We start from the raw sequence: 48,330 nt of genomic DNA, 5'->3' as shown, positions 1-48,330 counted from the left end.
AGCGAACCTGGGGAACTGAAACATCTAAGTACCCAGAGGAAAGGACATCAAACGAGACTCCGCTAGTAGTGGCGAGCGAACGCGGACCAGGCCAGTGGCAATAGGGAATAAAGTGGAAGAACCTGGAAAGGTTTGCCGAAGTGGGTGATAGCCCCGTACACGTAGAACACCTGTTGTCCTTGAGTAGGGCGGGACACGTGAAATCCTGTCTGAACATGGGTCGACCACGATCCAAGCCTAAGTACTCGTGCATGACCGATAGCGAACCAGTACCGTGAGGGAAAGGTGAAAAGCACCCCGACGAGGGGAGTGAAACAGTACCTGAAACCGGATGCCTACAAACAGTTGGAGCCCAAGGTTCGTCCTGGGTGACAGCGTACCTTTTGTATAATGGGTCAGCGACTTAGTGTATCGAGCAAGCTTAAGCCGGTAGGTGTAGGCGCAGCGAAAGCGAGTCTGAACAGGGCGTTCAGTTCGATGCATTAGACCCGAAACCAAGTGATCTAGCCATGAGCAGGTTGAAGGTACGGTAACACGTACTGGAGGACCGAACCCATATCTGTTGCAATAGATCGGGATGACTTGTGGCTAGGGGTGAAAGGCCAATCAAACTTGGAGATAGCTGGTTCTCCGCGAAATCTATTTAGGTAGAGCGTCCAGCGAATACCCCCGGGGGTAGAGCACTGAATGGGCTATGGGGACTCACCGTCTTACTGATCCTAATCAAACTCCGAATACCGGGGAGTACTACTGGGCAGACACACGGCGGGTGCTAACGTCCGTCGTGGAGAGGGCAACAACCCTGACCACCATCTAAGGTCCCTAAGTTATGGCTAAGTGGGAAAGGATGTGAGGATCCCAAAACAACCAGGATGTTGGCTTAGAAGCAGCCATCATTTAAAGAAAGCGTAACAGCTCACTGGTCTAAATAAGGGTCTTTGCGCCGAAAATGTACCGGGGCTCAAGCCATACACCGAAGCTGTGGATGCACATTTGTGCGTGGTAGCGGAGCGTTCCGTAAGCCTGTGAAGGGACAGTCGTGAGACATCCTGGAGGTATCGGAAGTGAGAATGCTGACATGAGTAACGATAAAGGGAGTGAGAGACTCCCTCGCCGAAAGTCCAAGGGTTCCTGCTTAAAGTTAATCTGAGCAGGGTTAGCCGGCCCCTAAGGCGAGGCCGAAAGGCGTAGTCGATGGGAACCACGTTAATATTCGTGGGCCTGCAGGTAGTGACGGATCGCGTGTGTTGTAAGGTCTTATTGGATTGATCTTGCAGCGAAGCGGTTCCAGGAAATAGCTCCTGCATATAGACCGTACCCTAAACCGACACTGGTGGACTGGTAGAGAATACCAAGGCGCTTGAGAGAACTGCGTTGAAGGAACTCGGCAAAATGCACGCGTAACTTCGGAAGAAGCGTGACCTCCATTTGGGCAACCAGGTGGGGGTGGCACAGACCAGGGGGTAGCGACTGTTTACCAAAAACACAGGGCTCTGCGAAGTCGCAAGACGACGTATAGGGTCTGACGCCTGCCCGGTGCTGGAAGGTTAAGAGGAGATGTGCAAGCATTGAATTGAAGCCCCAGTAAACGGCGGCCGTAACTATAACGGTCCTAAGGTAGCGAAATTCCTTGTCGGGTAAGTTCCGACCTGCACGAATGGCGTAACGACTTCCCCGCTGTCTCCAACGCAGACTCAGTGAAATTGAATTCCCCGTGAAGATGCGGGGTTCCTGCGGTTAGACGGAAAGACCCCGTGCACCTTTACTATAGCTTTACACTGGCATTCGTGTCGGCATGTGTAGGATAGGTGGTAGACTTTGAAGCAGTGGCGCCAGCCATTGTGGAGTCATCCTTGAAATACCACCCTTGCCTATATGGATGTCTAACTGCGGCCCGTTATCCGGGTCCAGGACCGTGTATGGTGGGTAGTTTGACTGGGGCGGTCGCCTCCTAAAGAGTAACGGAGGCGCGCGATGGTAGGCTCAGAACGGTCGGAAATCGTTCGTCGAGTGCAATGGCATAAGCCTGCCTGACTGCAAGACTGACAAGTCGAGCAGAGACGAAAGTCGGTCATAGTGATCCGGTGGTCCCGCGTGGAAGGGCCATCGCTCAACGGATAAAAGGTACGCCGGGGATAACAGGCTGATGACCCCCAAGAGTCCATATCGACGGGGTTGTTTGGCACCTCGATGTCGACTCATCGCATCCTGGGGCTGGAGCAGGTCCCAAGGGTATGGCTGTTCGCCATTTAAAGCGGTACGTGAGTTGGGTTCAGAACGTCGTGAGACAGTTCGGTCCCTATCTGCCGTGGGTGTAGGAATATTGATAGGATCTGTCCCTAGTACGAGAGGACCGGGATGGACGTATCTCTGGTGGACCTGTTGTCGTGCCAACGGCATAGCAGGGTAGCTATATACGGACGGGATAACCGCTGAAGGCATCTAAGCGGGAAACCCACCTAAAAACGAGTATTCCCTATCAGAGCCGTGGAAGACTACCACGTTGATAGGCCGGGTGTGGAAGTGCGGCAACGCATGTAGCTTACCGGTACTAATAGCTCGATCGACTTGATCACTCCCATTTACAATATCCATCAAGCGAAGCTTGATGATGACAAAAGCACGAAAGACAACCAGCTTCTCAAATTTTGTGTTCTTCGCCGACCTGGTGGTTATGGCGGAGCGGCTGCACCCGATCCCATTCCGAACTCGGCCGTGAAACGCTCCAGCGCCAATGGTACTTTGTCTCAAGACACGGGAGAGTAGGTCGCTGCCAGGTCTGCCAAGAACACAAATCAAATCATCTTCTCAAATATATACAAAACACCCATGGCGCGGGGTGGAGCAGCCCGGTAGCTCGTCAGGCTCATAACCTGAAGGCCGCAGGTTCAAATCCTGCCCCCGCAACCAAGACATTCAAACCCCGCAGAAAAACTGCGGGGTTTTTGCGTTTTAAACGGGATTCTGGTGTTTGAGGCAGCCTCGAATGGTCGCGCTGCAACTAACAAAGACTCGTGTTGGGTTGATGCGCTGTCCACGTGGGTAATCCAATGAACTCATTCAGCCGGGACACCCAGGCTGACGATGGAAATGCCTGCTGTTACTTCCCTTTCCAGACAGGATCGCGCTTTTCGGCGAAGGCTTTAGCGCCTTCCAGATTATCGTCCGACCCATAGAGAATATCGACCGTTGCCAGCTTGCGACGCATGACAAGGTTCATCATGGTCTGGAAATCTTCGCTTTCGGCGCGGCGCACGGTCTCCTTGATTGCTGCGTAAACCAGCGGCGGACCGGATGCCAGCAAACGCGCAATCTCCCATACGCGCTCTTCCAGTTTATCTTGAGGCAGGACCTCGTTGACGAAGCCCCAGCGATGCGCTTCCTGAGCGTCAATCCAGCGGCCGGTCAACAACAGTTCCATCGCGATGTGATAAGGAATGCGTTTCGGAAGCCGGATGCTTGCTGCATCTGCAATGGTTCCCGAGCGGATTTCCGGCAATGAAAAAGAAGAGTGGTCCGCGGCATAGATCAGGTCGCAGGACAGGGCCAGTTCGAAACCACCGCCTGCGGCCATGCCGCTGACACACGCGATGACAGGCTTGTTCAGGTCGCGCAGTTCCTGAATGCCGCCAAAGCCGCCAATCCCATAGTCACCGTCGATGGGAGCGCCTTCGGCCGCTGCTTTCAAATCCCAACCGGCAGAGAAGAAGCGTTCACCGGCGGTCTTGAGAATGGCGACGCGCAGTTCGGGATCGTCGCGAAAGGCCGCGAAGGTTTGCCCCATGATCCGCGACGTTGGAAGATCAATTGCGTTGGCCTTGGGCCGGTCCAACGTAACTTCCAGAATAGCGCCTTCACGGCGGGTTGTTATGGCAGCTTCGGCCTGCGTGCTCATTTCATCTGCCTTTCCAAACGGGATCGCGTTTCTCGACGGCTGCGCACGGTCCCTCCAGCGCGTCTTCGCTTTCGATCAGCGCTTTGAACAGTGGAAACGTACCGGCGCGCATGGCGGCATAGCTCTCGGCCAGGCTCATATGCTCGGCCATGCGTGTCGTCTGTTTTGCGGCGGCAACTGAAAGCGGCGCAGAACGCAGGATGCGTGCGGCGAGCGCTCTGGCCGCATTCATCAGCTCGGCCTGCGGCACCACATCATTGACCAGTCCCCACCGGAGGCAGTCCTGTGCATTGAAACGTCGACCGGCGTAAAGAACTTCGTTTGCAATGACCTTGGGCAGAAGTTTGGGCAGAACGAACGAACCGATATCCGGCAGAACACCGAGCGACGTCTCGGGTAGCCAGAATTGTGCATGATCAGCGGCGATAATGAAGTCGGCGGTCAGTAGTATTTCGAAGCCAGCGCCAATGGCATAGCCGTTGACCGCACAGATGACCGGTTTTTCCAATCCGGGCAGTTCTGAAAAGCCATAGATGCCGCCCTGACCATAGTCGGCGATATAGCCATCCCCGCCAGTGGCGGCAGCTTCGTTCAGATCCCACCCAGCGGAGAAGAACTTCTCACCTCCACCTGTGAAAATCGCAACGCGCAGGTCCGGATCATCGCGAAAAATGGCGAAGGCGTCGCCGAGCTTTCGACTGGTTGGCTGGTCTATCGCATTGGCCTTGGGCCGGTCGAGCGTGATCTCCAATATCTGGCCGTTGCGAACGATTTTCACCTCTTCAGACATCATGTTCTCCTGTTGCGTATTAGGGCATCGACGGCGATGGCATTATCAGCGGTGACGATGAGCGGATTGATGTCGAGTTCCTCAATCAAATCTGCCTGAGCGAGTGCATGGTTGCCAACTCGCCACGCGGCTTCCATGGCAGCTTCGATGTCTGCTTTCCGTCGGCCACGGAACCCGGTCAGAAGCGGGGCTGAGCGCAACGAGAGAAGCGCGGTTCGAACATCATCGCGACTGGCGGGTAAAAGAAGCGCGCGCGTATCATTCCAGAGTTCGACCATCACGCCGCCTGCGCCGATGGTGAGATAAAGCCCGAATTGCGGATCGCGTGCGATGCCGACAATCAGCTCGGCAACACCTCCATGAACCATTTTCTCGACCAGAAAATCGCATTCAAGATGGGCAAGCGAAACTGCGGCTGTGCGCACAGCCTCGGCATCTGCCAGATTGAGGTGGACCGCCGCCATTTCGGTCTTGTGGAGAAGGTTGTCTCCAACGCCCTTCAGGACGACGGGGTAGCCCAGCTTTTCGGCAAGCGTGACGGCGTCGTCAACACCGGATGCAATGCCGCCCTGTGGGGTAACAAGACCGATTTCACGCAAGACCGACTTGGACGACCATTCGTCCATTGCAGTCGCGTCAGATGCAAGGGCTGGCGCTTGGGCTGTCAGCAGCGGAGGTTGTGGGCGCGACCAGACCTCACCAATCCAGGCGGCATTGGCAGCAGCCGTCAGCGCTGTGGCAAGCCCCATCATTGGCGCGATACCGGTGGCGACCAGCCGTTCGGCATGGGTTTCGGTGAGGTTTTCCGGCAGACTGGCGACGAGTGCGAAGCGCCCACCGCCTGCCTTGTGCGCCTCTATCGCCGCTTCTAGCGATGTTTCGCAACCATTGTCGACGCACCGGTCGCCGCGAGGAAAGTCGAGCACCAATATGGTCAGTCCGAAATTCCCATCCAGCATGGCGCGATAGGTTGCCGTGAGTGCTGGTCCATTTCCCCATGTGAAGGTGTGATAGTCGAGGGGGTTCGAGATCGTGACCATTTCGGGCAAGGTGGCGCTGAGTTTCTCGGCCTCGTCAGGTGCAAGCGGTCGGAGGTCAAGACCGGCAGCGCTTGCAAGATCGCCAACGAGCGATGCTTCGCCGCCGGAACAGCTCATCGAGCCGAGACTGTTATCCGGCGAGGGGCCAAGCACATGAAGCAGCTTCAGGGTTTCGACGAATTCGTCGAGCGTCCGGGCACGGACGACGCCGCATCGTGCGAAAAAGGCATCGGCCAGCGTATCGGCTCCGGCCAGTGAAGCGGTATGTGAAAGGGTCATCGCCTGAGCGGCGGCGGAGGTCCCGACCTTGATCGCCACGACGGGCTTTCTCATCGCGCGCGCTTTGGCGAACACCCGTTCCAGACGTGCAATATTGTCGAAGCCTTCAATGTGCAGGCCAAGAACGGTAACACGCGGATCGTCCAGGGCAGCTTCGGCCAGTTCAGAAAGACCCGTCTGTGCCTGATTTCCGGCGGTCAGCACATAGGCAATCGGCAGGCCGCGACGCTGCATAGTGAGATTGATGGCGATATTGGACGACTGCACGACAATGGCGGCACCGCTTTCCACTCTCTTGCCGCCATGCTGGTCTGGCCAGAGCAGCGCGCCGTCGAGATAATTGATGAAGCCATAGCAATTGGGGCCAAGGATCGGCATATCGCCCGCCGCTTCCAGCAAAGCCCGGTTGCGCTCGGCGCCATCGGAAACCTCATTGAAGCCGGATGCAAAGCACACCGCGCCGCCACTGCCACGGGCTGCCAGTTCGCGAACGATGTTGATTGTTCCGTCGCGATTGACGCCGATGAAGCTGACATCCGGCGCGCCGGGCAGGTCTGCAACGGATCGATAGCAAGGAATATCGTTAATGGTATCGCGGGTGGGGTGGACCGGCCAAAGCGCGCCTTCAAAGCCCATTTTACTGCATTGCCTGAGCACTGCCGTAGACCATCCTCCACCAAAGATCGCGATTGAACGAGGACGTAGAACACGAGACAGGTTCTTTTTGTTCACGGTCAAGCTCCAAGCGGACGGAGGAGATCGCGGGCAATGATGTGGCGCTGGATCTCGCTCGTGCCATCCCAAATTCGCTCGACACGCGCGTCGCGCCAGAATCGTTCCAACGGCAGATCGTCCATCAGTCCCATGCCGCCGTGAACCTGAATAGCGCGGTCGGTAACGCGGGCCAACATCTCAGACGCATAGACCTTCGCGGACGCAATCTCACGGTTTGCGGGCAAGCCCTGATCGAGACGCCAGGCGGCCGCCAGTGTCAGCCAGTCCGCGGCATCGATTTCGGTAACGGAATCGGCAAGCTGGAAACCGACGCCCTGAAAGCGTCCGATGGGCTGACCAAATTGCTTACGCTGCGCGGCATAGTCCACCATCATGTCGAACACACGACGCGCGCGCCCAACTGCCATTGTCGCCACGGTGATGCGGGTGGCATATAGCCATTCATTCATGACCGCAAAGCCCCCATCGACATCGCCGAGAACCTGAGCATCCGGAATGCGGCAATCATCGAATTCAAGGATCATGTTCTTGTAGCCGCGGTGGCTGACGGATTTATATCCCTCGCGGATGGTGAAGCCCGGCGTGCCGCGGTCCACCAGAAAGGTCGTGATTTTCTTCTTCGTTCCGGCTGAAGATTGTTCTTCACCGGTCGCCATGAAGACAATGACGAAATCGGCGTGTTCCGCGCCAGAAATGAAATGCTTGGTTCCGTTCAACACCCAGTCGCCGCCATCGCGGCGCGCATTGGCCTTCATACCGCGAATATCGGAGCCCGCATCGGGCTCGGTCATGGCGAGCGCATCCATCCTTTCGCCGCGCACGGCAGGCAGGAGATATCGCTCGATCTGTTCGCCCTGACAGGCCATCAGAATATTTTGCGGACGTCCGAAGAAATGTGTGAGCGCCATCGATCCACGACCGAGTTCACGCTCAACCAGCGCGAATTCGAGATGGGAAAGTCCCGGGCCGCCGGCAGATTCCGGAAAATTGCTGGCGTAGAAGCCAAGTTTGATCGTCTTGCGCTTGATTTCCTCGCCGATCTCGTGTGGCACATGGCCGAGACGCTCGACGGTCGTTTCATGCGGATAAATCTCGTTCTCGACAAAGCTTCGAACTGTCGAGACGATCATTTCCTGTTCTTCAGTCAGTCCGAAATGCATTGCGTTCCTCCCATTACGCCTTGCTAGACCCTCTGGCCTATGGCGTTGTTATTTCTATAAGTGCAGGTCCATCAACCGCCCGGACGGTTCGCAGCGCTGTGGCAAGCTGCGCAAGATCAAGTGCGCCCGGACGAAGCGCGTCCTGATTGTCGCCATTTGTCAGCCGAATATGTTCGCCCGCTATGCCATAGGCCTGTGCGAGCTTGACGAAATCGGGCGCTGTCGGGCGCACCCCAACTGGTTCTATCTCCCGGGACAGCATGTAATCTTCGATTTCCTGATAACCGTGATTGTTCCAGACCACGAAAATCACCGGTGCTTTCTCATCCACAGCAGTGCCGAGCGTGCCCAAACAAAACTGGAAGCCGCCATCGCCCACAAGGCAGACAACAGACGCGCCGCTCTGCGCAAGGCTGGCGCCGACTGCGGCAGGAGGACCAAACCCGAGCGCACCATAGCCGGTTGAAGCATTGAACCAGCTTCGCGGGTCGTCGGCTTCGAAGAACAGATTGCCTGCATAGGCAAGCTGGGTGGAATCCCCGACGATAATGCTCCCGGGAAGCGTGTCGCGAATGGTATCCAGAACTTCGATCAATGCCTGCATTTTGGATGAAAGAGAGCGGTAGGCTGCCTCCGTTGCGACAGAAGCGCGTTCCTTTCCGTCGTCGCGCTCTGCGTGAGACAAATCACGAAGGGACGACGCGAGCGCTTCCACTATCAGGGCTGCGTCGCCTGTGAGTGAGAGCGCGGCCGGATAGCTGGTAGCAGCTGCATCGGGATCGACATCAATGCGGATCATTCTGGCGGGCGGTTCAAAACCACCGTCCACATACATGTCGTAATCGGTCGGCCCAAACTGGGTTCCAATGGCGATGACAAGATCGGCCTCTGCGATCAATTGGCGGATCGGCGGCAGGCTCGGGCTTGCCTGCACCATAAGGGGATGGCGACCAAGCAAGCCACGGGCGTTCGTTGTGGTGACCACCGGTGCGTCAAGCATTTGTGCAAGGGTGGAAATGGCGTCACACGCGCGGTTGGCGCCCCCGCCAGCGAGGATCAAAGGACGCCGCGCTTCCGCACACAATGTTGCTGCGTCGTTGATTTTGTCAGTGTCGAAAGCGACGGCAGCCTTTTCCAACGGCTTCAGTGGTGCGCCTTCAAATGGAGCTTCCATGAGGTCGGTTGGAATTTCGATATGGACAGGGCCGGGACGTCCCGATTTCATCCGGGCAAAGGCGCGGCCAACCAGTGCTACCAGATCGCCGGGTTGTTCCAGTCGTTCTGACGACAAGGCGATTGTTCGCATCGTTGCGGACTGATCGGGCAGTTCGTGCAGATGCCCCCGGTAATGTCCGAGCGTATGGCGGGCATTGACCCCGGAGATGACCAGCATCGGGATGGAATCCGCGCGCGCCTGCGCCATGGGGGTGATGGCGTTGGTCAATCCCGGGCCGGTAATCAGCAGGCAAACGCCGGGCTTGCCGGACACCCGCGCATAGCCATCCGCCATGAAACCCGCATCCTGCTCGTCGCGCGGCGTGACGTGCCGAATGCCCGACCCGGCCAGACCACGATAAAGCTCTGCCGTATGCACGCCCGGAATGCCAAATACTGTGTCAACGTCATGTGCTTCCAGAAGCTCAATCAACGCCTGCCCGACCGTTGTTTTGCTGCTCATGACACCAGACTTTCCGCATTGTGGTTAAGGCCGCGGGCAAAACGGGCAATGCGGTCGCAAGCCTCGATAATCCGGTCTTCGGGAACGGTAACGCTCATGCGCACCAGATCCTTCGCAACCTGGCCAAAAGACGTGCCGGGCATCATCGAGACATAGTGTTCTTCAAGCAGGCGGCTGGCGAATTCTTCGCCATTCAGTCCAGTGCCGCCAATATCCAGCAGTACGAACATGCCAGATTCCGGCATGAGCGGCTTGATGCCTGCGACACCGCGCAATTGTTTGACGACGAGTTCCGACCGGGCCTTGTATTGGGCGCGCATGACGGAAGATGTCGACAGATTGTGGGTCAGCGCATAAGCCACCATGTCGGCGATGAAAGGCTGTCCGCCGAAAAGCATGGATTCGGAAAACGGCAGCAATCTTTGGCAGAACTCTTCCGATCCAATGGCCCAACCCGCGCGAAAACCGGGTGCTGCATGCGACTTGGATATGGAGGACACCACGATTGCGCGATCAGCCATTTCTGGAATGTCGAGCGGCGAAGCAAATGCTGCGCCGAAGGTGAGCTCTTCATACACCTCATCGCAGATGATCCAGAGATTGTGCTTACGGCACACTTCGGCGATGGCGGCAATTTCGGGTTTTGTCAGCACCGAGCCGGTGGGGTTGTGCGGATTGTTGAGGAGCAACGCGCGGCAGTCGGGCGTAATTGCGGCTTCCAGTATGTCCGCGCGAAGATGAAAACCGTCTTCGGCCCGCAATGGCACTGGAACGATATCGGCTCCCGGCGCGCGCACAACGCCCTCATAGGTCGCATAATAGGGGTCTGGAACGAGAACCTTGTCACCGGCCTCGACCAGTCCGGTCAGGACTGCATAGAGCGCTGTCTGGGTGCCCGGAAAGTAGAGGATGTTGTCGGTGGTGATGGTGCGGCCAGTGCGCTTTGAGTATTTTGCGGCCAGTGCCGTCAGCACTGCCGGTTCGCCGCGTCCGTTCGAATAGCGGGTGCGACCGGCGCGCATGGCATTGTTGCACACCTCCAGCAACATGGGGTCTGGCGCGACGTCGGGTTCGCCAATCGTGAACTCGATAACCGGATGGCCGAGCGCGCGCAGTTCCCTGCCACGCGCATGGACACGCCATTTGTCCGACCCCAGTCCTGATAGTCTTTCGGTGATGGAAGCGTAATGCATGTCAATGTCTCGGAAGTGGTGACACGGCGGGAAGCTCGATGCCAAGAAGGGCGCCGATGGAGCTTAGTCCGATGCCGATTTGCATGGTGTCGTCGATTTCGTCCGCGCTGAGACAGCCCTCGATCCAGAGGCCGTCGATCAGTGCGTTGACTGCGATGGCGAGGCGTCGGCATGCCTGCGGAGTTGGCTCGCGGCCTTCCGCCGACAAGACCTCCGCAATCAGGGTCTCAGTCGCCCGGCGAAAAGCGAGATAGCCTTCACGATGCTCGCGTTCCAGATCCGGATCGAGATGAACCTGACTGACGAAAGTCGCCCAGAGCGAAAGCATACGCGGGTCTGCCACTGCTCCGCCAAGGCTGGCCGCGACGAAACGCGTCAGCCGGTCATGGGGCGTGCCACCGTCCGATTCCAGAATACTCAACGCCGGCACGGTCATCATTTCAATCATACGCCGGTAGGCAGCGGCGATGAGGTTGGCCTTCGATGTGAAGTGATGCCGGATGAGTCCATTGCTGACCCCGGCACGTGCCGCGACAGCGCGCACCGTCGTCGCCTGTATCCCCAGATCGGCAATGCAATCGAGCGTAGCCTCTATCATGTCTGTGCGACGGTCGAAGTCTGGCGCACGTCGAAACGATGCGGTCATCTTCTCCTCCCTTGATGCGTGACTATGCACTTGCATAACAATTATTCAAGCGTATAGTCAGCGTCAAGGGAACCGTTGGCCGCTTGTTGAGAAGTCGAACAAGAACTTCGAAGTGGCTGATAAACAAGCAATATCCAGGTGGCTTTCGGCGAACCGATTGGGTGGCCGGGCCAAGGGAGGTTCGTGCCGCATGAGCCAGGGCGAAGAGGCGATCTCTGTCGTCGACCTTCACAAGCGTTTCGGTGATCTCGAGGTGCTTAAAGGCGTTTCACTCAAGGCGCGCGAGGGCGACGTTATCGCACTTATCGGCGGATCGGGCTCCGGCAAATCGACATTTCTTCGCTGCATCAACATGCTGGAACTGCCGACTTCGGGGGCGGTTACCATCCATGGTGAAACCATTGCCATGAAGAACAGCGGTAATGGCAGCCAGATTCCCACTGACAGAAAGCAGATCGAACGCATTCGCACACGGCTTGGCATGGTCTTCCAGAGCTTTAATCTCTGGCAGCACATGACTGTTCTGGAGAATGTGATCGAAGCGCCCGTTCATGTGCTGGGGGTGCCGAAAGCCGAGGCGATAGATCGCGCCGAAACGCTGCTGAAGCGCGTTGGGCTCTATGAAAAGCGGGATGTTTATCCAGCTTTCATGTCCGGCGGCCAGCAGCAGCGCGCCGCGATTGCGCGTGCGCTCGCGATAGAACCGCTGGTCATGCTTTTCGATGAACCGACCTCTGCGCTGGACCCTGAGCTTGTTGGCGAGGTGCTCACCGTTATCGGAGATCTGGCCAAGGAAAAGCGCACGATGATTCTCGTTACGCACGAGATGAAATTTGCGCGCAAGGTCGCGAACCACATTGTCTTTTTACATGATGGCAGGATCGAGGAAGAGGGGTCTCCCGAAGACGTATTCGGGGACCCTAAATCCGAACGACTGAAAAAATTCATTAGTTCAACGCACTGAAACGGGAATGGGAGAAGTACTAATGAAGCGTCTTTTTACAAGTCTGTGTATCGGTGTAACATTTGCTGTCGCGGGCGTCGCGGTTGCGAATGCTGAACAGGTAAAGGTCGGTATCGCAGCCGAACCCTATCCGCCCTTTACGTCACCCGACGCGTCAGGGAAGTGGCAGGGATGGGAAATTGATTTTGCCGATGCCGTCTGTAAAGAGGCCAAGCTTGATTGTGTGATCACGCCCGTCGCCTGGGACGGCATCATTCCAGCGCTGACCACCAGCAAGATCGACATGATTGTCGGCTCCATGTCGATGACGCCCGAACGTCTCAAGACGATCGATTTCTCGGACAAGTATTACAATACGCCGACGATTGTTATCGGTACCAAGGATCTCAAATTCGATGCGACGCCGGAGGGGCTGAAGGACAAGACCATTGGCGTGCAGGTCTCGACCATCCATCAGGCTTACGCGATGAAGCACTTCGCGCCCGGCGGTGCGACGATCAAGGAATATCAGACGCAGGACGAAGCCAATAACGATCTCACCGCCGGGCGCATCGACGCTGTACAGGCGGATTCGCTGGCGCTGCGGGCGTTCCTTGCTACAGATAGCGGCAAGGCATGCTGTGAGGAAAAGGGTACAGTCGCGCAGGACGTTGAGGTTCTGGGACCGGGCGTAGGGATCGGGTTACGCAAGGGCGATACGGAACTCAAAGACAAGCTGAACGCTGCAATCAAGGCAATCCGTGCCAACGGGACCTACGATACTTTCACGAAAAAATATTTCGACTTCGACATTTACGGCCAGTGAACGTGATGGCCAGTCGGCATCCTGTCGGCTGGCCTATTCTGATTTCAGCATGAACGGGACTGGCCATGGATGCACCACTGATCAACTGGAGCTTGCTTGCTCTCAATCCGCCGGGGTGGGGAGGCGTGCTTCTGCAGGGCTTCTGGCACACGCTGCAAATTGCCGTCGGCGGTTATTCGCTCGGTCTGTTGATCGGCATGTTTGGCGCGCTGGGCAAGCTCTATGGCGGCCCTATCATTCGCGATTTGCTGGAAGTCTACACGACCGTGGTGCGCGCCGTGCCGGAGCTGGTGCTGATCCTCATCCTGTATTACGCAGGCACCGATTTGCTCAACCAGATGCTCGCTGTGTTCGGCTATGGCAAAGTGGATATTAGTGGGCTCGCTGCTGGTATTTTTGTTATCGGGGTGGTGCAGGGCGCTTACTCGACGGAAGTGCTGCGCGGTGCCATCAAGGCGATTGCGCCCGGCCAGATCGAGGCAGCGCGCGCTTTCGGGATGCCTCCATCCAAGATGCTTCGACGCATCACGATACCGGCTATGCTGCCCTTTGCCATACCGGGCCTGGCCAATCTGTGGCTTATCTCAACCAAAGACACCGCGCTTCTGGCTGTCGTCGGGTTCAGCGAATTGACGCTGGTAACACGACAGGCGGCAGGCACGACCAAGCACTATCTGCTGTTCTTCTTGACAGCTGGCGTGCTTTACCTCGGGCTTACCCTGATTTCGAATGCCTTCATCGGCATGATTGAGCGGCGCTCGCGCCGTGGTTTTGCGCGGATTGACTGAGATGAGCACGTCTTCAGCCATATACGAAAACCGAACCTCCGCCAGAATCTGGCTTGAACCGCACCGCGTCGTGCTGATTGTCATCGCAATCGCGCTGTTTGCTTCGGCGGTGATTTTTGGCCGCTGGGACTGGCTGCCGCAATATCTGCCCCGTCTGGGGTCCGGCATTCTGGTCACCCTGTTCATGCTGTTTGGGTCGGCCATTCTCGGATTCATGCTGGCGCTCCCGCTTGGCTTGCTTCAGGTGACTGGCCCCTGGTGGTTGAGCTGGCCAGCCAAGGCGTTCTGTACTGTCATCCGGGGCACACCTCTGCTGTTGCAGCTCTGGCTGCTCTATTACGGCCTTGGTTCTCTGTTCCCGTCTATTCCCGGCATTCGCAGTTCCTTTATCTGGCCTTATCTGCGTGAAGCATGGCCCTATGGACTTGCTGCACTGACGATCTCATTTGCGGCTTATGAGGGCGAGGTCATGCGTGGTGCTTTCGCTGGCGTGCCGTCTGGCGAATTGCAGGCCGGGCGTGCTTTTGGCATGTCGCCCTGGAAAGTGTTTCGCCGCATCTGGCTGCCGCGTGCCATCCATCGCGCGTTGCCCACGCTGAACGGCGAAACGGTTCTGCAATTGAAGTCGACACCGCTCGTCGCAACGATCACCGTGGTCGATGTTTACGGCGTCGTCTCCCGTGTGCGGCAGGACACTTACCTGACCTATGAACCGCTTCTTCTGCTGGCATTGATCTACATGATACTGACCGCAGGCTTGGTCTGGGTCTTCCGGCGTCTTGAGAACCGAATTCCGACAAGAGGTGCTTGAATGCGCGATTTTTCGACTGCTATTCGCAACAACCTGCCCGAGCTGACGGCATTGCGACGTGACCTCCATGCTCATCCCGAACTTGGTCTTGAGGAAAAACGGACCTCGGAGATTGTGGCGCGGGAGCTTGAGGCTTTAGGGTACAAAGTCACACGCGGGCTTGCAAAAACCGGGGTGATTGGCACTTTGACGAACGGGTCGAGCCGAAAGTCGGTCGGCATTCGCGCTGATATCGATGCGCTGCCGATCCACGAGCAGACAGGTCTTCCCTATTCCAGCAAGTCGCCGGGGCTGATGCATGCCTGCGGGCATGATGGCCATACGACCATGTTGCTTGGCGCCGCCAAGGCCTTGGCCGAACGGCGCAATTTCGACGGTACCATTCATCTGATCTTTCAACCGGCTGAAGAGAATTTCGGCGGGGCCAAGATTATGATCGAAGAAGGATTGTTTGATCGCTTTCCTTGTGACGCTGTTTTTGCCCTTCACAATGATCCCGGCATCCCGCTTGGCAAGTTTGCCTTTCGCGATGGACCGATTATGGCTGCGGTCGATGAGGCGCTGATCAAAGTGAAAGGCTATGGTGGTCACGGATCGGAGCCGGAAAAGACCGCCGATCCCATAATGGCGGGCGCTTCCATCGTGATGGCGTTGCAGACTATCAAGTCGCGCAACGTGCCAGCGCTGGACCCGGCGGTTGTGACGGTCGCCGCCTTTCATGGCGGCTCGGCTAGCAACATCATTCCGTCGTCGGCGGAAATTGTCGTCGGTATCCGCACCTTTTCGCCCGTCATTCGCGATCAGATTGAAGAGCGGATCAAACGTGTTGCGGCCTATCAAGCAGAGAGCTTTGGGCTGACTGCGGAAGTCGATTATCTGCGGAGCTACGACGCGACGATCAATCATACCGCTGAAACGGATTTCGCGCGCAATCTGGCGCTGAAATCGTTTGGCGCGACGAATGTGATTGAGCTGGAGCGCCCGTTTATGGGCAGCGAGGACTTCGCCTATATGCTTGTCGAGCGGCCCGGCACCTATTTCTTTTTGGGTGGGGGCAAGGGAGAGAATGACTTCCAGCTCCACCATCCATCTTATGATTTCAATGATGATCTGATCCCCATCGGCGCGGCCTTCTGGACCGAGCTTGCTGAAGCCTATCTTAAACCCGAGTGAGCCCATGACCGCCGTTTATGAATTCAATTCTGCCATCGTCCGGACACCGGGACGATCCGTCATTAATGGTTTGCGCGCCGATGACCGGGGCAACCCGACCTATGAGGGCGTCAAGGAAGAACACGAAGCCTATGTGCAGGCCTTGCGGCAGGCAGGTGTGGAAGTAACCGTGCTTCCCCCAATGGAGGAATTTCCGGATTCGATCTTTGTCGAAGACCCGGCACTCGTGTTTCACGAAGGTGCTGTTCTGCTGCGTCCCGGTGCGCCTACGCGTGTCGGCGAGACGGCGGAAATCGAGCCGGTTCTGCGCTCTCTTTTTGAGAGGGTGGTGCTGCTTCCATCTCCGGGCTTTGCGGATGGTGGGGACGTTCTTGTCACACCGTCGGCGGTGATGATTGGCCTGTCAGCGCGTACAGACAAAAGCGGCGCCGAGGGGCTTCGTGCAGCACTTGCAACCCTCGGTCATGCTGCGGAGATTGTCGAAACACCGAAGGGCGTTTTGCATTTCAAGACTGACTGCTCGCTGCTTGATGAGGAGACCGTGCTTGCCACGCACAGGCTGGCGGGTTCGGGCTTTTTCAGAGGCTTGCGTGAAATCGTGACGCCGGAAGGTGAGGAGGCCGCCGCCAATGCACTGAGGGTCAACGATGTTGTCTTTGTCGGTGCTGATTATCCCCGTACAATCGATCTGCTTGATAAGAAGGGCTACGAGGTGGTTGCCCTGAAGACCGGGGAAATCGGTCGGATCGACGCGGGCCTATCGTGCATGTCGCTGAGATGGCGGCGATAGTCAGGACGCACTCCAGATGATAGATCGGCGCTGGTATCCAGCGCCGATTTTTATTGAATGATACGCGGACGGGCCTCAGCGATCCGGGTCTATCGATAAACGTCCATATTTTCTTCGGCTGGTGCGCCAAAACTGCGCGCATAGGAATGGCCGCTATAAACCGCAGCGGCGATGATCGATGGTGCATAACAGTCACCAATTGAGGTGACGGATTTTATACCAGCGTCCTGCCATTCATTTCGGCGCGCTTCCAGTGCAGCCGACAGGCTTTTGTCGGGATGACGGCTGGTTACAGGCACCAGTGTGCCACATGGAATTTCGGTTTCCCTGCCGGAATAAACACATGCGACGGACAGGTTGTCGGCGGTTTGTTTGGCGAGCTTGTGCAGCGGGATTATCGCGACGCCCAGTTCTATCAATCTCGTTTGAATCTTCGACTGTTCGAGTGTGTGTTCACTCCAGGGAGCCACAATCGGCGCTGGTGTTACCAATGTCGTATGAATGTCGCGGCTCACGGCCAACTCGGCCAGTACAGAGCCGAGATAGTAACGATCATCATCGAATATCACCAAAGGTCCGCGACAATCATCAAGGGATGTTTTGTCTTTGAGAATGGTGTCGACACTCAATGTGTGACCATCCAGTGTTTGCAGAGGTTGTCGGTGGGAACGGCCCACGGCATCCGTGCGCCAGTGCGCGCCGGTTGCCAGCACCACGTTTGCAATTCCGTAGGTTAGAATCTCATCGGCATCCAGATGGCTGTCGAGATACATCTCCACATTGGTCGCACGCTGCAATTGCGTCATCCGCCAATCGCGAACACGCGCCCAGCTTGCCAGACCGGGGAGGGCCGCTTCCTCCGTCACACGCCCGCCCCAACAGGTGTTTTTTTCAGCGATGATGACTTCTGCGCCGCGCTCGGCCATGGCGCGGGCAGCTTCCAGACCAGCGGGTCCACCACCCACCACCAGAACTTTCTCGGTGGTCTGTAATTTGCCGATTTTTTCAGGGTGCCAACCCTTGCGGGCTTCTTCGCCAATTGTCGGGTTTTGGGTGCAGCGCAATGGTGCAACGATGTTGTCGCTGGCGGTGCAGATATTGCAGCCGATGCATTCGCGAATGTCATCGGCGCGACCGCTCCGAATTTTCTCGGGCAGAAATGGGTCGGCAATCGATGGGCGTGCAGCGCCGATAAGATCGAGAACGCCGGAGCGGATGGCGTGTACCATCGTGTCCGGCGATGTATAACGACCGACACCAACGACCGGTTTGCTGGTGAGCGATTTCACAAAGGAGATATAAGGCTCCTGAAACCCCTCCTGTGAAAAGCGGGATGTCTGGCTGTCGTTGGACCAGCCGGACAGGTTCACATCCCAAAGATCCGGCTCGTCGGCGAGAGCGGCAATGACGTCCCGCCCTTCTCCATCGTGCTGGATGCCCTGATCACCCAGAAATTCCTCAACCGCAAAGCGCACGGCAATCGCGCATTTGTCACCGACAGCGTCGCGCGTATCCGCCAGCACTTCACGAAACAAACGCAATCGGTTCTCGAACGACCCGCCATATTCGTCCGTGCGGGTGTTGTAACGTTGCAGCAGAAAATGCTGCAGCAAGGTCATGTCATGGCCTGCATAGACATAGACAATATCGAAACCGGCCCGCTTGGCGCGCAGTGCTGCATCGCGATGCCACTTGCGAAACCGCGCAATGTCGGCCTTGTCCATCGCTCTCGCTTGAACCGGATCCTCCACATCGACAATCATGTCCATGGGGCCAAGAGGCGCCAGTCTGGTCAGACGGTTGGAGACATGGATGCCGTTATGCACGAGCTGGATTGCAGCGAGACTACCATGCTGATGAACAGCGTCGGTCAGCTTTTGAAGGCGGTCGGCATCCTTCTCGTCCCATATGCGCCCCTGATTGGAAGGCGTGATATCCGATGTTGGATGGATTTCGGTTTCCTGTGTGGAAACCACACCCCAACCGCCCTCTGCCTTCATCTCACGCAGCCGCAGGTCGTGCTCGGGATAACGATGTCCCATGCCGCTACAATGCGGAACCTGATAGAAGCGGTTCTTCGTCGTGACGGGGCCAATCTTGATCGGCTCGAACAGAATTTCGTGACGCTTGTCCATGGTCGCTCTGCTTGTCATTGTTCAGGATGTCATCCCTTGCGGGCGACTGCATGAAAAGTGGGTTTCCATCGCGCTTAACGCGCGATGGAACGCTTGAAGCGAGCTTCGAGTTTGGCCTGTCCATATTCCAGAACTATGGACAGTGCCCAATAGATCATCGAAGCGGTGATGAGCATTTCGATATGTCGGAACTCGGTCTGACCCTGCGTACGGGCAAGATACATGAGTTCCCAAACGCCGATGACGGAGACCAGCGACGAGTCCTTGAGCATCGCGATGAACTGGTTGCCGGTTGGCGGAATGATGATGCGCATTGCCTGCGGAAGAATGACCAGCCACATGGTCTGCGAAGGGCCGAGGCCGAGCGCGAATGCGCCTTCCTGTTGCCCACGTGGAATGCTCTCGATGCCCGCACGGAAGATCTCGGTCATATAGGCGCCGTAGCATAAGGACAGCGCCAGAATGCCGGCAGGGATAGGTCCGATGACATAGCCCACCTGCGGCAGTCCAAGGTAGATAATGTAGATCTGCATCAGCAACGGCAGGCCGCGGAAGAGCGAGGTGTAGAACGTCGCCAGACCATAGACGAGGCCATTCTTTGAAAGTTTGGCCACCGCACCAATCAACGCCAGAATGGTTGCGAAGAATATCGAGGCAGCGGAAATATAAAGCGTCGTGACGACACCCTGGCTGATCAGAAATCCGATCTTTCTTGCGATGAATTCAAATGAGAGATCGAAAGAATAGAAGAAGATCATCAGCAGCAGGAACAGTTCCAGCCATATTGCCGTGATCTGTGCCCAGCGTGGGAAAAGTCTCAGGAAACTCCAATTGGCGAAGATGATAGCGCTAAGCAGTATCGAGGAGATCAGCGTCGCTTTGGTGAAATCGGCTTTCGCGACTTTGGGGTCGATACCAAGCCAGTTTGTTATGCCGGAGAACCGGATATTCATAAAACAGAAGAGTGCCGTCAGGATAACAAAAAAAGCTATCTGGACAGTGCGTTTGGCGGCCTCGGGCCGCGTCAGAAAAAACCTCCCGAGCATGTTCTCTCCCCTGTCAGCTTGCTTTTCGCTCCGCAAGCCAATCCTGCATCTGCAATTTCCAATAGGTTAGCTGGGCGGCAGCAAGACCTGCAGCGCCTCCGGCCCAGACCAGCCCGAATTTTTCGAAGAGCTTGTAGCGGTCACTTTGTCCGCAAATGGCTTCGGCGACGACTTTACCGCCGATGGCGGTTGTGTTCAGCCCATGGCCACCGAAGGCGGTGCAGTACCATGTGGCGCGGTCCAACTGACCGATCTGCGGCATCAGGTGTCTGGCGTAGGACATCAGGCCCGACCATGCCAACTCCGTCTTCAGTGAAGCAAGTTGAGGATAAGTCCCCACCATTTCATTGCGCAACTCGCGCACCACGCCGGGTGTGTCGGCTGCTCGTGTCGTGATGCGTCCACCCCATAAAAGTCTGCGACCACCGTCGATCACGCGGTAGTAGTCGCCAGCACGACGATTATCACCAATTGCGGACGTGGTTCGGATGGCCGATGCGATCAGTTCGGGTGCTTCTTCACTCACCATCACATAGGTCGCAATTGGCAGATAGGCCCGCCTGATCTGACCCACCAGGCCGTCCGTATAACCACCGGTGGTGATCAGCACTGCGCCTGCCTTGACTTGTCCCTGATTTGTTTTGACCAGCTTGCCGTCCTTGTGGTCGAGCAACTGGACTACGCGGCTATGCTCGAAAATCCGCCCGCCGAGCCGCTCGATCTCGCGTCCGAGCGCCCGTAGATAGTTCAGCGGATGGATATGAAACGCATTGGGATCGTAGACCGATTGGAAATAGCGCTTGGACTTCAGAATATTGCGCGTTTCAGCCGTTGCGTGAAAATCTATTCTGTAGCCATAATCGCGCTGAAGCGCCTCGGCATAATGTTTCAGACTCTCACCGTCGTCATACCGGCGTACGTTCAGAATGCCAGGAATGAGTTGTGCTTCTTCAATCTTCAGCGTGTCGATGTTCTGTCGAACGAATTCGACACCTTCAATCGATAATTGATGCAGTGTCTTGGCAACAGACCTGCCAGCCCGGGCAGCAATTTCATCGCCGCCTGAGGCAAAGCCGGGGCTGACAAACCCGCCATTGCGCCCGGATGCACCGAAACCGATGCTCTCAGCTTCCAGGACAACGACTTTCTTGCCCGCTCGCGACATCTGCAATGCGGCCGACAAGCCTGCAAGTCCGCCGCCAATCACTGCGACATCTGCTGTTGTTTCGCGTTCAAGCGTTGGACGCGCGAAATCGTCCGCCTTTGTTTGGCTGTAATAAGTGGCCGGATAAGTCATCGCAACACCAGGAAAAGCATATCGGATGAGCCACCTTCACGATGGCTCATTTCGATATTGATCTAAGGATAATGTCAGTCGGCGCTGTAGTCTTTGCCGTACCACTTTGCAGTGAGTGTAGCCAAAGTGCCGTCAGACTTCATCTGCTGGATGATTTCGCCAATCTTGGCGGTCCATTCCGGATCGTTCTTTTCCGCGATGACCACGAGCGGTTCACGGAAGGCATATTCGCCCTCAAGAATCTTCACCGGATAGCCGTTCTTGATGGCGTTCTGCGCGGTCTGTTCCGGCGCGATGATCGCATCGATGCGAACGCCGTCACCCAGTCTCAGATCGTCGAATGGCAGCATGGAATCCGCGAAGGTGCGAATTTCACCGGGTTCCAGCTTGTACTCGATCGGGGGAAGGCCGGGCGCGTCGATTTCCAACTGCCGACGCGCGAAATCTTCCGACGTCGTTGCCGTTTCTACGCCAATGACTTTGCCTTTGAGATCGGCGACCGATTTCGCCTCGCTATCCTTGTGCACGACATAGACATAGGGGCTGTAATAGTAGACCCCGGCAAAATCGATGACCTTGGCGCGCGCCTTGGTCGGGGTCACCGACCCAACGCCAACGTCGTAACGGCCCTGCCAGCGCCCACCGGTCAATGTCGCCCAGTCCGGCGTCTCGAAGGAAACGGTGACGCCAAGACGTTTGCCAATCTCGTTGGCCACATCCACGTCGAAGCCCACGAGCTTGTTGGAATCATCCAGAAAGCTTTGGGGTGGCCAGCCTGCATTGGTTGCGACGACCATGGCCTTTTTTTCCATGACGCGATCCAGCGTTTCGCCTGCAAAAGCAGAGAAACCAGTCGCCAGAATGGCGCCTGCGACACCCATTATCGTTATGATTTTTTTCATTTTATCGAACCCCTCCTCAGGTCTGATGCATGAGCATTGCATAAACCTGGAAGCAACGGCTAGGCGGCCCGGATAAGTAGCTTATGAAATTAGCGTATGATGATATGCAATTTTTGCAGGATATAAGGTCAGCCGAATGTGGCGCCGGGGCCGCCCGAATGAGAAGCCCCGCGATGGCGCATGAAATCGGCTGATCGCTCGTGGCGTAAATTATTGATTTCGCACAGCCATTGCAGTGACTTCGACCCGCATTTCCGGGGTGGCGAGGCCTGCAACGCCCACGGCGCAACGAACCGGAAACGGCTTTTTGAAAAAGCGCAGATAGACTTCGTTAAAAGCCGGGCGTTCATTGATGTCGGTCAGGTAGATCGTCAGGTGAAAAACATTTGCCAGACTGCTCCCCGCCTTTTCGAGCGATGCTTTGAGACTATTCAGCGTGCATTCGCTCTGAGCGGTTATGTCGCCGGTTTCCATGGAACCATCTGCCCGGATGGGAACATGGGTGGTCACTAGGAAATTGCCGATGCCTGCAACATCAGAAGAGATTTCGCTTTCGTCCGTATCCTCCAGAAAATAGGGCGTTGCGTTGTTTGTCATGGTCATTCTCCAAGAGGTTAGGTGTTTGTGAAAAGCGTGAAGCGGTTTTCCGATAAGTTGTGCGCTAAAACAAGCAGCCAGATCATTTCCGTCGATTGAGTGAGCCTGATGGTCTTGAGGTAGCAACAATGTGTGCTCGCCGGGACGGGCAACCTATTGCGATGGTGGTCGAGCGGGTCTAAGAAACACGTCGGAGGCGAGGAGGCTTCCCTCAACGATGACCGGTTCCGGTCTGAAGGCAATCCATGACAGAAAAACATTCTCATCGCGGGCTTGTTGTTGCCGCGATTATGGCAAGCATGGCCATGATCGCCGTCGAGGCAACGATTGTGTCAACCGCAATGCCACAGATCGCGGCGCAGCTGGGTCAGCTCAATCTCTATTCCTGGGTTTTCTCCTCATTTCTTTTGACCCAGACAGCAACGACCGTCGTGTTTGGCAAGCTAGCCGACATCTACGGGCGCAAACCGGTTCTTGTTTTTGGTATTGCGCTGTTCCTGACGGCTTCTGTACTGGCCGGTTTCGCATGGTCGATGCCGTCGATGATTGTTTTCCGGCTATTGCAGGGCATTGGGGCAGGGGCGATCCAGCCTGCGGCCATGACCGTGGTGGCCGATCTTTTCCCTGGAGCACAGCGCAGCAAGGTTCAGGGATATCTTGCCAGTGTCTGGGCACTGTCAGCCGTTGTCGGTCCGCTGCTTGGCAGCCTGATTATTCACAATCTGAGTTGGGCCTGGGTGTTCTGGATCAATGTGCCGGTCGGTATTCTGGCGGCATCGGGCTTTCTTCTCTTCCTGCATGAAGAGAAGCGGACAAAGCCGGTATCGATCGATGTGCTCGGCGCAGCACTTTTTGCCGTCTCCATTTCCTCCCTGATGATTGCGCTCACCCTGATGGAGAGTGCAGTTTCGCTCGAAGGAATTCTGGCGTTCATTCTCTTTGCTCTTTCACTGATTGCGTTCATCTGGCAGGAACGTCGCGCAAAGGAGCCCATGGTCGCACCAGACCTGTGGCTGAAACGTCCTATCGCTTTCTCCAATCTGGCGGTTTTTCTGGCCAGCATGTCGATCATGGGGTTGACGACATTCCTGCCGATGTATGTGCAGACAGTTCTCGACCGTTCTCCTGTGGTCGCGGGCTTCGCCTTGACCATGTTGCTGCTGGGCTGGCCGTGCGGGGCCACGATTGCATCGCGGCAGTTTACGCGGTTCGGATTGCGCCCGATCATGATCGCCGGAAGCATCTGCATTCCGATTGGCACCTCTCTGCTTGTCATGCTGAGCCCGTCAAGTTCCGCCACACTGGCCGGAACCGGTTCTCTGATCATGGGGTTTGGCATGGGGCTGCTCAATATCGGGGCGCTCATCCTGACACAGGATAGCGTGAGTTGGTCGGAGCGCGGCAGCGCCACGGCATCGAACGTCTTCTCGCGCAATTTAGGCAGCACGCTCGGAGCAGCCATTCTCGGTGCGGTGCTGACCTATGGCCTTGCCAACGCCAATCATGGCGAAGCGATTACGTCAGACCAACTTCGGGACCTGTTGAATGGCGCGGAGATGTTGATTGACCAGCAGGAGCTTCGGCTGGCGCTTCAACATGCGCTGCACGCAACATTTGTAGCAATGATGCTTATCGCGGTGCTGATCGTGCCGGCTTGCCTCTGTGTGCCCGGAGTGAAGAAGACCTACGAAGAAAACGTGGTGACTTGAATGTCTCCGAATATCTGCAAGCCATGGACTCAGCCGACCTGAAATCAACGGTCGGCTGAAATCGTGACCTTGTGGTAACCGCTTTGGTGAGCAATAGCTCTTCGCAGATGGAAGGCGTCTGAAAAAGCAAAAATCCCGGACAAAGCCAGGATTTTGTTGCCTGTACTTAACGGAAAACTGGAGCGGGCGAAGGGATTCGAACCCTCGACCCCAACCTTGGCAAGGTTGTGCTCTACCCCTGAGCTACACCCGCTCGCGCCAGTCGTTTCCGTCAGGCAGGCGCTATATGAACTAACACCCCGGAGATTGCAACAGGGAAATTACAGGAAAATGCCGTTTCAGCGAATTTAACTGCCGGTTAAATTGTAACTATTTGTAAATGTTGCATTTTTCAGATTATGCGCCGTATTCTCGACTGTGGTTCTTCGTTAAAACAAGGAAAACGCGCTTCCACGGATAACGGAATCGGCTGTCGGAGGTGTGAGTCAGCGCAGTTGCGTTTCGCGCGAACATTCCAATTTGCTTTGCATGGTTTCTAAGCATGTATCCATGGTCTATAAGCGCTGTTGCAAGTCGCCGAAGCGTGAGGAGCGTGACGACATGCGCAATATTTTCAATGCCGAACAGAATGGGTGGAATCATGCCTTTGTCGCCGAGCGAGCTTCACGACTATCTTCAGAAACTCGGTATCGAAGTAAAAACTGTCGAACATCCTCCCTTGTTCACAGTCTCGGATTCCCAAAGCCTGCGTGGTGAAATTCCGGGTGGCCATACGAAAAATCTCTTCCTGAAAGACAAGAAAGACAATTTCTTTCTCGTGACAGTCGAAGAGGATGCGGTGGTCGATCTGAAGTCGATTCATCAACTGCTAGGCGCTGCAAGCCGTGTTTCGTTTGGCAAGCCGGAAAAGCTGATGGAATATCTGGGTGTGTTTCCGGGCGCAGTCACCGTGTTTGGCGCGGTCAACGATACTGCACACAATGTGCAGGTCGTTCTTGATGCCGATTTGATGAAGTATGACGTCATCAACGGCCATCCATTGACCAATGAAGCCACGACTTCCATCAAGCGCGAAGACCTTGTCGCTTTCCTCAAGTCCACCGGCCATGAACCGCGTGTTCTGGCCGTTTCCGAAGGTGCGAAAGCAGACACTTCGGTATAAACTGATTTTCAAAACGGGCGGCTTTCTTGCACATAGCAATTGGCGATTGAAGTGGAAGGCCGGAGCGCTAAGTTACAGCGCAACTTGCTGAAATGACCGTCTTGAAATTGGCTTTCGAAGATACGAACTGAAAGAACGACACCGGCTTATATGCGGAGCATCGCATCGGTCGGAAAATACGAAGGAATTTCCTATGAGTAGCCAGAACAATCCTTATGCCGGTGCAGGTGGCCAGATGACGGCAAATGTCTCTTTCGGTTCGGCGCCGACCGCTACTGGAGGCGCGGAGCTCGTCAAGGATACGACGACGGCAAGTTTTCAGGCGGACGTCATTACCGAATCCCGCAATCAGCCGGTGCTGGTGGATTTCTGGGCGCCGTGGTGCGGACCTTGTAAGCAGCTCACACCGATCATTGAAAAGGCCGTGCGGGACGCTGGTGGCGCTGTCAAACTGGTCAAGATGAATATCGATGATCATCCTGCCATCGCTGGTCAGCTCGGGATTCAATCCATTCCGGCGGTCATTGCTTTCGTCAACGGTCAGCCGGTCGATGGTTTCATGGGGGCTGTGCCGGAATCGAAGGTGAAGGAATTCATCGCCAAGATCGGCGGACCGAGCGACGCGGAAGCGGCGCTTGCCGAAGCCGTCACTGCCGCAAATGAACTGGTCGAAGCTGGTGATTTCGTTCAGGCATCGGAGATTTTCTCGTCCATTCTTCATGCCGTCCCGGATAATGTCGATGCGATTGTCGGTCTTGCGACCTGCCTTCTGGAATCCGGCGATGCGGAAAAGGCGCGCGAACTTCTCGCCCAGCTTCCCGCTGACAAGCAGAATGCACCTGCCGTTCGGGCATTGGAAGCGCGTCTTGCATTGGCTGATCAGGTCAAGCTCATTGGTGATCCGATTGCGCTTGAAAAGCGAATTCAGGCTGATCCGAAGGATTATCAGGCCCGGTTTGACCTTGCTCAGGTGCGTAATGCACAGGGGCGGCGTGTAGATGCGGCCAATGAGCTGCTTTTCATCATGAAGTCTGATCGCGAGTGGAACGAAGACGGCGCACGCAAGCAGCTTCTTCAGTTTTTCGAAGCATGGGGCAATGCCGATCCGGCGACGCTCGGTGCGCGGCGCAAACTGTCGTCGCTTCTGTTTTCCTGATCGCGAGCGGTCGGGATTCCAACTGTTAGGGCGCATGTTTGGTGCGTCCTAAAGGGAGGTTGCAATGCAGGTGGGCAATGCCCGTTACAGAACGGGTGCTGATATACCCGAGACCGTGCCGGTTTTCCCGTTGAAGGGGGCGCTGCTTCTGCCCGGTGGCCAGCTTCCGCTCAATATTTTTGAGCCGCGCTATCTGGCGATGGTCGAGAATGCCTTGGCGGGTAAACGCATCATCGGCATGATCCAGCCGAAAATCGACGGCGATGATGACGAAACAATCAATGAGCTGGATGAAAGCCTTCGCCCGCAATTGAGCAGTGTCGGCTGTCTTGGCCGCATCACAACCTTTGCCGAAACGGGCGACGGTCGCCTGCTGATTACCCTGCAGGGCATCTGTCGGTTTCGCGTGCGGGAAGAAGTCAATTGCCGTCAGCCTTACCGGCAATGCCGGATCATGCCGTTTCTGGCTGATCTGGAAGAGGCGCGGGATTCGTCGGAAATTGACCGGGACGCTTTGCTGGGGGCTTTCCGCGATTATCTGGAAGCGCACAATCTGGAAGCGGACTGGGATAGTATCACGCGGGCAAACAATGAAACCCTCGTCAATGCGCTCTCCATCATGTCGCCTTTCGGTCCGGCAGAAAAACAGGCCCTTCTGGAGGCCCCCGATTTGAAGACGCGTGCAGCAACTTTGATTGCCATTACCGAAATGGTATTGGCCAGAGTAAAGGACGACGATTTCGGATCGCGGCTGCAATAGATCTCAGGAATAAGCCAATGGACGACAAGACGGAAACCGGAAATATCGATGTTCGACTGCTGGAACTCCTCGTATGCCCGCTTACAAAGGGGCCCTTGGAGTATGATGCGGAACATGCCGAACTGATCTCGCGCAAGGCGAAGCTTGCCTATCCCGTCCGGGGCGGAATACCTATCATGCTGCCGTCCGAAGCACGCAGTTTGACAGAGTAAATGCAGGTCGATTTACAGGTGACTGGCGGCCTGAAGCGCTGAACAGCACGCGCTCTATCGGCTGTTATATAATTTCTGCACAAGCCCCTATCTTTTTCATAAGTTTCAGCCACGCGCATTATTGCTTGTCGGACAACAGGGCTCTATAACCCTCGCGGAACTTGATAAAGATGGTATCGGACGGCTATATGCTCTTCGCTGCTGTCATGGATTTGAACGCAGTATTTCTGGCAAAACGGGTCATTGTTTTCCGGAATATGCGAAACAAAACAGAGGCTTGGCATTATGGCATCCAGAAAACTCCTTCTCCTGCCCGGCGACGGCATCGGCCCAGAGGCGATGGCGGAAGTCCGCAAGATCATCGCTTTCCTCAACTCGGGCCTCAATCTCGGCTTTGAAACCGAAGAAGGTCTGGTTGGCGGCTGTGCTTACGACGCGCACGGTCAGGCGATTTCGGATGCTGATATGGAGAAGGCGCTGGCTGCCGATGCCACGCTGTTCGGCGCTGTCGGCGGTCCGAAGTGGGATGATGTGCCTTATGAAGTGCGTCCGGAAGCCGGTCTTCTGCGTCTGCGCAAGGACATGCAGCTCTATGCAAATCTGCGTCCGGCCATCTGCTACCCGGCTCTGGCCCATTCTTCTTCGCTGAAGCCGGAAGTGATCGAGGGTCTCGACATCCTCATCCTGCGCGAGCTGACCGGCGGCGTTTACTTCGGCGAGCCGAAGGAAATCATCGACCTCGGCAATGGCCAGAAGCGCGGTATCGATACGCAGGTCTATGACACCTACGAAATCGAGCGCATCGCCGATGTTGCCTTCGAGTTGGCGCGCACGCGCCGCAACAAGGTCACTTCGATGGAAAAGCGCAATGTGATGAAGTCGGGCGTCCTGTGGAATCAGGTCGTCACCGCTCGCCACAAGGACAAGCACGCCGATGTGGAACTGGAGCATATGCTGGCCGACGCTGGCGGCATGCAGCTCGTGCGCTGGCCGAAGCAGTTCGACGTTATCGTGACGGACAATCTGTTCGGCGACATGCTGTCGGACGTTGCTGCAATGCTGACCGGCTCGCTCGGCATGCTGCCGTCCGCTTCGCTCGGGGCTGTCGATTCCAAAACCGGCAAGCGCAAGGCGCTTTATGAGCCCGTCCACGGTTCTGCACCGGATATCGCTGGCAAGGGCGTTGCCAATCCGATTGCAATGATCGCTTCGCTTGCCATGTGCCTGCGTTATTCGTTCAACCTCGTCGATGAAGCCGACCGTCTGGAAGCCGCGATTGCGCAGGTTCTCGATGATGGTCTGCGCACCGCCGACATCTGGTCGGAAGGCAAGACCAAGGTTGGCACTGTCGCAATGGGCGATGCCATCCTCGACAAGTTTTCGAAGCTTTCCGCTGAATAAGCGCGACGAGATCGCTTGATGAAAGCCCGCCTTGCACTTTGCATGGCGGGCTTTTCTTTTTTGAATAAGCGCCCGATTTGAGGCTGTAAATTCCTGCTCTGCTGCATAAGAATAGCTGCATGTTGTTCACGCTCCCAGATCAAAACAAACTCTACGACGCACTTGTCGCCCGCGATGCCGCTTATGAGGGCAGGGCCTATGTCGGTGTTGTCTCAACCGGAATTTTCTGCCGCCTGACTTGTCCGGCGCGGAAACCGAAACAGGAAAACTGCCGCTTTTTCGCATCGGTTGCCGAATGCATGGCCGATGGTTTTCGGCCCTGCAAAAGATGTCATCCGTTACAACCCGCTGCCGAGGCGGAGCCTTCCGTCAAGAAGCTTCTCGATGCGCTTGAAGCCGATCCGGAACGACGCTGGAGTGAAGAGGATGTTGCCCGAATGGGGCTTGATCTCTCGACCGTCCGTCGCAGTTTCCGCCGTCATTTCGGAATGACATTTCTGGAAATGGCGCGGCAGGAACGCTTGCGGCACGGGTTCCAGGCGCTTGCCGATGGCGGGCGCGTCATCGACGCCCAGATTGATGCGGGTTTTGAATCCCCGGAAGCTTTTCGGAGTGCCTTCGCACGTATTCTCGGGCTTCCACCCGGAAAATTGCGGGGTGATGGTTTGCTGCGCGCTGACTGGATCAAGTCACCGCTTGGTACGATGATCGCGATCTGTGATGCGCGAAGCCTGCACCTTCTGGAGTTTGCTGATCGCAAGGCGCTGTCAGCGGAACTGAAGAAGCTCTATACTACCTGTCGCGGTGATCTGGGGATCGGTCGTTTCAGCACCCATGACCTCGTCGAGCAGCAGTTGAATGCCTTCTTCGACGGCAATTCTCCGACGTTCGATTTGCCGCTGGTGCTGCATGGCAGTGCTTTTACGCAAGGGGTCTGGCGGGAACTTCAGAACATTCGGGCCGGAGAGACGCGGAGTTACAGTGAACTGGCGCAGGCCATGGAAAAGCCGCTTGCCGTGCGTGCGGTCGCCCGGGCCAATGGGGCGAACCAGATTGCCATCGTCATTCCATGCCATCGTGTGATTGGCGCGGACGGATCGCTGACCGGTTATGGCGGCGGTCTCTGGCGGAAGCAGAAGCTGATCGAGATCGAAGCGCAATATCGCAGATAGATCATCAGACGAACATGAAAACGCCGCCCGATGGGCGGCGTTTTCTCGTTTGTAGGCGCGTTGGCTAGTCGAGCTTGTGCAGGTCGACACCCTTGGTTTCCTTGACGAAGATCATGCCGATCACAAAGGTGATGGAGGCGATAATGATCGGATACCAGAGGCCGTAATAGATGTCGCCCCTGGCAGCGCTCAGTGCGAACACGCCAGCCGGAAGCAGGCCGCCGAACCAGCCGTTGCCGATGTGATATGGCAGCGACATGCCGGTGTAGCGGATGCGGGTCGGGAACATCTCGACGAGGATCGCGGCAATCGGGCCGTACACCATCGTCACGTAGATGACGAGGATGGTCAGGATGGCGATTGTCAGGAACCAGTTCACCTGTGCAGGGTCGGCGACCATCTTGAACGCACCGGCATTCGGGATGGTGTAGACAGCCTGATCGGTGCTGACGCCAAGGCCGTCAGCTTCGGTCTGGGTCAGAAGCTTCTGCTTCACCAGATCGGCAGCCGGAACCATGGTCTTGTCTCCGCCGCGGATGGCTTCGGCATTCAGCTGAAGTTCCGGATTGGCGGCGACGAATGCATCAAGCTTGCTGTCCGTCACTTTCGCAGGGTCGCGAACGAGCGGGAAACCTGCCTTCTGCAGGGCAAGGTTCACGTCGTGAGACAGGGCTGACTGCTTGGCCGCAGCATCTGCTCCAGCCTGAACCGCGTCGTAAGACGTGATCGTGCTGTCGCCGATCGTGACGGTTGCCGGGGTGCCGGCTGCTGCTGTCTGCACAATCTCATAAGGCACCGAGCTCTTGGCGAGGAAGCTTGTCGCAACATCGCAAGAGGTAGTGAACTTCGACGTGCCGGTGGCGTTGAACTGGAAGTTACAATCGCCGGGGGCAGCAGTAACGGTTGCCTTGATGGTCTGTTCAGCCTGTGCGAGAGCCGGGTTTGCAGCGCCGGTGAGAGCCTTGAACAGCGGGAAGTAAGTTACGGCAGCAAGCAGAAGACCTGCCATGATGATCGGCTTGCGACCGATCTTGTCGGACAGCCAGCCGAAGAAGACGAAACCACCGGTGCCGATCAGGAGCGCGATGGCGACCATGATATTTGCCGACTGGTTTTCAACCTTCAGAACGTTCTGGAGGAAGAACAGGGCGTAGAACTGACCGCAATACCACACCACGGCCTGACCGGCGGTAAGACCGAAGAGGGCGATGAGTGCGATCTTGGCGTTCTTCCATTGGCCGAATGCTTCGGAAAGCGGGGCCTTGGAGGTCTTGCCTTCTTCCTTCATGCGCTTGAATGCGGGCGACTCGCTCATCTGCATGCGAATCCAGACGGAAATGCCGAGCAGGAAGATGGAGACGAGGAACGGAATGCGCCAGCCCCAGGCAGCGAAGGCTTCCTTACTCAACAAAGCCTGGATGCCGAGGATCACCAGCAGCGACAGGAACAGGCCGAGCGTTGCCGTGGTCTGGATCCATGACGTGAAGAAGCCGCGCCGATTGTTCGGAGCATGTTCGGCAACGTAGGTTGCAGCACCGCCATATTCGCCACCGAGTGCCAGACCCTGCAGCATGCGCAGGGCGATCAGGATGATCGGTGCGAAAATGCCGAGCGTGGCCGAGCCGGGCAGGATGCCCACGAGAAACGTGGATGCACCCATGATGACGATGGTGACAAGGAATGTGTATTTACGTCCGACGAGATCGCCGATGCGTCCGAAGACGAGAGCGCCGAACGGACGGACGAGGAAGCCTGCCGCGAAAGCGAGCAGAACGAAGATGTTTCGGGTTGCTTCCGGATATTCGTTGAAGAAGGCCGCGCCGATGAAGGCAGCAAGCGTTCCGTAGAGATAGAAGTCGTACCATTCGAAGACGGTACCAAGCGATGACGCAAAGATCACCTTGCGTTCTTCGCTCGTCATTTTCTGCGTGCCGACATCGGCACTTGACGAGACTGCCATTAATCTGTCCTCCCAAACAGAGCCCCTGACGGGCAAATGTAAGACGATCCTTCTTCACCGGGTAAATGAAGTTCGTCTGTTGCGCCGGGAACAGTTCCTCTCAACTGTCCGGGCGCTCTCCTCACACTTGCATGATGAACCGAAAAAGGGGATTCGTGCAGTAGTCTTTAGTATGAGACAGAACTGACGGCTTGAAATACTACGGAAAATTAATAAAGCGCATCCCGAAAGGTGTGAAACGCCTACGCAGGGAAATCAGTCCACTGGACTGATTTCTGATCCTGCTTCGATCGGATAAGATGTGCGTGGACAGCCAACGATTAGAGCGCTGATCTGATCCAATCAGATCGAAATGCGCTCTTAAGCGCCAAAAAATGCGCTCCTTGAAGGTTGGAGAATTGACTCCATCTATAAACCGCGTAAAAGCAGTGGCGAACGAAGGAGAACCCGCGTGGATCGCGTCAACGTAGCGTCAGTTTCGCTTGGAACTGCCGGCATTTTTGCCGGGGCAGCGCGCATGCCTTCGATTTCCAAAACACTCACGGCCATTACTAAAACGACCACGAAAACGGTCTGATTCCCTTGGCCTGCTCGCCCTCTCCCCGGGTCTGGCCCGGGGGCGGAAGTCCCGCGTGGCCTGCGGGGTTCCGAATCTGGAAGCGGAGAGGGACAGGAGACGAAAAATGGGTTTCAAGGTTGCAGTTGTCGGCGCCACCGGAAATGTCGGGCGCGAAATGCTCAATATCCTCGAAGAACGCGGCTTTCCGGCTGACGAAGTTGTCGCGCTTGCATCGCGCCGCAGCCAGGGCACGGAAGTGTCCTATGGCGACCGGACGCTGAAGGTCAAGGCGCTCGACACATATGATTTCTCCGATACGGACATCTGCCTGATGTCTGCTGGCGGCGAGATTTCCAAGGAATGGTCGCCGAAGATCGGCAAGCAGGGCTGCGTCGTCATCGATAATTCCTCGGCCTGGCGTTATGACTCGGAAGTGCCGCTGATCGTGCCGGAAGTGAACCCGGATGCAGTCGAAGGCTTCCGCAAGAAGAACATCATTGCCAATCCGAACTGCTCGACGGCTCAGCTCGTCGTGGCTCTGAAGCCTTTGCACGATGTTGCCAAGATCAAGCGCGTCGTTGTGTCGACCTATCAGTCGGTTTCAGGCGCAGGCAAGGAAGGCATGGATGAGCTGTTCGAACAGTCGCGCGCTGTTTTCGTCGCCGACCCTGTCTCTGCGAAGAAGTTCACCAAGCGCATCGCGTTCAACGTGATCCCGCATATCGATGTCTTCATGGAAGACGGCTACACCAAGGAAGAATGGAAGATGGTGGCCGAAACCAAGAAGATGCTCGATCCGAAGATCAAGCTGACGGCAACGGCTGTTCGCGTTCCGGTCTTCATTGGTCACTCCGAGGCGGTCAATATCGAGTTTGAAAACCCGATCACGCCGGAAGAAGCACGCGAGATTCTGCGCGAAGCTCCAGGCTGCCAGGTTGTCGACAAGCATGAGAACGGTGGCTACATCACGCCTTACGAATCCGCTGGCGAAGATGCGACTTATATCAGCCGTATCCGCGAAGACATCACCGTCGAGAACGGTCTGGCTCTGTGGGTTGTTTCGGACAATCTGCGCAAGGGTGCTGCGCTCAACACCATCCAGATTGCAGAGCTGCTGGTCGCGCGCGGCCTGATCAAGCCAAAGGCTCTTGCTGCCTGATCTGCTGTACTCAGTACTGATATTAAAAAGCGCCGGGAAACCGGCGCTTTTTTTAGCGGGAAATGCTGTCTGAAAGATTGCCGCGTATATTGAGCAATCGCGTGCGTAAATCCCGCAACTCATCGATGGGCTGACCAAGTGCGCAGAACACCTGTTCGGGGATGCTCTCGGCTTTCATGCGCAGTGCCTTGCCTTCGTCGGTCAATGTGATGCGGACTTGCCGCTCATCTTGCGGGTCACGCCGACGCGCGATACGTCCGGCGGCTTCAAGGCGCTTCAGCAGAGGGGTCAGGGTTCCTGAATCGAGATTGAGCTTTGCGCCAATCTCCGAAACGGTTCGGTCGTCCTGTTCCCAAAGAACGATCATCACCAGAAACTGCGGATAGGTCAGATCAAGCTTGCTGAGGATCGGTTGGTAGGCACGCGTCAGCGCATTCGCGGTCGAGTAGATCGCAAAGCAGACCATGTTGGAAAGACCGAGATTGGAATCCTGATCGTTGCGCTTCATCATGATAACTCCTTGGCAAATATATACATCATACGCAATTGGATTGCGCGTCACTTAATTGTGAAATTAAATTTCGCAAAACTATATTGCGCACAATTTAATTATCTGCAAGTTTGGCTACGGAGACAAACCAAAGGAGAAGCCCAAATGCCAATTCTGTACACAACCCAATCCACAGCAACCGGCGGCCGCACCGGCAGCGCCAAGACTGCCGACGGACGGCTCAGTGTCGTTCTCGATACACCGAAGGAACTCGGCGGTTCGGGTGGCGAGGGCACCAATCCTGAGCAGCTTTTCGCCTCCGGCTATGCTGCATGCTTCCTGGGCGCGTTGAAATTCGTTGCTGCCAAGGAGAAAGTTGCCATTTCGGCAGACAGCACCGTGACTGCGACGGTCGGCATTGGTCCGCGTGAAGATGGCACTGGCTTCGGGCTTGATGTGGCGCTGCAAGTGGCACTTCCGGGCGTGGACAAGGCGAAGGCAGACGAGCTTGTTCAGGCTGCGCATATCGTCTGCCCATACTCGCATGCAACACGCGGCAACATCGATGTTCGCCTGAGCGTGGCTTAACAAAGAAATGCAAAAGGCGCCCGACGAGGGCGCCTTCTATTTCGCAAGCTTATCGGCGCGTCACTTCGATCGCTAATACATCAAGTGCTTTTTCTACTTGCTCATACACCCCGGTTCCCAGTGGCAGGATCGGGCGTGGTGGCGCGATTTTCGCGAGGCCCAGAAGGTCGGCAATGACATACATTGCGCGGAAACTGCTGTGGGCTTTGAACAGATCCCAAAGCGGCGTGAAAGCTGCATTGAGGCGTTCCGCCTCCGCCCTGTCTCCGCTTTGTGCCGCGCGCGTCAACGCCAGCGCTGGCTCGGGAAGAAGCCCTGCAACCACGCTGTACCAGGCATCCGCGCCAGCCAGAAGCGCATCCGCCGCACCCCAGTCGCCGCTAAAGCCTATGACGAAGCTTGATGGAGCTTCCGAACGCAATTTGGAGATGGCACCCTCGTATTCACCGTTTGCGGGCAGGGGCATCTTGATCGCGCTGATATTCTTTACATTGGCAAGCCGTGCGATCAGTTCATCGCTGAAGATGAACTTTGTCGTGCCGGGATTATTGTAGATGCAAAGGGGAAGGTCGGTCGTCTCGGCAACGGCTTTGAAGTGCTGGAACACTTCTTCCTGTGTCAGCGGTGTATAGGAAACAGGCGCCAGCAACAGCCCGTCTGCACCGGCATCTGCGGCCTCCCGCGCCAGTGCTTGCGCCTCATCTGTCCGCAACGCACCAACGCCGACGATGATCGGTGTTCTGCCGCCGATAGACCTGACGGCGGTGTTGATCGTATGCAACCGCTGTTCCCGCGTGAGAAAGGCATAGCTGCCAGTGCTTCCCAGAAGACCGATAGAATCCGCTCCCGCCTCGCAGATGCGCTCAAGAAAGACGCAGAGCGTATCCTCCATGAGTTTGCCCGCGGCATCGATTGGTGTGAGCGGAAAGGCGGAAAGACCTTTGAAGAGTTTCATGGTGCTCTTTTCTCAAACGGATTAGCGCGACAGAAGCAGGCGGATACCGGCAAGGCCGAAAACAGCCGCGAGTACGCCTTCGATCCAGCGGCGCGCGCGACGATAGAGGCGCACCATAGGCATAGTGGAAAATACGATGGCATAGCCGCAGAAAATGGTCACGCTGAGCGCGATGCAGCCGCCCAGAAATGCTGCCAGATGTGGCCATGAGGAATTGGCGCCAAGCCCCAGCGTAACCAATGCGATCCAGGACAGAATGGACTTCGGGTTTGACAGATGCATCAGAAGGCCACGGCGATAAAGCTCCCCATGGGACAAAATTGTTTTGCTGCCGGAAGTTCGCATAGCCAATGCTTCGTCCGATGTCATGGCCGCCCGCCCGGCCTTGAAGGCAAGATAAAGCAGATAAAGCCCGCCGAAGATTTTCAGGATGAACAGAGCTTCGGCAAATCGTGTGAGGATGGCCGAAACGCCGGTCGCGGCCATCACGCCCCAGAAAATGGAGCCCGTAACGACACCGGCAGCAAAGAAAAGTCCTGACTTGCGGCCCTGATCCATCGCCACGCCCATGATCCGCATTGTGCTCGGACCGGGGCTGCCTGCTGCAATGATGTAAGTCACATATACGAGGAGAAGCTGGTAGATGGCAGGGGAGATGCTCATATCGCTACTCTAGTGGATTGAATTTGACGTTTGATACCCGTCCGATATAAATCCCGTTTCAAACGTCAAATTCGAAAAATCCACTAGATTCATAAGGTTACTAGTAGTCTTTTTGCTTCCGACATTTGCTCAGCGCTCATATCCGAGGGATGCAAATGTCGGAATCAGACCGCTAGTTGCATCAGGAGAATCTATAGCATTCTCTCAATGCAATATCTGTATGCGATTGTGCCAGAATCCAAGGAGGAACTGCTGGAACTGCCGATGGTTTCGTCGAAAACGACAAAACTTGACGCTTTGATCCTGCTCGAGCGGTTCTACTCGGCCTGTGCCTCGATATTTTCCATATCGTCATCGGACAAGCCGAAATGATGGCCGATTTCGTGGATCAGAACATGGGTGATGATATCGCCCAGCGTTTCTTCATGTTCGGACCAATAGTCGAGGATCGCACGGCGGTAGAGCGTGATGCGATTGGGGCCTTCGCCCGTCTGCAGGCTGAAACGTTCGCCGATGCCGCGACCTTCGAAAAGGCCAAGCAGGTCGAAAGGCGTTTCCAACCCCATATCCTCGATGATCTGGTCGTCAGGAAAGTCGGCGATCTGGATGATAATGTCGCCGCACAACGCACGAAACTCCTGCGGCAGATGCGCAAGAGCCTCAATCGCGATGGATTCTATTTCGTCCAGCGAGGGCGAGAGACGTCCCGCCCAGTCGCCGCTTTGATCTTCTCGGGCCATTCCAGCCAATCGTGTCCTATTCACTTGTGCAGGCCGCCAGACCTGCGACCGGGTATTCTGGCCGAGTATATATAGTGCATACCGACATTATGCCCAGGGACGCTGTTCAGCGCGCTTGGCCTCGAATGTGTCGATGCTGCCAGCCTTTTCCATGGTCAGGCCGATATCATCGAGACCGTTGAGCAGACAGTGGCGCTTGAAATCATCGACATCAAAGGAAATCGAACCGCCATCCGGACCGTGAATTTCCTTGGCTTCGAGATCGACGGTAAGGGTCGCATTGGCGCCGCGCGAGGCGTCGTCCATCAGCTTGTCCAGATCTTCCTGGCTGACCTTGATCGGCAGAATGCCGTTCTTGAAGCAGTTATTGTAGAAGATGTCGGCAAATGAGGTCGAGATTACGCAACGGATGCCAAAATCAAGCAGAGCCCATGGCGCATGCTCGCGCGAGGAGCCGCAGCCGAAATTGTCGCCAGCAACGAGGATCTGCGCGTTGCGATAGCCCGGCTTGTTCAGGACGAAATCCGGGTTTTCGGTGCCGTCTTCGTTGAAGCGCATTTCGGCGAAAAGACCCTTGCTCAGACCCGTGCGCTTGATCGTCTTCAGGTAATCCTTCGGGATGATCATGTCCGTATCGATATTGACGATCGGCAGGGGGGCGGCAACGCCCGTGAGCTTGGTGAACTTATCCATGTCCTGAACCTGTCGGTTGGGAATTTGCAATTTGCAAACTGGTTTACATCAGCTTGACCGAGAGTCAACGTTTGAGGCCGAAACTGCCCAATAGGTCGCAACTCCCGACCCGTTTCGCGAAATATCCGACGCGCGGACAAGCGCGCCGGATAGTCCGACTGTCGGGTTATGCGCATAATCCTGTCTGGAAACCGCGTCAAGTTTTCCGGATCATGCGTCATTGACGCAGTTCACGCAATTATCCGACGTTGAGGGCGACGCCACCGGTCTCGCTGCCGGTCAGGCGGCGGGATTTGCCATCCGTGCCAACGACGATCGTATAACGCCTGCGCCGCATTGAGAGGTTCGGCGAAACCGCCACATCGATGGCCGGATCGAACTGAAGCGTGATGCGCCAGAGTTCGGGCTTGATCGTTTCCTCGACGGCGATGATGCGGGCATCGAACGGCGTGGTATGAAACATGCCGGTAATGCGCTGTCCGACGCGGTAAGGCGCGGTATCGTCCTCAACGGGTGCGGGTGCCACCTTGCCGTCATTGGCGGCAAGCGTATTCCAGTCACGTGTGCCGGACTGGCGCGCCACAAGGTCGAGTGCCTTGCCGTGGCTGATGGTGATGCCTTCCTCGCTCAAAGCCTGCCGCAGACGGCGGGCCTGATGCTTGAAGTCAGCGTTATTGGTCCCAGCGATAATAGCCGTGGTCATTGTTTTCGCTCCTGGTTGTGAGCGGCGTTTTCATGAACGGGTGCCCGCATTGCCGTTTCTGCCGTCACCGGAACAAAAACGAAGTTTCAGAATGCTTTACCATGGCCGTAAGGCTGCGGGCGGCGGGTGCATTCCAACCGAAGGCTGGAAAATAGGCGTGTCGATACAGGTTTTCAAGGGCCTGCCTGCTCGCGCTCTCGGCGCTTGCGCAGCGGGATGGTTCCGTGCACAAATCGGGACATGAAAACTATTGTTCGTCCGCGCCGTTCTGTCCTCTTCGTTCCTGCCGCCAATGCTCGCGCTCTCGAGAAGTCGCTGACCCTTTCAGCGGATTGCGTGATCTATGATTTGGAGGATTCCGTCGCGCCGGAAGCGAAGGTCGCGGCGCGCGATGCGCTGGCGGTGCATTTCGCAAGCCATCCGAAGGTCAATTTCGAGCGGATTGTACGGGTCAATACGGCGGAAACGCCGTGGGGCAGGGATGATGTCGCGGCGGCTGCGAAGATGGGGGCGGACGCCATCCTTCTGCCCAAGACTGAACGACCGCAGGATATAATCGACGCGGCCAACCGGCTTGATCGTCAGGATGCCGATCCGGCAGTTGGTGTATGGGCGATGATCGAAACCGCGCGCGGTATTCTCAACGCCGACGAAATCGCCGTTCTTGGACATCGTTCGGCGGTACGGCTTGCCTGTTTCGTCGTCGGGCCGAACGATATTGCGCGGGAAACCGGTGTGCGCCCGCAACCGGGGCGACCTTATCTCGTCCCATGGCTAATGCAGATCATTCTCGCAGCGCGCGCTGGCGGGATCACCGTTCTCGACGGCGTTTACAATGATTTTCGGGATAGCGTTGGCTTCGAGGCAGAATGCGCGCAAGGTGCCGCCATGGGGTTCGACGGCAAGACGTTGATTCATCCAGGCCAGGTTGAAGCGGCTAACCGGGCCTTCTCACCAACCGAAGACGAGGTGGCCCATGCCCGCGCTGTCGTTGAAGTCTTTGCCCGGCCTGAAAATGCCGAGAAAGGCGTCGTCTCGCTCGACGGGCAGATGGTCGAACGTCTTCATCTTGAAATAGCCGAGCGCGTGCTCGCGAAGGCGGACGTAAAGTTATAACAGAGGAAGTAACAGCATGAAGTTATATCGTTTCATCACAGGTCCGGATGATTCCGCATTCTGTCATCGCGTCACGGCGGCGCTCAACAAGGGCTGGCAGCTCTATGGTTCGCCGACCTATGCTTTCAACGCCGCAACCGGCGTCATGCATTGCGGTCAGCCGGTGGTGAAGGAAGTCGACGGCGTCGATTACACGCCGGACATCAAGCTCGGCGAATACTGATGGCCGTCCGCCGCATCGTTGCCAATATTGCAGCCGCCGATCCTGCGGCGGCAAAGCGCTTCTACGGCGACTTGCTGGGCCTTGATGTGGCGATGGATTTCGGCTGGATCGTCACCTATGCCACGGATGCGCAGGCACGGGTACAGGTGAGCATCATGAGTGAGGGCGGGGCGGGCACACCGGTGCCCGATCTTTCCATCGAGGTCGATGATGTCGATGCCGTGCTGGAGCGCGCGATCGCGTTGGGATTTCCCGTCGAATATGGTCCGGCCGATGAGGAATGGGGCGTGCGTCGTTTCTACATGCGTGACCCGTACGGTCGGCTTGTGAATATTCTGACTCATAAAAACTGAAAAAGGCCGGTTTCCCGGCCTTTTGTTTTTGGATTAATTCAAGCCGCGCTTTTCAATCATCGCGTCCGGTGTCGGCATCTTGCCACGGAATGCCTTGTAAAGATCTTCCGGGTCACGGCTACCGCCAGCGGCATAGATATGCTGCTTCAGCTTCGCCGCCAGTTCAGGATTGAAGGCGTCGCCGGTTTCCTCGAATGCCGAGAAAGCGTCTGCATCCAGCACTTCCGACCACATATAGGAGTAGTAGCCAGCGGAATAACCGTCGCCGGAGAAGACGTGAGTGAAATGCGGCGTGCGATGACGCATGATAATCGCATCCGGCATGGAAAGCTTTTCCAGCGTCTTCACCTCGAAAGCGAGCGGATCAGCGATCTTTTCCTTGCCGGTATGGAACGCCATATCCACCAGCGCGGATGAGGTGAACTCGACCGTATTGAAGCCTGCATTGAAAGTACGGGCCGCAAGCACCTTGTCGAGGAGCGCCTTCGGCATGGCTTCTCCTGTGCGATAGTGCACGGCGTATTTTTCGAGAACAGCCGGAACTGTAAGCCAGTGTTCGTAAAGCTGCGACGGCAGTTCCACAAAATCGCGGGAAACGGCGGTGCCGGAAACGGCGGGCCAGGTCACATCCGAGAGAAGCCCATGCAGTGCATGACCGAATTCGTGGAACAGCGTGCGCGCATCATCAAGCGAGAGCAGGGCAGGTTCACCAGCCTTTGGTTTCGCAAAATTCATCACGTTGTAAATGATCGGCTTCTGTCCGCCGTCAAGCTTGTGGCTCGATTGCAGGGAACTCATCCATGCGCCAGAACGCTTTGAGGTGCGCGCAAAATAGTCGCCGAGGAAAAGACCGCGTTCACTGCCGTCCGCGTTGAACACCTGAAACACGCGCACGTCGGGATGCCATGCGGCGATGCCTTTCTTTTCCTCGAAGCGGATGCCGAAAAGACGGGTCGCCACATCGAAGCTTGCCTCAATGATTTTTTCGAGCTGAAGATAAGGCTTCAGTTCCGCTTCATCAAAGGCGAAGCGTTCGGCACGCAGTTTTTCGGCATAGAAGCGCCAGTCCCATGGAGCAACCTTGTGATTGCCGCCATCGGCTGCGATCAGGCGCTCCAGTTCGACCTCTTCTTCATGGGCCTTGGCGCGCGCCTTGTCCCAGACCGGCTCAAGCAAGTCCATGACTGCCTTAGGTGTCTTGGCCATGGTGTCGTCGAGCTTGTAGGCTGCAAAGTTGGCGTAACCGAGCAGATGGGCTTTGCGCTCGCGCAGTTCCACCATTTCGCGCACGATTTCACGATTGTCGCTTTCGCCCCCATTCTCACCGCGCTTTGCCCAGGCATTGAACGCCTGTTCGCGCAGTTCACGGTTTTCGGAGAAGGAAAGGAATGGCTCGACAATCGAACGTGATAGCGTAACCGCCCAGGAATCAGGTTTGCCGCGTTCGGCGGAGGCACTCTGCATGGCGTTCTTCAGGAAATCCGGCAGGCCGGTGAGGTCGGCTTCATCGGTGATGAACAGGGCCCAGCTCGATTCATCCTTCAGCACGTTCTGACCAAATCGCGCGCCAAGTCCGGCAAGCTTTTCATTGATGCCTGCAAGCTCCGTCTTGCCCGCTTCATCGAGCTTGGCTCCGGAGCGGACAAAACCTTTCCACGTCTTTTCAAGAACGCGTTTGGTCTCGGTGTCGAGGTCCAGCATGTCGCGATTTTCATAGAGCGCGTCAATGCGGGCGAAAAGCGCCGGGTCCATCATGATGCGCGAATAATGACGCGACATTTTCGGCGCTATCTCGCGTTCCAGAGTCTGGATCGTGTTGTTGGTATGGGCGCCAGCACGCATCCAGAAAACTGCGGATACGCGGTCGAGCGCCTTACCGGTCAATTGCAAAGCTTTGAGTGTGTTGTCGATGGTCGCTTTGTCCGTCGCCTTGGCGATGGCTTCCACTTCTGCGAGGTCCGCAGCCAACGCGGCATCGAATGCGGATGCGAAATCGTCATCTTTGAAAGCGGTGAAATCCGGCAGGCCCAGCGGTCCGTTCCATTCAGTCAGCGCGTGATTGTAAGCAGTCTTGTCGGACATGATGAAACTCCGGTTCAGATGAATTCGAGGTGAACCAGACTTAGGATTTACTTGCCGGTGGAGCAAGGGTCTGAACAGCCAAATAAAGTGAGAAGCCGCCTTTGCTTGACCCTGTTCCGCACTGCGAATAAGGATTGCTTGCGCGCGGGTCGCCAATATCGCGGGCTATTTTTCGCAGACCCTAGCCGGTCGTAAACGAGCATCGCATTTCATGAACGTCCAGCCGCAGCATCGCCCGGAACAGGAAAACGAACGCCCGGTGATGAGCGAGCTGCGTGTCGGTATAGTGGGCGGATTGCTTGCTGCTATCGGCCCAATGTCTATGTCGCTTTACACACCTGCCATGACCGAAATCGTTCATGCTTTTGGTACGACCGATGCGCTGGTCAAGCTCACGCTATCCATCTACTTCGCCGGTTTCTGCTTTGCCCAGCTCATCTGCGGGCCGCTGTCTGATGGCTTTGGGCGCAGACCCATCACCATTGCATTCATGGGCATCTATCTGGCCGCAAGCGTTCTGGCGTTGTTCTCCGGATCGATAGAGGTCCTGCTGGCCGCACGCTTTCTGCAAGGTGTGGGTTCTGCCGTCGGTGTAACGGTTTCCCGCGCCATCGTGCGCGATCTTTTCACCCATGAAGCCTCGGCGCGCGTGATGAATCTCATTGGTATCGTGATTGCGATTGGGCCTGCAATTTCGCCGACGCTCGGCGGTTTCACCATGGAGTTCTTCGGCTGGCACGCGATTTTCGTGGTGATGGTGATCCTTGGATTGCTGGTCGTGTTGATGGCGCTCTTCGTCATCAAGGAAACGGTGGCACGCGATCTCAGCCGCATCCGCCCGCGTGAGCTGGTTCGTTCTTACCGAACTCTGCTGACAAGCCGCCATTTCATCTATGCGAGCCTTGGTGTTGGCGGCACCACGGGAGCGCTCTATACGGCTGCAACCATTCTGCCTTTCATTCTGATGGGGCGGGTTGGTATGTCGGCCACCCATTTTGGAATGGGTCTTTTGCTGCAGACCGGGAGTTATCTCGCTGGCGGGTTGCTGTTTCGTCGTCTGATGACGTTCTACAATCCGCGACAGCTTGCCATGGCGGGTTATCTGGCAATTGTGATTGCCGGTAGCATCATCATTGTTTTGCTGAGCTTCTTGGAACCATCCTACCTGCTGGTTATGGCGCCGATGGCGCTCTTTGCCTTCGGGATCGCTCTGGTCATGCCGGTGATGACATCGGCAGGCATGGCACCGTTTCCGGGCATGGCTGGTGCCGCTTCGGCATTGATGGGATTTTTCCAGATGGGCGGTGGTCTTGTCGGCGGAGCCATCGCTGCCCTGATGGGCGATCCGCTGGTCGCTTTCGCGACGCTCATCCCCACCATGGGCTTCATTGCCACCGGTTCTTTTCTGCTTTGGCGGCGTTTGCCGCATGCAGCTTGATGGCAGGACGAAAAAGCGTTCGACATTGTCTCGAAGGGCTTGACTTTGTTGACGACCAAGCGCACATCACGCCCGCAGCCGAATTTCTGCGGCAGCATTTTCAACCGGAGTTTTATTCTCTTATGCCCAGCGACAGTCACAGTCGATTGTTTCAGCCGTCAAGGCAGTTCGTGATCTGATCGCTCGCGGTCGGCTTGCACGGTCTGCCTTCGACGGCGGATCGACAGAAAGGCAAGCCCATGACCGACAACAACTTCTTCCCGGAAGTACTCAATGTTGCCGACCTCCCTGCTGCTGCCATCGCAAGCCGCATTGCGGACATGCGTACCGGCGACGCAGTGGAACTCATTAACGAACTTGATGCCGATGATGCAGTCGCCGTCATCGCGCAGCTTTCGCACGAAGATGCCATCCGTCTGCTCGACCAGCCGGAACTGCACCGTGCTACCGAAATCATCGCTACCCTCCCGCCCGGCCTAGCAAGCCTTCTGCTCGACGGCATGTCGGCCGACCGTGCAACCGACGTTTTTCAGGAATTGGAAGACGATGATCGTGCACGCCTGTTTCCCATTCTCGCGCCTGAAACCAAGGTCGCGCTGAAGAAACTGATGGGCTATCCGCCGAATACGGCGGGATCCCTCATGACCATCGAGTTCATAGCCGTGCCTTCCAACTGGAATGTTGGCCAGACGCTGGAACATATCCGCAAGGTTGAACGCACGCGCGAGACGGTTTATGCGATCTATGTGGTCGATCCGTCCAGCCGTGTTCTGTTGGGTGTGGTCAGCTTGCGCCGCCTCATCATCCGCCAGCCGGACGAACCGATTCTGTCCATTGCCCGCGACGAAGAGCCGATTACCATTTCGCCTCTCGCCAGCCGTGAGGAAGTGGCGCGCCTGTTCCGCAAGCACGATCTTCTGGCCGTGCCTGTCGTGGACGAAAGCCGCCACATCATAGGCATTGTGACTGTCGACGACGTGCTCGACGCCATGACGGAAGAGGCAAGCGAGGACGCGTATCGTTTCGGCGGTATGGAGGCTCTGGACCGGCCTTATATGCGCATTGGATTCGGCGAGATGCTGAAGAAGCGCGCCGGCTGGCTTGGTATCCTTTTCCTGGGCGAGATGCTGACCGCGAGCGCGATGCAGCATTTCGAGCTGGAGCTTGAAAAGGCTCTGGTGCTGACGCTGTTTATCCCGCTCATCATGTCATCCGGCGGTAATTCCGGTTCGCAGGCGACGTCGCTGATTATCCGCGCGCTGGCCTTGCAGGAAATCAAGCTCAAGGACTGGTGGCGTGTCGCCCTGCGCGAATTGCCAACGGGGTTGGCCCTTGGCAGCTTCCTCGGCGTCATTGGCATCATTCGCATCGCCATCTGGCAGACGCTCGGCATATACGACTATGGCGAACACTGGATTCTGGTGGCCGCGACCGTCAGTATGGCGCTGGTCTGTATCGTGACTTTCGGCTCGCTGACAGGCTCCATGCTGCCTTTCATACTGCAAAGGCTCGGATTCGATCCGGCCAGCGCATCGGCGCCTTTCGTTGCAACTCTGGTCGATGTGACCGGTCTTGTGATCTATTTCAGCGTCGCGCTGGTCATTTTGTCAGGTACGCTTTTATAAGGCTCAGGCATGTCGCGAAAAAGTGGAAACCGGTTTTTCGATAGCGACATGCCCGAAAAGAATTCAAAAAACTGTCAGAATGACACTGTAAAAACGCAATGAAATTCAGGTTTTTCGGGTTAATTGAGGGGCAGTTTCGCGCTGCCCCTTTCTAAAATGCAAAAAAACCTGTAAGAGCGCCGCATTGTTTTTCCGCGCGGGTCTGTTGGCGCGGCTCCCAACTCATATAGAAGTGATCTCCATATGGAATTGCGTAATATCGCTATTATCGCACACGTCGATCATGGCAAAACCACTCTGGTCGATGAACTCCTGAAGCAGTCCGGCTCGTTCCGCGACAACCAGCGCGTCGCAGAGCGCATGATGGATTCCAACGACATCGAAAAGGAACGCGGGATCACCATTCTCGCGAAGGCCACTTCGGTTGTCTGGAAAAACACGCGTATCAACATCGTCGACACGCCGGGCCACGCCGACTTTGGCGGTGAGGTTGAGCGTATCCTTTCGATGGTGGACGGCGCTATCGTTCTCGTTGACGCTGCCGAAGGCCCGATGCCACAGACGAAGTTCGTCGTTGGCAAGGCGCTGAAAGTCGGCCTGCGTCCGATCGTTGCGATCAACAAGATCGACCGTCCGGATGGCCGTCATGAAGAGGTCATCAACGAAGTGTTCGACCTCTTCGCCAATCTCGACGCGACCGACGAACAGCTCGACTTCCCGATCCTTTACGGTTCAGGCCGTAACGGCTGGATGGCGCTGAACCCGGAAGGTCCGCAGGACGAAGGTCTGGCTCCGCTGTTCGACCTCGTGTTGAAGCACGTGCCTGCGCCAAAGGTTGCTGAAGGTCCGTTCCGTATGATCGGTACGATCCTCGAAGCCGATCCGTTCCTGGGCCGCATCATCACCGGTCGTATCCATTCCGGCTCGATCAAGCCGAACCAGGCCGTCAAGGTTCTCGGTCAGGATGGTTCGCTGCTCGAAAATGGCCGTATCTCGAAGATCCTCGCTTTCCGCGGCATCGAGCGTCAGGCCATTGACGAAGCCCATGCAGGCGACATCGTCGCTATCGCCGGTCTTTCCAAGGGCACTGTTGCCGACACGTTCTGCGATCCTTCGGTAAGCGAGCCTCTCGCTGCTCAGCCAATCGATCCGCCGACCGTGACCATGTCCTTCATCGTCAACGACAGCCCTTATGCGGGCACCGAAGGCGACAAGGTGACGAGCCGCGTTATCCGCGACCGTCTGCTCAAGGAAGCTGAAGGCAACGTTGCGCTCAAGATCGAGGAATCGACCGAAAAAGATTCGTTCTTCGTTTCCGGTCGTGGCGAATTGCAGCTTGCGGTTCTGATCGAAAACATGCGCCGTGAAGGCTTCGAGCTTGGCGTTTCGCGGCCGCGCGTCGTCATGAAGGACGGCGAGAACGGCGAAAAGCTGGAGCCGGTGGAAGAAGTCGTCATCGACGTCGATGAAGAATATTCCGGTACGGTTGTGCAGAAGATGTCCGAACGCAAGGCCGAAATGGTCGAACTGCGTCCTTCGGGCGGCAACCGCGTTCGCATGGTGTTCTACGCTCCGACCCGTGGCCTTATCGGCTATCAGTCGGAACTCCTGACCGATACGCGCGGCACGGCGATCATGAACCGCCTGTTCCACGACTATCAGCCGTACAAGGGCGAAATTGCTGGCCGCAACAACGGCGTTCTGATCTCCAACGATCAGGGTGAAGCTGTTGCTTACGCATTGTTCAACCTTGAAGATCGCGGCCCGATGATCATCGACGCTGGCGTCAAGGTTTATCAGGGCATGCTGATCGGCATCCACAGCCGTGACAATGATCTTGAAGTGAATGTCTTGAAGGGCAAGAAGCTCACGAACGTTCGCGCCTCGGGCAAGGACGAAGCCGTGAAGCTGACGCCGCCGATCAAGATGACGCTGGAACGCGCCCTGTCGTGGATTCAGGACGACGAGCTGGTTGAAGTGACGCCGAAGTCGATCCGTCTTCGCAAGCTCTACCTCGACCCGAATGAGCGCAAGCGCTTTGAAAAGAGCGGCAAGTCCAGCGCTGCATAAGTTCGACAACATAAAAGAAAACGGCGCCTTCGGGCGCCGTTTTTGTTTGCACGTTTAACGTGAACTTCAGCTCTTTGGTCGATTATGAGATCAATTGGGAGCGCTGATGATATTCTCGCGTTATGAGCGATTTGTTCTGACTGTCGTTGGTGCGTTGGGCGCAATCGACATTCTTCTGATTGCCGCGAAGGGCATTCGCGTAGACTGGACAGGCTACGGGATGATCGGTCTCGGAACGATCATGCTTGGCCTGTTCTATCGTCTGGTCAGACATGATGCGCGCATTTCGGAAACGCTCATTCTGACGGCGGGCTTCATATTGTTCACTCTGGTCGGTTCGGTATTCAACTATATGTTGCTGCCGATCCTTTTCCCGCGAATTGACGATTTCTGGGTGAGTGTTGACCAGCTGATGGACTATCACTGGCCAAGTCTGGTCCTGTTCTTTTCCGAACGGCCCGGCTTCGCGAAGCTTCTGAAGGTCGTTTATTTCACGTCTTTGCCGCAACTGGTCATCGTGGTGCTTCTGCTTGGTTTCACGGGGCAGTCCCGTAGACTCGCGCATTTTCTCATCACCGGAATGATTGGCGCGCTAGTCTCCATGGCGATATGGGCGT

At 56.4% G+C, this 48,330-nt stretch carries 42 protein-coding genes, 2 tRNA genes and 2 rRNA genes (2 of these 46 cut by a window edge); 25 read left to right on the top strand and 21 right to left on the bottom strand.

Going from position 1 to position 48,330, the window contains the following annotated elements; translation table 11 throughout:
* The 3 genes from AAE521_RS11660 to AAE521_RS11650 all read left to right on the top strand — a co-directional run.
* Window positions 1-2,576 (top strand): 23S ribosomal RNA (locus AAE521_RS11660); it begins 328 nt to the left of the window's first position.
* 88 nt (window positions 2,577-2,664) lie between these two features.
* Window positions 2,665-2,779, top strand: a 5S ribosomal RNA gene (gene rrf, locus AAE521_RS11655).
* Window positions 2,780-2,833: 54 nt separating this feature from the next.
* Window positions 2,834-2,910: transfer RNA gene (locus AAE521_RS11650), tRNA-Met, on the top strand.
* A 190-nt stretch (window positions 2,911-3,100) separates the two neighbouring features.
* On the opposite strand, the gene AAE521_RS11645 is transcribed toward AAE521_RS11650, so the two are convergent.
* From AAE521_RS11645 to AAE521_RS11615, 7 genes are read right to left on the bottom strand one after another with little or no spacing between them, the layout of a single operon-like run.
* The gene (locus tag AAE521_RS11645) at window positions 3,101-3,895 is read right to left on the bottom strand and encodes a carnitinyl-CoA dehydratase (RefSeq protein ID WP_342061386.1); all 795 of its coding nucleotides are present in this window, start codon (window positions 3,893-3,895) and stop codon (window positions 3,101-3,103) included.
* Between the two features lies 1 nt (window position 3,896).
* Window positions 3,897-4,685, bottom strand: a complete 789-nt coding sequence (locus AAE521_RS11640) for an enoyl-CoA hydratase-related protein (protein ID WP_342061385.1) — start codon at window positions 4,683-4,685, stop codon at window positions 3,897-3,899.
* Window positions 4,685-6,742, bottom strand: a complete 2,058-nt coding sequence (locus tag AAE521_RS11635; protein WP_342061384.1) for an acetate--CoA ligase family protein — start codon at window positions 6,740-6,742, stop codon at window positions 4,685-4,687. Before AAE521_RS11635 ends, AAE521_RS11640 begins: the two co-directional genes overlap by 1 nt.
* Entirely contained in the window at window positions 6,739-7,899 is a 1,161-nt protein-coding gene (locus AAE521_RS11630) for an acyl-CoA dehydrogenase family protein (RefSeq protein ID WP_342061383.1), read from the bottom strand. Before AAE521_RS11630 ends, AAE521_RS11635 begins: the two co-directional genes overlap by 4 nt.
* 37 nt (window positions 7,900-7,936) lie before the next feature.
* Window positions 7,937-9,577: a 5-guanidino-2-oxopentanoate decarboxylase gene (locus tag AAE521_RS11625; protein WP_342061382.1), complete on the bottom strand. Its 1,641-nt coding sequence runs from the start codon at window positions 9,575-9,577 to the stop codon at window positions 7,937-7,939.
* Window positions 9,574-10,770: a pyridoxal phosphate-dependent aminotransferase gene (locus tag AAE521_RS11620; RefSeq protein WP_342061381.1), complete on the bottom strand. Its 1,197-nt coding sequence runs from the start codon at window positions 10,768-10,770 to the stop codon at window positions 9,574-9,576. Before AAE521_RS11620 ends, AAE521_RS11625 begins: the two co-directional genes overlap by 4 nt.
* A gap of 1 nt (window position 10,771) precedes the next feature.
* Window positions 10,772-11,416 (bottom strand): TetR family transcriptional regulator C-terminal domain-containing protein, encoded by a 645-nt coding sequence (locus tag AAE521_RS11615; protein WP_342061380.1) that lies wholly within the window; start codon window positions 11,414-11,416, stop codon window positions 10,772-10,774.
* 190 nt (window positions 11,417-11,606) lie between these two features.
* On the opposite strand from AAE521_RS11615, the gene AAE521_RS11610 reads away from it, so the two are divergent.
* The 6 genes from AAE521_RS11610 to AAE521_RS11585 all read left to right on the top strand — a co-directional run bounded on the left by AAE521_RS11610 (window position 11,607) and on the right by AAE521_RS11585 (window position 16,747).
* A complete protein-coding gene (locus tag AAE521_RS11610; RefSeq protein WP_342061379.1) occupies window positions 11,607-12,380 on the top strand; it encodes an ABC transporter ATP-binding protein in 774 nt (257 codons plus the stop codon).
* Window positions 12,381-12,402: 22 nt separating this feature from the next.
* Window positions 12,403-13,185 (top strand): transporter substrate-binding domain-containing protein, encoded by a 783-nt coding sequence (locus AAE521_RS11605; protein WP_342061378.1) that lies wholly within the window; start codon window positions 12,403-12,405, stop codon window positions 13,183-13,185.
* Between the two features lie 65 nt (window positions 13,186-13,250).
* Window positions 13,251-13,973, top strand: a complete 723-nt coding sequence (locus AAE521_RS11600) for an ABC transporter permease (protein ID WP_151653305.1) — start codon at window positions 13,251-13,253, stop codon at window positions 13,971-13,973.
* 1 nt (window position 13,974) lies between these two features.
* Entirely contained in the window at window positions 13,975-14,784 is an 810-nt protein-coding gene (locus tag AAE521_RS11595; protein WP_280992566.1) for an ABC transporter permease, read from the top strand.
* Complete coding sequence (locus AAE521_RS11590; protein WP_342061377.1) at window positions 14,785-15,957, top strand: M20 aminoacylase family protein; 1,173 nt, start codon at window positions 14,785-14,787, stop codon at window positions 15,955-15,957.
* A 4-nt stretch (window positions 15,958-15,961) separates the two neighbouring features.
* Complete coding sequence (locus AAE521_RS11585; protein ID WP_342061376.1) at window positions 15,962-16,747, top strand: dimethylarginine dimethylaminohydrolase family protein; 786 nt, start codon at window positions 15,962-15,964, stop codon at window positions 16,745-16,747.
* Window positions 16,748-16,836: 89 nt separating this feature from the next.
* Here the strand turns inward: AAE521_RS11585 and AAE521_RS11580 are convergent, their stop codons facing one another.
* From AAE521_RS11580 to AAE521_RS11560, 5 genes are all read right to left on the bottom strand, one after another.
* Window positions 16,837-18,882 (bottom strand): oxidoreductase, encoded by a 2,046-nt coding sequence (locus AAE521_RS11580; protein ID WP_342061375.1) that lies wholly within the window; start codon window positions 18,880-18,882, stop codon window positions 16,837-16,839.
* A gap of 74 nt (window positions 18,883-18,956) precedes the next feature.
* Window positions 18,957-19,928, bottom strand: a complete 972-nt coding sequence (locus tag AAE521_RS11575) for an amino acid ABC transporter permease (protein WP_342061374.1) — start codon at window positions 19,926-19,928, stop codon at window positions 18,957-18,959.
* 13 nt (window positions 19,929-19,941) lie between these two features.
* Window positions 19,942-21,225 carry an NAD(P)/FAD-dependent oxidoreductase gene (locus tag AAE521_RS11570; RefSeq protein ID WP_342061373.1) on the bottom strand — a complete coding sequence of 428 codons (1,284 nt, stop codon included), beginning with the start codon at window positions 21,223-21,225 and terminating at the stop codon, window positions 19,942-19,944.
* A gap of 74 nt (window positions 21,226-21,299) precedes the next feature.
* Entirely contained in the window at window positions 21,300-22,127 is an 828-nt protein-coding gene (locus tag AAE521_RS11565; RefSeq protein WP_061347723.1) for a transporter substrate-binding domain-containing protein, read from the bottom strand.
* Window positions 22,128-22,337: 210 nt separating this feature from the next.
* Window positions 22,338-22,724 (bottom strand): RidA family protein, encoded by a 387-nt coding sequence (locus AAE521_RS11560; RefSeq protein ID WP_342061372.1) that lies wholly within the window; start codon window positions 22,722-22,724, stop codon window positions 22,338-22,340.
* 245 nt (window positions 22,725-22,969) lie between these two features.
* Between AAE521_RS11560 and AAE521_RS11555 the strand changes: the two genes are divergently transcribed.
* Window positions 22,970-24,433: an MDR family MFS transporter gene (locus AAE521_RS11555; RefSeq protein WP_151678233.1), complete on the top strand. Its 1,464-nt coding sequence runs from the start codon at window positions 22,970-22,972 to the stop codon at window positions 24,431-24,433.
* A gap of 178 nt (window positions 24,434-24,611) precedes the next feature.
* On the opposite strand, the gene AAE521_RS11550 is transcribed toward AAE521_RS11555, so the two are convergent.
* Window positions 24,612-24,686: transfer RNA gene (locus AAE521_RS11550), tRNA-Gly, on the bottom strand.
* A gap of 387 nt (window positions 24,687-25,073) precedes the next feature.
* Here AAE521_RS11550 and AAE521_RS11545 point away from each other — a divergent pair.
* From AAE521_RS11545 to AAE521_RS11520, 6 genes are all read left to right on the top strand, one after another.
* On the top strand, window positions 25,074-25,595 hold the full coding sequence (locus AAE521_RS11545; protein ID WP_151558086.1) for a prolyl-tRNA synthetase associated domain-containing protein: 522 nt from the start codon (window positions 25,074-25,076) through the stop codon (window positions 25,593-25,595).
* 193 nt (window positions 25,596-25,788) lie between these two features.
* A complete protein-coding gene (gene trxA, locus AAE521_RS11540) occupies window positions 25,789-26,751 on the top strand; it encodes a thioredoxin (protein WP_342061371.1) in 963 nt (320 codons plus the stop codon).
* A gap of 64 nt (window positions 26,752-26,815) precedes the next feature.
* Complete coding sequence (locus AAE521_RS11535) at window positions 26,816-27,511, top strand: LON peptidase substrate-binding domain-containing protein (RefSeq protein WP_151558082.1); 696 nt, start codon at window positions 26,816-26,818, stop codon at window positions 27,509-27,511.
* 17 nt (window positions 27,512-27,528) lie between these two features.
* Window positions 27,529-27,723, top strand: a complete 195-nt coding sequence (locus tag AAE521_RS11530) for a Trm112 family protein (RefSeq protein WP_061347729.1) — start codon at window positions 27,529-27,531, stop codon at window positions 27,721-27,723.
* A gap of 285 nt (window positions 27,724-28,008) precedes the next feature.
* The gene (leuB, locus tag AAE521_RS11525) at window positions 28,009-29,124 is read left to right on the top strand and encodes a 3-isopropylmalate dehydrogenase (RefSeq protein ID WP_151558078.1); all 1,116 of its coding nucleotides are present in this window, start codon (window positions 28,009-28,011) and stop codon (window positions 29,122-29,124) included.
* Between the two features lie 119 nt (window positions 29,125-29,243).
* Window positions 29,244-30,296, top strand: a complete 1,053-nt coding sequence (locus AAE521_RS11520) for a bifunctional transcriptional activator/DNA repair enzyme AdaA (RefSeq protein ID WP_151558076.1) — start codon at window positions 29,244-29,246, stop codon at window positions 30,294-30,296.
* Between the two features lie 64 nt (window positions 30,297-30,360).
* On the opposite strand, the gene AAE521_RS11515 is transcribed toward AAE521_RS11520, so the two are convergent.
* The gene (locus tag AAE521_RS11515; protein WP_151558074.1) at window positions 30,361-32,256 is read right to left on the bottom strand and encodes an MFS transporter; all 1,896 of its coding nucleotides are present in this window, start codon (window positions 32,254-32,256) and stop codon (window positions 30,361-30,363) included.
* 683 nt (window positions 32,257-32,939) lie between these two features.
* Between AAE521_RS11515 and AAE521_RS11510 the strand changes: the two genes are divergently transcribed.
* A complete protein-coding gene (locus AAE521_RS11510) occupies window positions 32,940-33,974 on the top strand; it encodes an aspartate-semialdehyde dehydrogenase (protein ID WP_010658488.1) in 1,035 nt (344 codons plus the stop codon).
* Between the two features lie 52 nt (window positions 33,975-34,026).
* On the opposite strand, the gene AAE521_RS11505 is transcribed toward AAE521_RS11510, so the two are convergent.
* Window positions 34,027-34,482, bottom strand: a complete 456-nt coding sequence (locus AAE521_RS11505) for a transcriptional regulator OhrR (RefSeq protein WP_342061392.1) — start codon at window positions 34,480-34,482, stop codon at window positions 34,027-34,029.
* Window positions 34,483-34,629: 147 nt separating this feature from the next.
* Between AAE521_RS11505 and AAE521_RS11500 the strand changes: the two genes are divergently transcribed.
* A complete protein-coding gene (locus AAE521_RS11500) occupies window positions 34,630-35,052 on the top strand; it encodes an organic hydroperoxide resistance protein (RefSeq protein WP_342061370.1) in 423 nt (140 codons plus the stop codon).
* Between the two features lie 49 nt (window positions 35,053-35,101).
* Here the strand turns inward: AAE521_RS11500 and AAE521_RS11495 are convergent, their stop codons facing one another.
* The 5 genes from AAE521_RS11495 to AAE521_RS11475 all read right to left on the bottom strand — a co-directional run bounded on the left by AAE521_RS11495 (window position 35,102) and on the right by AAE521_RS11475 (window position 38,806).
* Complete coding sequence (locus tag AAE521_RS11495; protein ID WP_342061369.1) at window positions 35,102-36,007, bottom strand: dihydrodipicolinate synthase family protein; 906 nt, start codon at window positions 36,005-36,007, stop codon at window positions 35,102-35,104.
* A 21-nt stretch (window positions 36,008-36,028) separates the two neighbouring features.
* Window positions 36,029-36,670, bottom strand: a complete 642-nt coding sequence (locus AAE521_RS11490; protein ID WP_143132702.1) for a LysE family translocator — start codon at window positions 36,668-36,670, stop codon at window positions 36,029-36,031.
* Window positions 36,671-36,987: 317 nt separating this feature from the next.
* The gene (locus AAE521_RS11485) at window positions 36,988-37,410 is read right to left on the bottom strand and encodes a metallopeptidase family protein (RefSeq protein WP_012092734.1); all 423 of its coding nucleotides are present in this window, start codon (window positions 37,408-37,410) and stop codon (window positions 36,988-36,990) included.
* Between the two features lie 87 nt (window positions 37,411-37,497).
* Window positions 37,498-38,103: a 3-isopropylmalate dehydratase small subunit gene (leuD, locus tag AAE521_RS11480; RefSeq protein ID WP_061347735.1), complete on the bottom strand. Its 606-nt coding sequence runs from the start codon at window positions 38,101-38,103 to the stop codon at window positions 37,498-37,500.
* Between the two features lie 238 nt (window positions 38,104-38,341).
* Window positions 38,342-38,806, bottom strand: a complete 465-nt coding sequence (locus AAE521_RS11475; RefSeq protein ID WP_061347736.1) for a glyoxalase superfamily protein — start codon at window positions 38,804-38,806, stop codon at window positions 38,342-38,344.
* A gap of 240 nt (window positions 38,807-39,046) precedes the next feature.
* Here AAE521_RS11475 and AAE521_RS11470 point away from each other — a divergent pair, with 240 nt between their 5' ends.
* From AAE521_RS11470 to AAE521_RS11460, 3 genes are read left to right on the top strand one after another with little or no spacing between them, the layout of a single operon-like run.
* Window positions 39,047-39,922, top strand: coding sequence for an HpcH/HpaI aldolase/citrate lyase family protein (locus tag AAE521_RS11470; RefSeq protein WP_342061368.1), 876 nt, complete (start codon window positions 39,047-39,049; stop codon window positions 39,920-39,922).
* Between the two features lie 16 nt (window positions 39,923-39,938).
* Complete coding sequence (locus tag AAE521_RS11465; RefSeq protein WP_002965766.1) at window positions 39,939-40,145, top strand: DUF1737 domain-containing protein; 207 nt, start codon at window positions 39,939-39,941, stop codon at window positions 40,143-40,145.
* Complete coding sequence (locus AAE521_RS11460) at window positions 40,145-40,498, top strand: VOC family protein (RefSeq protein WP_342061367.1); 354 nt, start codon at window positions 40,145-40,147, stop codon at window positions 40,496-40,498. The genes AAE521_RS11465 and AAE521_RS11460 overlap by 1 nt, the downstream gene beginning before the upstream one ends.
* Before the next feature lie 33 nt (window positions 40,499-40,531).
* Here AAE521_RS11460 and AAE521_RS11455 read toward each other — a convergent pair whose 3' ends face one another.
* A complete protein-coding gene (locus tag AAE521_RS11455; protein ID WP_071630950.1) occupies window positions 40,532-42,580 on the bottom strand; it encodes a M3 family metallopeptidase in 2,049 nt (682 codons plus the stop codon).
* 211 nt (window positions 42,581-42,791) lie between these two features.
* Between AAE521_RS11455 and AAE521_RS11450 the strand changes: the two genes are divergently transcribed.
* From AAE521_RS11450 to AAE521_RS11435, 4 genes are all read left to right on the top strand, one after another.
* A complete protein-coding gene (locus AAE521_RS11450; protein WP_071630949.1) occupies window positions 42,792-44,018 on the top strand; it encodes a multidrug effflux MFS transporter in 1,227 nt (408 codons plus the stop codon).
* 239 nt (window positions 44,019-44,257) lie between these two features.
* A complete protein-coding gene (mgtE, locus tag AAE521_RS11445; protein ID WP_342061366.1) occupies window positions 44,258-45,643 on the top strand; it encodes a magnesium transporter in 1,386 nt (461 codons plus the stop codon).
* 243 nt (window positions 45,644-45,886) lie between these two features.
* Window positions 45,887-47,713 carry a translational GTPase TypA gene (typA, locus tag AAE521_RS11440; RefSeq protein ID WP_071630947.1) on the top strand — a complete coding sequence of 609 codons (1,827 nt, stop codon included), beginning with the start codon at window positions 45,887-45,889 and terminating at the stop codon, window positions 47,711-47,713.
* A 106-nt stretch (window positions 47,714-47,819) separates the two neighbouring features.
* Window positions 47,820-48,330: the 5' portion of a phosphatase PAP2 family protein gene (locus AAE521_RS11435; protein WP_342061365.1), read on the top strand. The gene runs 422 nt beyond the window's last position; 511 of the gene's 933 nt are visible here — the first part of the coding sequence; it begins with the start codon at window positions 47,820-47,822; its stop codon lies off the right edge, out of view.

Source organism: Brucella cytisi, from assembly GCF_038433355.1.
Taxonomy (GTDB): Bacteria; Pseudomonadota; Alphaproteobacteria; order Rhizobiales; family Rhizobiaceae; genus Brucella; species Brucella cytisi.
This window is presented reverse-complemented; position numbering and strand designations above follow the sequence as displayed.

What these genes read in the sequence shown, in the direction of transcription:
- AAE521_RS11610 (WP_342061379.1), top strand. Translation starts at nt 11,607, where the DNA reads ATGAGCCAGGGCGAAGAGGCGATCTCTGTCGTCGACCTTCACAAGCGT.
- AAE521_RS11490 (WP_143132702.1), bottom strand. Translation starts at nt 36,670, where the DNA reads ATGAGCATCTCCCCTGCCATCTACCAGCTTCTCCTCGTATATGTGACT.
- AAE521_RS11510 (WP_010658488.1), top strand. Translation starts at nt 32,940, where the DNA reads ATGGGTTTCAAGGTTGCAGTTGTCGGCGCCACCGGAAATGTCGGGCGC.
- AAE521_RS11505 (WP_342061392.1), bottom strand. Translation starts at nt 34,482, where the DNA reads ATGAAGCGCAACGATCAGGATTCCAATCTCGGTCTTTCCAACATGGTC.
- AAE521_RS11590 (WP_342061377.1), top strand. Translation starts at nt 14,785, where the DNA reads ATGCGCGATTTTTCGACTGCTATTCGCAACAACCTGCCCGAGCTGACG.
- AAE521_RS11545 (WP_151558086.1), top strand. Translation starts at nt 25,074, where the DNA reads ATGCCTTTGTCGCCGAGCGAGCTTCACGACTATCTTCAGAAACTCGGT.
- AAE521_RS11485 (WP_012092734.1), bottom strand. Translation starts at nt 37,410, where the DNA reads ATGGCCCGAGAAGATCAAAGCGGCGACTGGGCGGGACGTCTCTCGCCC.
- AAE521_RS11605 (WP_342061378.1), top strand. Translation starts at nt 12,403, where the DNA reads ATGAAGCGTCTTTTTACAAGTCTGTGTATCGGTGTAACATTTGCTGTC.
- leuD (WP_061347735.1), bottom strand. Translation starts at nt 38,103, where the DNA reads ATGGATAAGTTCACCAAGCTCACGGGCGTTGCCGCCCCCCTGCCGATC.
- AAE521_RS11595 (WP_280992566.1), top strand. Translation starts at nt 13,975, where the DNA reads ATGAGCACGTCTTCAGCCATATACGAAAACCGAACCTCCGCCAGAATC.
- AAE521_RS11625 (WP_342061382.1), bottom strand. Translation starts at nt 9,577, where the DNA reads ATGAGCAGCAAAACAACGGTCGGGCAGGCGTTGATTGAGCTTCTGGAA.
- mgtE (WP_342061366.1), top strand. Translation starts at nt 44,258, where the DNA reads ATGACCGACAACAACTTCTTCCCGGAAGTACTCAATGTTGCCGACCTC.
- AAE521_RS11575 (WP_342061374.1), bottom strand. Translation starts at nt 19,928, where the DNA reads ATGCTCGGGAGGTTTTTTCTGACGCGGCCCGAGGCCGCCAAACGCACT.
- AAE521_RS11565 (WP_061347723.1), bottom strand. Translation starts at nt 22,127, where the DNA reads ATGAAAAAAATCATAACGATAATGGGTGTCGCAGGCGCCATTCTGGCG.
- AAE521_RS11475 (WP_061347736.1), bottom strand. Translation starts at nt 38,806, where the DNA reads ATGACCACGGCTATTATCGCTGGGACCAATAACGCTGACTTCAAGCAT.
- AAE521_RS11515 (WP_151558074.1), bottom strand. Translation starts at nt 32,256, where the DNA reads ATGGCAGTCTCGTCAAGTGCCGATGTCGGCACGCAGAAAATGACGAGC.
- AAE521_RS11535 (WP_151558082.1), top strand. Translation starts at nt 26,816, where the DNA reads ATGCAGGTGGGCAATGCCCGTTACAGAACGGGTGCTGATATACCCGAG.
- trxA (WP_342061371.1), top strand. Translation starts at nt 25,789, where the DNA reads ATGAGTAGCCAGAACAATCCTTATGCCGGTGCAGGTGGCCAGATGACG.
- AAE521_RS11520 (WP_151558076.1), top strand. Translation starts at nt 29,244, where the DNA reads ATGTTGTTCACGCTCCCAGATCAAAACAAACTCTACGACGCACTTGTC.
- AAE521_RS11465 (WP_002965766.1), top strand. Translation starts at nt 39,939, where the DNA reads ATGAAGTTATATCGTTTCATCACAGGTCCGGATGATTCCGCATTCTGT.
- AAE521_RS11560 (WP_342061372.1), bottom strand. Translation starts at nt 22,724, where the DNA reads ATGACAAACAACGCAACGCCCTATTTTCTGGAGGATACGGACGAAAGC.
- AAE521_RS11450 (WP_071630949.1), top strand. Translation starts at nt 42,792, where the DNA reads ATGAACGTCCAGCCGCAGCATCGCCCGGAACAGGAAAACGAACGCCCG.
- AAE521_RS11615 (WP_342061380.1), bottom strand. Translation starts at nt 11,416, where the DNA reads ATGACCGCATCGTTTCGACGTGCGCCAGACTTCGACCGTCGCACAGAC.
- AAE521_RS11530 (WP_061347729.1), top strand. Translation starts at nt 27,529, where the DNA reads ATGGACGACAAGACGGAAACCGGAAATATCGATGTTCGACTGCTGGAA.
- typA (WP_071630947.1), top strand. Translation starts at nt 45,887, where the DNA reads ATGGAATTGCGTAATATCGCTATTATCGCACACGTCGATCATGGCAAA.
- AAE521_RS11460 (WP_342061367.1), top strand. Translation starts at nt 40,145, where the DNA reads ATGGCCGTCCGCCGCATCGTTGCCAATATTGCAGCCGCCGATCCTGCG.
- AAE521_RS11620 (WP_342061381.1), bottom strand. Translation starts at nt 10,770, where the DNA reads ATGCATTACGCTTCCATCACCGAAAGACTATCAGGACTGGGGTCGGAC.
- AAE521_RS11555 (WP_151678233.1), top strand. Translation starts at nt 22,970, where the DNA reads ATGACAGAAAAACATTCTCATCGCGGGCTTGTTGTTGCCGCGATTATG.
- AAE521_RS11570 (WP_342061373.1), bottom strand. Translation starts at nt 21,225, where the DNA reads ATGACTTATCCGGCCACTTATTACAGCCAAACAAAGGCGGACGATTTC.
- AAE521_RS11500 (WP_342061370.1), top strand. Translation starts at nt 34,630, where the DNA reads ATGCCAATTCTGTACACAACCCAATCCACAGCAACCGGCGGCCGCACC.
- AAE521_RS11495 (WP_342061369.1), bottom strand. Translation starts at nt 36,007, where the DNA reads ATGAAACTCTTCAAAGGTCTTTCCGCCTTTCCGCTCACACCAATCGAT.
- AAE521_RS11585 (WP_342061376.1), top strand. Translation starts at nt 15,962, where the DNA reads ATGACCGCCGTTTATGAATTCAATTCTGCCATCGTCCGGACACCGGGA.
- AAE521_RS11630 (WP_342061383.1), bottom strand. Translation starts at nt 7,899, where the DNA reads ATGCATTTCGGACTGACTGAAGAACAGGAAATGATCGTCTCGACAGTT.
- AAE521_RS11600 (WP_151653305.1), top strand. Translation starts at nt 13,251, where the DNA reads ATGGATGCACCACTGATCAACTGGAGCTTGCTTGCTCTCAATCCGCCG.
- AAE521_RS11645 (WP_342061386.1), bottom strand. Translation starts at nt 3,895, where the DNA reads ATGAGCACGCAGGCCGAAGCTGCCATAACAACCCGCCGTGAAGGCGCT.
- leuB (WP_151558078.1), top strand. Translation starts at nt 28,009, where the DNA reads ATGGCATCCAGAAAACTCCTTCTCCTGCCCGGCGACGGCATCGGCCCA.
- AAE521_RS11455 (WP_071630950.1), bottom strand. Translation starts at nt 42,580, where the DNA reads ATGTCCGACAAGACTGCTTACAATCACGCGCTGACTGAATGGAACGGA.
- AAE521_RS11640 (WP_342061385.1), bottom strand. Translation starts at nt 4,685, where the DNA reads ATGTCTGAAGAGGTGAAAATCGTTCGCAACGGCCAGATATTGGAGATC.
- AAE521_RS11470 (WP_342061368.1), top strand. Translation starts at nt 39,047, where the DNA reads ATGAAAACTATTGTTCGTCCGCGCCGTTCTGTCCTCTTCGTTCCTGCC.
- AAE521_RS11580 (WP_342061375.1), bottom strand. Translation starts at nt 18,882, where the DNA reads ATGGACAAGCGTCACGAAATTCTGTTCGAGCCGATCAAGATTGGCCCC.